We start from the raw sequence: 45,578 nt of genomic DNA on the forward strand, positions 1-45,578 counted from the left end.
CGGATGCCGCCACCCGTCCCCACGCCGTCCCGCACGCTCACCGCACGGCCTCTCGGCTACTTACGGAAACCGATGTCCTGGTAGCGGGGAGTGGCGAAGCCGAACGCTCCGGCGTTGCCCACCGTCTTCCGGACCGCCACCAGCTGCGGCGGCTGGTACAGCGGGATCGATCCGGCAGCCGCCCAGATCCGGGCGTCCGCCCGGCCGACCAGGGCGCGCGAGGCGCCGCCGTCCAGCTCGGTGAGCGCCTCGTCGAAGAGCTGGTCGATCTGGTCCGTACCGACCCGGGTGTAGTTCTGCTCCACCACCAGCGAGCCGTCCGCGGCCGGCTGGGGCTTGGCGTAGATCGGGCGGCCGTCGGTCGCCGGGTAGGCGGAGGCGGGCCAGGAGTAGAGGGCCAGGTCGTACTTGCCGGTGGCGATGTGGTCCTTGAAGAAGGCGTCGCTCTTCACCTTGGTGATCTCGGTGCGGACGCCGATCTCCTCCAGCATCCGGCCGATGCGCTCGCCGACGGCGCGCAGCGAGCCGCCGGAGTCCGACGGGACGACGAAGCGCAGCACCAGCGGCCGTCCCTTCTTCTGCACGGCGGCCGGGCGGGAGCGCCCGGACCGCTCGTCCGTCTTGCCGTCGATGGACTTCTGGCGGGCGGACGAGCCGCCGGGGCGCCAGCCCGCGTCGGCGAGCAGGGACTGCGCGGCCTGGGTGTCGGGGCCGCCCAGGGCGCCGCTGTGGTCCTTGTAGCCCTTCTGCTCGGACATCAGCAGATGGTTGCCCAGCGGATCCGTGGGCAGCCCGAACGGCTTCAGCACGAGCTTGGCGAGCGCCTGCCGGTCGATCGCGCGGGCCACCGCGCGGCGCACCCGCTCATCCGCGAGCGGGCCCTTGGCGCCGTTGATGGCGAGCTGGGTGTACGCGGGGTCCAGCGCCGTGCGCAGCGCGAACCGCCGCAGGGCCACGGCCTCGGACCGCTCGGCCCCCTGCGCCTTCCCGGCCTCCGCCTTCTCGGAGTCCGCCTTCTCGGCCTCCGCCCGGGCCCGCGTGGCGTCCGCGGCGTCCTGCGCGTGGGTCTCCAGCTTGGGCGCGCCCGCCTTGCCGGAGGGGTGCAGCTTGGCCCCGGCGGCCCGCTTCCCGGCGGGCTCGGCGGCCTGGATGCGGCGTGCCGTCGACCGGTCGACCTCGGCCATGTCGAGGGTCCCGTCGACCAGGGCGGCGGCCCGCTTCCGGGCCGGGACGGCCTCGAAGACCAGCCGGTTCAGCCGCGCCCGGTCGCCCCACCACTTGGGGTTCCGTACGAGGGTGACGGAGGTGTCCTTCACCGCGCGGACCATGAAGGGGCCTGAGGTGACGGCGAGCCCCTTGCGGGCCCCGGCGTTGAAGACGGCCGGGTTGCTCATCATGCTCTTCGGGTACAGCGGCGTGAACAGCGACCGCCAGTCGGTGTACGGCTTGGCGAAGGTTACCTTGACCTCGTGGTCCTTCTCCCCCGGCTGGATCCTGGCGATGCGGTCGTACCCGGCGTTGCGCGCGGTCCAGTAGGCGTTCTCCGTACCCCGCAGGGCCTTCCACTGGGCGGAGAAGTCCTCCGCGCCGAGCGGGCGGCCGTCGCTCCACACCGCCTTGGGGTTGAGCTTGTAGACCACGACCTGCTTGGGCTCGCGCGAGACCACCTCGGCGGACTCCAGATAGTCGCCGTTGCGCTGCGGGCGGCCACGGGCGTCGAGGGTGTGGAGCGCGGGCAGCACCGCCCCGGCGATCCGCTCGGTGCCCGTGTCGGCGGAGGTCTGGAAGGCGTTGAAGGTCGCGGGCCGGGCGTCCAGCGCCCAGCGCAGCGTGCCGCCGGGAGCGGTCTGCGCACGGGAGGCCGGGGCGATGTCCCGGGCCGCGGGCGACGGCGGGCCGTCGTCGTCGCCTGAGCTGCACCCGGTGAGGGCGGGCAGTGGCAGCAGCACTCCCGCGGCGAGCAGCACGGCGCAGCGTCGCTTGTCGATGGACATGGCTCGTGACCTCCGGGGTGTGCCGATATTAAGCGCATTTCGCACATTTTGACGCCTGTCGCATATACTCCTTACTCAAAGCGACGGATCATGAGACAGCACCTCGGGACGGCCATGGAGGGGACAGGATCACCCGACCGGATCAGTGCGACCGGCGCGCACCCCGGCGCACGGCGGCGTGATCACGCCGGTGACTCCGCCAATCGCGGCAGATCCCTTCCCAACCAGGACTGTGACGCGTAACACTCGCTGTCGCATGAGCGCCGCCAACCGCAACCGCGGAAGTGAGGGCAAGTCATGTCCTTGAACGACGACTTGACGGCCGTCCAACGCTGTCTCGACGAGCTGGTCCGTTCCGTCACCCGGCTGGAAGACCGGGTCGGCGCCGGCGGGCTGGAGATACGACGGGTCCGCACCGATGCGGACCACCTGCGCGAAAGTCTCGCCCTGCTGCGCGATACGGCCCCCGGCGCGGAGCGGCCGCGCCCCGAGATGGTCCCGGTCCCCGACGCCCCGTACAACAGCGCGCTGTGGTCGGACGTCGACGACGAGGGTCTCGGCGCGCGCGACCGTCACGCTCCTTAAGAGGGGTCGCCCGGCGCGTGACCCGGTCCCGACGGGTTCGCGCCCGACCGTCCCCCACACCACTCCACAGCGGAGTTTTCCTTGGCCACTGGCACCGACCCCCAAGCCGCCACGCCCTCCGAACGGGAAGCGGCCACGAGTGGCGTGCGCAGCCCGTCGCGCGCCGCCATCCCCGCCCGCCATCTGCGGACCGACCGCTGGTGGCTGGCGCCCGCGGTCACCGCCGCCGGGCTGTTCGCGTTCATCGTCTACTCGACGTGGCGGGCCTTCGCAGGCGACAACTACTACGCCGAGCCGTACGTCTCCCCGTTCTACTCGCCGTGCGTCGCCCAGAACTGCGTCCCCATGAAGGACGGCGCAAACTGGGAGATCTTCGGCGCGTGGTGGGGCCTGTCCCCCGCCCTGCTGATCCTGATCTTCCCGCTCGGCTTCCGGCTGACCTGCTACTACTACCGCAAGGCGTATTACCGGGGCTTCTGGGCCTCACCACCGGCCTGCGCGGTCGCCGAGCCGCGCGCCAACTACACCGGCGAGACCCGCTTCCCGCTCATCCTCCAGAACATCCACCGCTACTTCTTCTACTTCGCGGTGATCGTCGCGGGGATCCTCACCTATGACACCGTGCTCGCCTTCAGGGACGAGCACGGCCGGTGGGGTCATATGGGTCTCGGCACCCTGGTGCTGCTCGCCAACATCGCGCTGATCTGGGCGTACACCCTCTCCTGCCACTCCTGCCGGCATATCGTCGGCGGCCGGCTCAAGCACTTCTCCCGGCACCCGGTGCGCTACCGGCTCTGGGGCTGGGTCAGCTCGCTCAACGCGCGCCATATGCAGCTGGCCTGGGCGTCGCTGATCAGTGTCGCCGTCGCCGACTTCTATGTGTTCCTGCTGGCGAGCGGCGCCTTCGACGACCCCCGGTTCTTCTAGGAGAGGTGCCTTCAACGATGACGCAAGTCGAACGTCAGGCCTGGGACGTGGTCGTGATCGGCGCGGGCGGCGCCGGGCTGCGGGCCGCGATCGAGGCACGCGAGGCGGGCATGCGCTGCGCCGTCATCTGCAAGTCGCTGTTCGGCAAGGCCCATACGGTGATGGCCGAGGGCGGCATCGCCGCCAGCATGGGCAATGTCAACGAGGGCGACAACTGGCAGGTGCACTTCCGCGACACCATGCGCGGAGGCAAGTTCCTCAACCACTGGCGGATGGCCGAGCTGCACGCCCAGGAGGCCCCGGACCGGGTCTGGGAGCTGGAGACCTGGGGCGCGCTCTTCGACCGCACCCCGGACGGCAGGATCTCCCAGCGGAACTTCGGCGGCCATGAGTATCCGCGGCTCGCCCACGTAGGCGACCGCACAGGGCTGGAGCTGATCCGCACCCTCCAGCAGAAGATCGTCTCCCTCCAGCAGGAGGACCACGCCGAGACCGGCGACTACGAGGCCCGGCTCAAGGTCTTCCAGGAGTGCACGGTCACCCGCATCGTCAAGGACGCGGCGGGCGAGAAGGTCGCCGGGGTCTTCGGCTACGAACGGGAGTCCGGCCGCTTCTTCGCGATCGAGGCCCCGGCCGTGGTGCTGGCCACCGGCGGCATCGGCAAGTCCTTCAAGGTGACCTCCAACAGCTGGGAGTACACCGGCGACGGCCACGCACTGGCCCTCCTCGCCGGGGCCCCGCTGATCAACATGGAGTTCGTGCAGTTCCACCCGACCGGCATGGTCTGGCCGCCCTCGGTCAAGGGGATCCTCGTCACCGAGTCGGTGCGCGGGGACGGCGGGGTGCTGCGCAACAGCGAGGGCAAGCGGTTCATGTTCGACTACATTCCGGACGTCTTCAAGGAGAAGTACGCCCAGTCCGAGGACGAGGGCGACCGCTGGTACGAGGACCCGGACCACAACCGCCGCCCGCCCGAGCTGCTCCCCCGCGACGAGGTGGCCCGCGCCATCAACTCCGAGGTCAAGGCGGGCCGCGGCTCCCCGCACGGCGGCGTCTTCCTCGACGTCTCCACCCGGATGCCCGCCGAGGTGATCAAGCGGCGGCTGCCGTCCATGCACCACCAGTTCAAGGAGCTGGCCGACGTCGACATCACGGCCGAGCCCATGGAGGTCGGCCCCACCTGCCACTACGTGATGGGCGGGGTGGACGTCGACCCGGACACCGCGGCCGCGAGCGGCGTCCCCGGCCTCTTCGCCGCGGGCGAGGTCGCGGGCGGTATGCACGGCTCCAACCGGCTCGGCGGCAACTCCCTCTCCGACCTGCTGGTCTTCGGCCGCCGTGCCGGGCTCCACGCGGCCCGGTACGCACAGGAGGCCGCCGCGTCCGGCACCCGACCGGTGCCCGACGACGCCCAGCTGGACCTGGCGGCGGCCGAGGCGCTGCGGCCGTTCAGCGCCGAGGACGGCGAGCTGCCGTCCGCCGTATCCGCGGGCTCCGCGGCCGAGCAGCCGGCCGGCCCCGCCGAGAATCCGTACACGCTGCACCAGGAACTCCAGCAGACCATGAACGACCTGGTGGGCATCATCCGGCGGGCCGGTGAGATGGAGGACGCGCTGCACCGGCTGGCGGCGCTGCGGGTCCGGGCGCGGCGGGCCGGGGTCGAGGGCCACCGGCAGTTCAACCCCGGCTGGCACCTGGCCATCGACCTGCGCAACATGCTGCTGGTCAGCGAGTGCGTGGCGCGCGCCGCCCTGGAGCGCACCGAGAGCCGTGGCGGGCACACCCGCGACGACTGTCCCGAGATGGACCGCGAATGGCGCCGGGTCAACCTGGTCTGCCGCCTCTCCGACCCGTCGGCCGGTCTCGCCGCGCCGACGGATCCCGGGCGCGGGCAGATCCGGCTGGAGCGGCGCGAGACGCCGCCCATCCGGCCCGATCTGCTGAACCTGTTCGAAAAGGACGAGCTGGTGAAGTACCTGACGGACGAGGAGCTGACCCAGTGAGCGCGTACGAGGCCCACTTCCGGGTGTGGCGGGGCGATGTGGACGGCGGCGGTCTGCGGGACTTCCGCGTCGAGGTCAATGAGGGCGAAGTCGTTTTGGACATCGTCCACCGCCTCCAGGCGACCCAGGCACCGGACCTGGCGGTCCGCTGGAACTGCAAGGCGGGCAAATGCGGCTCGTGCAGCGCCGAGATCAACGGACAGCCGAGGCTGCTGTGCATGACGCGGATGTCGGTTTTCAGCCGCGACGAGACGATCACGCTGACGCCACTGCGCGCCTTCCCGGTCGTCCGTGACCTGGTCACGGACGTCTCCTTCAACTACACCAAGGCCCGGGAGGTGCCGTCCTTCGTCCCGCCGGAGGGCCTGGGCCCGGGTGAGTACCGGATGCAGCAGGAGGACGTGGGGCGCTCGCAGGAGTTCCGCAAGTGCATCGAGTGCTTCCTGTGCCAGGACACCTGTCACGTCCTGCGCGACTTCGAGCAGAACAAGGAGGCGTTCGCGGGCCCGCGCTTCCTGATGCGGGTGTCCGAGCTGGACATGCATCCGCTGGACGCGGCGGGCGAGGCCGGGATCGACCGCAAGCGGGCCGCCCAGGACGAGCACGGTCTCGGGTACTGCAACATCACCAAGTGCTGCACGGAGGTCTGCCCCGAGGGGATCAAGATCACCGACAACGCCCTGATCCCGCTCAAGGAGCGGGCCGTGGACCGCAAGTACGACCCCCTGGTCTGGCTGGGCAACAAGATCCGCCGCCGGGAGGGGTGAGGCGTGGCACGTGGGTCCGCCGATGGCGAGTGAGCCGAAGGGGCGCGCCGGTGTCGAAAGGGAGAGCGCGCGGAGGTCCCGAGGAACGAGGGACCGAGCACGGTCGACCGTCGACACCGGCTGAGGCGCCCCGGAGGCGAACCGAGCCCTGAAAAAGGGGCGGGCCCACGTCACGTCACCACAGGCTGAGCAGCGCTTCCACCGAGTCCGGGCCCGAGGACTCGCCGTCCGGGAGGGCCAGCTCGAACCAGACCGTCTTGCCGTGCGGGGTGCGGCGGCTGCCCCAGCCCGCGCTGAGGAGGCCGACCAGCTGGAGCCCGCGGCCGCCCTCGTCGGTGTCGCGGGCGCGCCGCCGCCGCGGCTGGACCAGGTTGCCGTCCCAGACCTCGCACACCAGCGTCCGGTCCAGCAGCAGCCGTAGCCGTATCTCGCCCTCGCCGTACCGCAGCGCGTTGGTCACCAGCTCGCTGACCAGCAGCTCGGTGGTGTCGACCAGGCCCTCCATGCCCCAGGACTCCAGCTGCTCACGGGCGAGCTCCCGGGCCCGCCCGACCGACTGCGGGTCACTCGGCAGCTGCCAGTCGCCGACCGACCCGCTCGGCAGGCCCTGCACCCGGGCCATGAGCAGGGCGATGTCGTCCTCGCCGTGGTGGGTGTCGAGGCTGCTGAGGACGTGGTCACAGATGTCCTCCAGCGAACTGTCGGGGCGGTCGGCGCCCTCGTCGGTGGACAGCGCGGTACGGAGGTCCTGGAGCCCCTCGTCCAGGGCGTGGTCGCGGGATTCGACGAGGCCGTCGGTGTAGAGGGCCAGCAGCGCACCGTCCGGCAGCTCGACCTCGGTCTCCTCGAAGGGCTCGCCGCCGACCCCGAGCGGCATACCCGGCGGCACCTCCATCAGCAGCGCGCCCTCCCCCGGTTCGACCAGGGCGGGCGGCAGATGGCCCGCGTTGGCGAAGGTGCAGCGCCGGGTGACCGGGTCGTAGACGGCGTAGACGCAGGTGGCGAGGTAGACCTCGGACAGGTCGGAGGAGGCGTCGGCGGACCGTCCCGCGGCCCGTCCGGCGGTCGAGCCGCCGGGCGCGCCCAGCCCCCGGGCGATCTCGTCCAGCGCGGACAGCACCTCGGCGGGCTCCAGGTCCAGCAGGGCCAGGGTGCGGACGGCGGTGCGCAGCTCGCCCATCGCGACGGCGGCCCGCAGGCCGCGCCCCATCACATCGCCGACCACCAGCGCGGTGCGGTGCCCGGGGAGTTCGATGACGTCGAACCAGTCGCCGCCCACCTCGGTGGCCGCGTTGCCCGGCAGATAGCGGCAGGCGATGTCGAGCCCGGCGGCCTCCGGGTCGCCGGGCGGGAGCAGGCTGCGCTGGAGGATCAGCGCGCGCTCGTGTTCTCTGCGGTAGAGCCGGGCGTTGTCGATGGAGACGGCGGCGCGGGCGGCCAGTTCGACGGCGAGCGCCCGGTCCCGTTCGCCGAAGGGTTCGCTGCCCTTCGTACGGGAGAACTGGGCGAGGCCGACGACGGTGTCGCGCGCGACCATCGGCACCAGGAGCGTGGACTGGAGCATGGCGCCGAGTTCCATGCCCTCGCCGCTGTCGCGGCCGGTGACGACCCGGACCTGGGCGGTGCGCAGGGCGTGGGCGCACAGCGAGTGGAAGGGGTAGCGGTGCACCTCGCCGACGTCGATGGGCTTGGGCAGCTCGCCCTGGCCGCTGTCGTCGGTGCGGTAGATGTCGCCGAAGGCGACGGGGCCGTCCGAGACGGCGCTGGCGAAGGCGACGCGGCGCAGCTCAGCGCTGCCGTCGGCGAGCCCGGGCGGGGTCTCGTCGCCGGACAGCAGCCCCTGGTAGAGGTCGACGGAGGCCAGGTCGCAGAACTGCGGGACGGCCACGTCCAGGAGTTCGCGGGCGGTGGTCTCCAGGTCCAGCGAGGTGCCTATTCGGGCCCCGGCCTCGTTCAGCAGCGCCAGGTTGCGGCGTACGCCCGCGGCCTCCTGCTCGGCGCGGCGGCGCCCTGTGACGTCGGTGGCGAGCCCGGCGATGCCGATGGGGCGGCCCGATCCGCTGTGCAGCCGGTACAGCGACACCGACCAGCGGCGGCGGTCATGGCTGCCGGGGACCGGGCCCATGATCGGCATGTCCGTCAGGGAGCTTCCGCTGTCCAGGACTTGGCGCAGCGCGGCGGCGAGCCGGTCGGCCTCGCCCCGAGGCAGCAGATCGTGCGCGGTGGCGCCGCGGTACTCCTCGACGGGGCGGCCGAAAACCGTCGCAAAGCGCTCGTTGACGCGGAGCATGCGCAAATCTGTACCGAAGAGAAAGAAACCAAGCGGAGATTGACCGAAAACGGCCTGTGAGGCGGCAAGATCGGTTTCCAGCCCGCGCAACGCGCCGACATCGACGGCGATACAGAGCGCGGTGCGCTCCCCGTCCTCGTCCTGGCTCGGCATCACATAGACCTCGGCGATGCTGACCCCGCCGGGCGCCTGGGGGCTGCGGTAGGGAACCAGGCCGGTCCACTCCCGGCCGTCCAGGATGTCGGCGACCTTGCGGCGGCCGGTCTCCCGCAGCTCAGCCGGTACGAAGGCGTCCACCGGGTCCTTGCCGACGGCCTGGGCCGCCGTCAGTCCCAGTAGCTCGGCGGCGCGTTCGCTCCACTGCGCGATACGGCCGTCGGACCCGAGCGAGAAGGAGGCGATACGGATGTAGTCATAGATCGATCCGGGCGGACTGCTCTGCCACACATCGGACATCGCGCCCAGCATCGACCCCGGCACCGACGCTGACGCCGATCCGGACGCCGGTCCGGGCATTGATGACATTTGCGACACCGGCGACACCTGCGAACCGACCGTCTCCTCGGGGATATCCGCCCCCGCTGGCTTCTCGCTCATGCGCCCGTCCCCTCCGGCTCAGGTGCTCCGACCGGCTACAGATAGCCGAGTATCCAGCACCACGGCCATCCGGAGTACGGTCTTCACGATCACAGCACTATCTCAGCCCGCAATCCGTTTCCGTCCCGGCTTTTGATGAAGCGCTCAAGATCAGCGCTCCCCCTCACTCCTAACCAGGCAGCGGCAGCTCGAACCACACCGTTTTTCCGGCCCGCCCGTGGCGGGTGCCCCAGCGCAGCGCGGCCCGGGCGATCAGCTCCAGCCCCCGGCCGCTCTCGTCCTCCGGGGAGGCCGTACGCGCGTGCGGCGGGTCGTCCAGCGGGTCGGACACCTCGACCATCAGCACGGAACGCGGCACGCCGGTTTCGCGACGGGCGTACATGCGCAGCCCGATCGGGCCGCTCGCGTACCGCAGGGCGTTGGTGACCAGTTCGCTCACCAGCAGCGCCGTCACATCGCCCAGCGCCGACAGCCCCCAGTCGTCCAGCGCCTGCCGGACCAGCCAGCGGGCGGCGCGCACGGAGCCCGGCTCGGCGGGGAAGACCCACTCGACGAAACCGGGGGTGGGCCCGGCGGCCGTCCCTGCGCTCTCACTCACGCCGATCACTTCCCAGCCGCTACCAGCCGCCGCACCGCCCTGCCGAAATGGAGGGATTCAGACGGTTCAGAGGGGTTAATCAGCACATACCCGAATTCCGGGCCCGGTACCGCGCCGGGCCGTCCCGGCAGGGCCGAATGAGCTCACAGGGGATCAGCGGGCGCGCGGACGGGGGTGTTCCGCGGCGCGCGGACGGGGGTGTTCCGCGGCGCGCAGCCGCCGGACCGCCTCCGCCACCGCGGGCCGGTCCTCATCCAGCCAGTCGACCTCGTCCACCCGGTCGGGGGTCAGCCAGCGCAGCTCGTCGTGGTCCTCCAGCGGACGCGGCTCGCCGGAGCGCAGCGCGGCGGTCCACACCCGCAGGACATAGCCGGGCTTCAGCGGCCACTCGCCGGGCAGCGGCTCCAGCGGCTCGACCTCGACGCCCAGCTCCTCGCGCAGCTCCCGCACCAGGGCCTGCCGCGGGGTCTCACCGGGCTCGGCCTTGCCGCCGGGCAGCTCCCAGCGACCGGCCAGCTCGGGCGGGGCGCTGCGCCGCGCGGCCAGCAGCCGCCCCTGGTCGAACACCGCTCCGCCCACCACCACGCGCACCGTCATGCCCGCACTCTAGGCCGTACGCACAGAGCCCGGCGGGCCGGATTCTCCCGCCCGGACGAACGGGAGACTCCGGCCCGCCGGCAGCAAGGCCATGTACAGGTGGTACGGACGGCACCTCGGACCGACGGCGTCAGCCTGCCTGTCCGGTCGCGGCGGTCCGCTCGACGACGTAGAGCTGCTCCTGCCCCTGGTCGTCCAGTCGGTCGGCGACCTCCTGGGCCTCCGTCCGCGTGGCGTAGCGGCCGACGCGATAGCGGTTGCCGTTGCCGTCCTGGCGGATGACGAGGCCATGGGCAGCACAGCGTTGCCGTCACTCATCTCTCCGCCCCCTCCGTTGTGGCGCACCCGGGCACGCGTCTGGGCGACACCGTTAAGGAAATCCCGTTCCGCATATGCCCGAGCCTACGCCCTACCTTCACGCAGCGGATACGTGTTCTTACAACGAGGCACGCATCCGGCCACGCGCTCAGGACCGCGTGGAGACCGTCTCCCGGTCCGCCTCGCCGGTCAGCTCCTCGGCCGTGGTGTCGGCCAGCTCGCGCTCGGCCTCCAGCAGCGTGGGATTGCGCCATGCACTGCGCACGCCCCAGACGTAGAAGCCGAGGGCGATCAGGGTGACGACCAGGATGTCCCAGCCCTCGGGCAGATAGCCGCGGCCGCCGAACTCCTTGCCGCCGGCCCACGACACCCCGGCCATGACCAACAGGTACGTCACCATCCAGGCGCCCGCCGCCAGATGCGGCTTCAGTTCGGCCCACGGCTTGCGCAGCTCGTACCAGGCCCAGATCGGCAGGCCGATCGCCATGATGAAGATGACCTTGCCGGTGAGCGGCCAGCGGGCCCAGTAGAGGACGAGCGAGCCGAAGACCATCGCGATCGGCGCGATGACGGGCATCGCGCGCAGCTTCACCGGGCGCGGCAGGTCCGGGGAGAGCCGCCGCAGCGACATCACGGCGACCGGTCCGGTGATGTACGAGATGACGGTCGCCACCGAGACGATCTCGGCCAGCGAGCCCCAGCCGCGGAAGACCGCGAGGAACGCGAACGCGATCACCAGGTTGAGCACCAGCGCCGGGCGCGGAATGCCGGTCTTCGGGTCGACCTTGCCGAAGACGCCGGGCAGGTGGCCGTTCTCCTGGACGCCCTGGACCATGCGGGAGGTGGTGGCCGCGTAGATCATGCCGGTGCCGGACGGGGAGACGAAGGCGTCCGCGTACAGCAGCAGCGCCAGCCAGTTCAGCCCCCAGGCGAGGGAGAGGTCGGCGAGCGGGGAGTCGTACGAGAGCTTCGCCCAGCCGCCGTGCGCGAGGTCGGCCGCCGGGACGGCGGTCAGGAACGCGACCTGGAGGGCCACGTAGATCACCAGCGCGATGAGGATGGAGCTGATGACGGCCTTGGGCAGCGACTTGCCCGGGTTGCGGGCCTCGCCCGCCATGTTCAGCGGCGACTGGAAGCCGTTGTACGCCCAGACGATGCCGGAGACGGCGACGGCAGTGAACACCGAGTTCCAGCCGTTCGGCGTGAAGCCGCCGTTGCCGGTGACGTTGCCGGTGTCGAAGTGCGCCATCAGCAGGGCGCCCGCGGTCAGGGCCGGGACGACGAGCTTGAAGACGGTGATCGCCGTGTTGGTCTTCGCGAAGAGGGTGATCGCGAACCAGTTGAGGAAGAAGTAGAAGACCAGCAGCACGGACGCGAGCGCGACACCGCCGCCGGTCAGCTCCTTCCCGTCGTACAGCTCCTTGGCCCAGCCGAAGTCCCAGGAGCTCATGTACTGGACGGACGCGGTCGCCTCACCGGGGATCACGGAGACGATCGCGATCCAGTTGGCCCAGGCCGCCAGATACCCGGCCAGCGAGCCGTGCGAGTACTGGCCGTACCGCACCATGCCGCCGGCCTTGGGGAACATCGAACCGAGTTCGGAGTACGTCAGGGCGATGGTCAGGGCGACCGCCGCGCCGATCACCCAGGCAAAGATGGCCGCCGGTCCCGCCAGCGCCGCGGCCCTCGCGGCGCCGAACAGCCAGCCGGAACCGATGATCGAACCGAGGCCCACCGCGGTGAGGGCCACCGTGCCGAGTGACCGTTTGTAATGCGAGTGGGAACCCTGCTCCGTCGTCAACGCCCCTCACGCTCCTTTCGCCCCCCAGACCTGATGCAAACCGCGCCATCGTACAAGCGAAATAAGGGTGCGCTTTACGGGCTTGAGGACGATCTGAGCTATCGGACATCGCGTGTGATCTATGCAACACGTTTATCGGTCTCGTACGAAGGTGCTGGCCAGGCGGTACGGATCGGCACTGGCCGCGGCACCCTCACCGGCGCCGCCATTTCGCTCGGATATCGCCGAATGCGTTCAATTCGACAAGTCGAGGGCATGGATTCCAAGGCATGGGTTTTGAATAGCGAAGCACGGGGAACAAGGGCCGCCCACGAACCAACAAGCTCAAATGCAGCTCAAGTTGGCCGTGGGCGGGAGAAAGACCAGCCGAATAAATTACCGGCCTTTTACCCGTCGCTCGCTCGGACGGTCGGCACCGCCAGGAGCACCGGCGTCGCGCCGTTCGGCCCCTTGCGGCAGGCGTCGCCGCACTCGGCGTCCAGCGAGCAGCACAGCGAGCACACCGCCCCGGCCCGCACCGGGCAGTCGGCGATGTCCGGCAGCTCGTACGCCGTCTCGCACTCCGCGCAGGTGTGGACGGCGGTGATGTCCGGCACCTCCACCCCCGGTCCGTTGACCGGGTTCGGCCGGGCCAGGTAGTAGCGCCCCCGGGTGAGCCAGGCCAGCAGCGGGCTGAGCACCAGCGCCAGACCGCAGGCGATGAAGGTGGAGAACGCCTCGGGCACCTCGCCGAACACCCCGAAGAAGGCGATGATCGAAACCGTCGAGGCGATCACCATCGCGCCGAACCCCGCCGGGTTCACCGCGTACAGGTACGCGCGCTTGAACTCGATGTACTTCGGGCTCAGCCCCAGCGGCTTGTTGATCACCAGATCGGCGGTGACCGCCGCGATCCAGGCGATGCCGACGTTGGAGTAGAAGCCCAGCAGCTTGTTGAGGGCCGCGAACATGTTCATCTCCATCAGCGTCAGCGCGATGGCGAGGTTGAGGAAGATGTACCAGACCCGGCCGGGGTGACGATGGGTCACCCGGGAGAAGAAGTTGGACCAGGACAGCGAGCCGCTGTAGGCGTTGGTCACGTTGATCTTGATCTGGGAGACCACGACGAACAGCGCGGCGGCCGGCAGCGCGACCGACCCGAGCCAGGGCTTCAACGCCTCGATCTGCGGGGCGATCGGCTCCAGGGCGTGGGTCGTGCCGACCGCGCCGAGCGCCACGAAGGCCAGGAACGCGCCGCCGAGCTGCTTGGCGGCGCCGATCACCACCCAGCCGGGCCCGGCGGCCAGCACCGCCAGATTCCAGCGCCGCCGGTTCTGCTCGGTCTTGGCGGGCATGAAGCGCAGATAGTCGGCCTGCTCACCGATCTGGGCGATCAGCGAGAGCGCCACGCCGGTGCCGAGCCCGTACCCGATCCAGTCGAACCCGGAGCCCGCCCCCTCCGTACCGCCGAAGGAGGCGAACGAGGCCCAGGCGTCCGGCCGTTCGAAGGCGAGCACCACGAACGGCAGCACCAGCCCGATCAGCCACAGCGGCTGCGTCCACGCCTGCACCTTGGCGAGGGCGCCCATCCCGCGGAAGACGATGGGGATGACGATCAGAGTGGTGATCAGATACCCGATGGGGAGCGGGATGTGGAGGGCCTGATGCATGGCCTGCGCCATGATCGAGCCCTCCAGCGCGAAGAAGATGAAGGTGAAGCTCGCGTAGATGAGCGAGGTCAGCGTCGATCCGAAGTAGCCGAACCCGGCGCCGCGGGTGATCAGATCCATGTCCAGCCCGTATTTCGCACAGGCGCGCGCGATCGGGATACCGGTCAGGAAGATGATCGTCGCCGCGGTGAGGATCGAGGCGAGACCGCTGGTGAAGCCGTACGTGAAGACGATGGACGCGCCGATCGCGAAGTCGGCGAGATAGGCGATACCGCCGAGCGCCGTCGACGCGACCATGGTCGGCGACCAACGGCGGTACGAGTGCGGCGCGTAGCGCAGCGAATAGTCCTCGCGACTCTCGTCGGCGGCGAGCCGGGCATAACTGCGCCGCGGCGCGCGGGGCCCGGACGCCTTCTGCTGCGTCTGCGTCTGCCCGGGTGTGACCGTGTCCGTCATGGCGGCTTCCCCTGTCGTTCGGCGCGTGAGCGGTACGCCAGAGGAAGCTAGGCCGGTCACATGTCGGCAGCCCGCGAGCGGGCGTTGCCGGTCCGTTACGACGAAGAGCCGGACGTAAACTCGCGGTCACGCGACCGGGGGTCGCTCCACGCCTCACTTCACCGGCAGGTGGTACGCCACCCGGTAGCGCTCGGCCAGGGTCACCACGTCCGCCGTCTCGACGGGCCGCCCGCCCGCGAAGTACGTACGGGAGATCACGAGCACCACATGGCCCGGCACCCCGCCCAGCGCCAGCACCTCCTCGGCGAGGCCCGGGCGCGCCCCGACCTCCTCCGCCACGTTGTCCACCACGACGTCGACGGCCGCCATCCGGTCGACCACCCCGCGCCCGGCCAACGGCCCCTCCTCGGGCAGCATCACGGGCGTGCGGCCGGTGACGGCGAGCGGCTCCCAGGACGTGGAGAGCATCATCGGCTCGCCCGCCGCCCGGAACAGATACCGGGTACGCATGACGCGCTCGCCCGGCTCGACCCGCAGCCGCTCGGCGATCTCCGGGCTCGCCTCCTCCTGCTCGCTCCCGCAGTCCCAGGTGCCGCTGACCCGGTCGTCCCCCTGCTCCTGCCGGAACGGACTGGACTCGCCCCGGGGGTGATAGCCGGTGCGCATCAGACGGCGCGGGACGGGCTGCTCACGCACGTACGTACCCGACCCGGAGCGGCCCTCGACCAGGCCCTCGGCCATGAGCACCTTGCGCGCTTCGAGGGCGACGGTGTCGGAGACCCCGTACTCCTCGCGGATCCGCGCCTGGGAGGGGAGGCGGGCATGCGGTGGCAGATCGCCCGCGACGATCTTCTTCCGGAGGTCGTCGGCGACACGGAGGTATGCGGGCTGGTCACCAAAGGCCACGTGCACTCCCAGTGGTTGACAGTCAGCAACAGCTTGACAACCGTCGGTTGCGGATAGCAACTGACGGCCAAAGCTTCACTAGAAGTGGTGAACTCCAGTTCGGGGACGTTTATATCGACAGGCATCCGGTTCACCCGGTTTGATGGTGATCATGAGCCCGCAGGCCGCCCATCCGAGGAGAACCGTGCCCCAGCGACCCGCACGCCTCCTCCGCGGCGCCCTGCTCCTGGCCCCGCTCCTGCTGCTGAGCACGTCCTGCACCGGACCGTCCCACAAGGCGACCCCGGGCGCGGTGGGCAAGGGTGACCCCCTCTTCCCCCGCCTCGGCAACGGCGGCTACGACGTCGCCCACTACCGCCTCGCCCTCGACTACACGCCCGGCACCCACCGGCTGCGCGGCACCGCCCGGATCACCGCCCGCGCCACCCGCGCCCTCAGCTCCTTCCACCTCGACCTGGCCGGACTGCACGTCCGCGGGACCACCGTGAACGGCCGCCCCGCCCGCGCCACCCGCGACGGCACCGAGCTGATCCTCACCCCCGCCACCGCCCTCCCCGAGGGCCGCACCTTCACGACGACCGTCGTCTACGACGGCAAGCCGAAGACCCTCAAGGACCCCGACGGCTCCCGCGAGGGCTGGCTCCGGACCGCCGACGGCGCCGTAGGGCTCGGCGAGCCGACCGGCTCCATGACCTGGTTCCCCGGCAACAACCACCCCTCCGACAAGGCCACGTACGACATCACCGTCACCGTCCCGCGGGGCTACGCGGCCGTCTCCAACGGCGAACTCACCCGCCGCGACACCCGCCACGGCCGCACCACCCACCACTGGCGCACCCGCGACCCCATGGCCACGTACCTGGCCACCGTCGCGATCGGCCGCTTCGACATCCACTCCACCACCGCCCACGGCCTCCCCCAGTACGTCGCCGTCGACCCCGACGAGGCCGATGCCTCCCGCGACGTCCCCGACCGGATCGCCAAGATCACCGCATGGGAACGCCGCACCTTCGGCCCCTACCCCTTCGCCTCCACCGGCGCCATCGTCGACCGCCTCCCCGACCTCGGCTACGCCCTGGAAACCCAGACCAAGCCCTACTTCGCCGCCGCCCCCGACGAGCTGCTGATCGTCCACGAACTCGCCCACCAGTGGTTCGGCAACTCGGTCACCCCGCGCACCTGGAAGGACATGTGGCTCAACGAGGGCTTCGCCACCTACACCGAATGGCTCTGGACCGAACAGCACCACGGCCGCTCCGCCCAGCAGACCTTCGACGCCTTCTACGACGGCACGGACGACGAGAGCAAGGGCATCTGGTCCTTCCCACCCGCCGCCCCGCCCTCCCCCGGCCACGTCTCCGACCCACCCGTCTACGGCCGCGGCGCGATGGCCCTCCACCAACTCCGCCGCTCGGTCGGCGACCCCGCCTTCTTCCGCATCCTCCGCACCTGGCTGCGGGACCACCGCCACGGCAACGCCGACACGCGCCAGTTCATCGCCCTGTCCGAGCGCCTCTCCGGCAAGGACCTGGACAAGCTCTTCGACACCTGGCTGTACACCAAGGCCAAGCCGAAGCGATGACGCCCGTCAGCTGGCGTCCTTCTCGATCGCCTCGAAGATGTCCGCGTCCGTCTCCCGCTGCCAGCCGGGGAGATCGGGCCAGTCGGCGACATACCCGGGCTTGGGGTCCTCGAAGTGCCGGTACATCTGCGCGGTCCAGCACGTAGCGACGAACCGCCCCTTCTGCTCCCGCGTAAGGCGCACCGCGTGCCCCTCGCTCACCTCAAGAAACTGCCGCACCTGCGCATACACCGCCCCGGCAGCGGCCCGCTCCCACTCCGGGGTGTCCTCCCAGGGCGTCACATAGCCGGGCTTGGGCTCCCCGGGAAAGTGCCGCCGCACCCCCGCGATCCAAGCCTCCCGAAACAGCCGCGCACCCTCGGTCTGCGACATCCCTGCCCCTTTCATCAGTTGGCATTCAATGCCTTGATTTCAGCGTCCACCTCGGCAACGCGCACATCGCGGGCGAGAGGGCCGAAGCCCGTACGCAGATCCTGGAGCCTACGAGCGACATAACCGGAGGAAGATTCCCGCGCCAGGTGAAGCGCCTCGCGGGCGTAATCGACGATCTGCTCCGGATCCCTGCGCTTGACGCCGATGGAGGCCAGGTTTGCGAGCACGGCTCCACGTCGCCGTAAGGACTGCCCCTCCGCCAGGGCGCCCTTTTCGAGGGCCCCCTGGAGAACCTGCTCAGCAAGATCGAGCCGGTCGAGCTGCACATACCGAGCACCCCGCTCCTCCGCGAGTCGGGAGCCGTCAAAACGCAGCCAACCCCCGCTCTGCGCCGGTCCGGTCAAGTGCATGACGTTCTCGGCCCGCTCAAGGGCACGTTCGCACCCGGACAGGTCGCCGAGCCCCGCGAACGCCTCGGCTTGTACGGCAGCGACCCAATGCCGGGTCGACAGGGCACTGTCCCCTCGTCGGGCAACGCGCTCAGCGACCGACAAGATGCCAGCGGCCTCCTGGTATCGATGCTCGTACACGTCGACGTAGGCATGCCGGACGAGTGCGCAAGCCCAGAGATCGAACGCCCCCGCCTCTTTACTGGCTGACGCGGCGAGCGTGTACGAAGCCGCTGCGTCGGTATACCGGTTGCCGTCGAAGGCCAGCTCGCCCGCAAGCTGGAAGAGGTCCGCCGCAGCGCCGCACAAGGCCTGCCCCTCCTTGTCCGAGCGCCCGTCCAGCGCCTTGGCGAGGGCAGCGAGCTGATCGGAGACGATGGGGTAGACGGCCCCTTTGGCGCGTGCGAGCTGATACACCTGCCACAAGTGACTGTTCATGCGGATGAAGTCGTCGGAACCTCGACGGTGCACCCCTTCCGAGAGGGCCTCCGACTCCTCGGTCCTCAGACCGGTCAGTGCCCCGGCAACAGCAAGTGCGCGTAGGAACTCGCGTCGAATCATGTCGTCGGTATCCCCCGAGCCGTGGTGGTCGACTGAAGACGACACTACGGGCTCCTGGAATGTGGCTTGGGGTTTGGTAACCAAGGCGTCCAGTTCGGCAAGGTCGAGTTGGAGCGCTGCTGCGTACTGCGGACGCAGCTGAGGCTGGATCTCAGTTCTTCCGCTCTCCCAACGGCTGATCGTTGTGCGGTCGACACCGACGACGTGAGCGAGCCCCTCCTGGCTGTACCCCAGCGATTTCCGCCGTTCAGCTAACCCCATGGGGCTCCCCTTCCCCGCTCTGCGGACCGGCACTCGAGGTGTGCACACCCTGCACGCTTCTGCGTCACCTCTGCCGCATGGATGCCGTGGAGCGCATCCGCTCGGAGCGGTTCCCTTGACGTTGTCAGCATCAAGAACCGGCGCGAGCCATCACAGGATGCGGCCGTGATGGCGATTCGCCAGCCATCGGCCGGACGACAGAGCCGCCGGGCTGGCGGTCCACCGCCCCGGAAGAAAGACCCCGTCCATGACCATGACGAGACCCAACGCCATCAGCACCCACGGCTACAGCGAAACCATGCCGTGCGAGCCGGAGTCCGCGAGCCGCGCTCGCCGACTCGTCCGCGCAGCCCTGAGTACCTGGGACCTCGGCAACCTGATCGAGGACGGGACGCTGATCATCTCCGAACTGGTCGGCAACTCCGTGCGGCACAGCGGATGCCGCCTGCTGCGTGTCAGCGTCCGGCTGCCGGAACGGGACCGCGTACGTCTCGCCGTCACCGACAAATGCCTCCAGCCGCCCACTGCTCTGACGCCGCGCGGCGACGAGGAGACCGGCCGCGGCCTACTGCTCGTCGAAGCAATGGCCGACCGCTGGGACACCGAATACCGCGCCTGGGGCAAGACCGTCTGGGCCGAGCTACGCGCCAAGGCCGACTCCTGATGCCCCCGCTCATCATCCGCCCGACCGTCGTTCCGTTCGTCACCGCGTGGAGCGGCGAACACCTCGGCCCCGAATCCGACCTGACCGTCCAGCTCACGCCCGGGCCGCGACTCGGCTACCAGGCGCCCCGCCCGACCGATCGCGATACCGCAGGGGCCTTATGGGCCCGGATGACCCACTCACCGGGTACAGGCAGGCCGATCTACGACAGCATGCACGTCGCTCGGCAGCGGATCTGTATGTACTCCATGAAATGCCAGATCTGCGGGAACCCAGCGAGCCGCAACAAGGACGGCTGGCTGTTCATCAACTGGCGCAGGCCCTGGGATCCGCCGACCTGGCCGGAGGGCTCCCTGACGGAGCAGCCGCCCCTGTGCGAGCCACATGCCCGCATGTCCGTCGAGCAGTGCCCCCACCTGGCCCGAGGGGACTACGCGGTCCTCAGGGTCCAAACCCCGCGGCTGTGGGGCATCTCCGGGACCAACTATCAGCTCACGACGGGCGGATGGCATGCGCGGGAATCGAACGTCATGGTCCCGTACGGCCACGTCGGCCTCAACGCCGTTCTCGCCTCCCGGATGATCCGCGAGCTGCGCAACGTGACGGTCATCGACCTCGCGAAATGAAACCGACTGAGCAAGAAGGGACACGACTATGACGACCATCGTTGCTGCCTCCCCCGCCCAGGACACTCACTTCCTGTGGTTGGACCTGACCCGGAAGTGCCAGCTCCAGTGCGGCCCGTGCTTCAACTCCTCTGGTCCGGAAGGGACGCACGGGACGATGACGCGCGGCGACTGGTTACGCGTTCTCGACCAGGCCGCCGACTGCGGCGTGCGCCGCGTCCAGCTCATCGGCGGCGAGCCGACACTGCACCCGGACAGCCTGGCACTGGCCGACAGCGCGCTCTCACTGGGCCTGTACGTCGAGGTCTACACCAACCTAGTTCACGTGGCGGACGGCTGGTGGGCGCTCCTCCAGCGCGAAGGCGCCTCCCTGGCAACGTCGTACTACTCGGACCAGGCGGACGAACACAACGCGGTGACCGGCCGCCCCAGCCACGCTCGCACCCTGGCCAACATCAAGAAGGCCTTACGACTCGGCGTTCCGCTCCGTGTCGGGATCGTCGCGACCACCTCAACACAGCGGGTCACAGAGGCTCGGCAGGAACTGGAAGCCCTCGGTGTGAAGCGCATCAGCATCGATCACGTTCGCCCCTACGGGCGGGGAGCACACGGGCAGGCCCTGGACGTCTCTGGGCTGTGCGGCCGCTGCGGCACCGGCCGGGCTGCCGTCAGCCCCGACGGCAATGTGGCCCCGTGCGTATTCTCCGCCGATTGGTTGGGCCTCGGGAACGTCCAGAGCACCCCTCTGGCCGCTATCCTCAGCGGTCCCGCCATGGCCGAAGCGCAGGCAGCGATCCGCAGCGTGGCAGCGAAGGGTGGGGACGAGGACGACGACGGGTGCGACCCCGTGGGGGACGGGGAGTGCTCCCCCGGATATCCAAGCAGCTCGTGCAGCCCGAGGAACTGATGGACAACGACTCACCCGGCACCGAAGCGCTGTGGGCGCTGGTGCGCCCGCACACCGGCGAACAGCCCGCCGTAGAACCCACTTCGCGCGGGAACGGCTCGGACGTCACAGCCGTGATCACGTGCGAGAACGGACCCGTCTTCGTCAAGGCCTGCCCCAACCGGCCCGGAGGCCGCCGCGCTTCCATCATCCGCGAACGGCTCGTCAATCCATCCGTGCGCACCGTCTCGCCGAAGCTGTTGTGGCACGCCCAGAATGACGAGTGGATCGCGCTCGGTTTCGAGCCCGTCGAAGGGCGATCGTCGGACTTCACACCGGTTTCTGCGGACCTCCCTCGGATCGCAGCCGTGCTGGACCAGATCAAGGATCTCCCCCTACCTCCCGAGGCATGCAACTGGCGCGAGACCCGCTGGAACCGGTTCGCCGACGAGAAGGACGCCGACCTGTTCAAGGGCGACACGCTCCTCTTCACCGACGTGAACCCCGACAACTTCATGATCGGGAACGAACGGATCTGGGTCGTGGACTGGTCCTGGCCCACCCGCGGCGCGGCGTTCATCGACCCCGCATGCCTCGTCGTACAGCTCATCGCGGCCGGGCATACCGCCGAGGCGGCTGAGAGGTGGGCCGCCGAGTGCCGGGCGTGGGCAGACGCGGACTCCGCAGCGATCGACGCCTTCGCCGCCGCCACCCTCCGCATGAACCGATCGCAGGCCGACCGGTACCCCGAGGCAGCCTGGCTCGAAGACATGGCCGCAGCCGCGCGGACGTGGGCCAGCCACCGAGGCGTGGCAGAGAGGTCCGCCACGTAGGAGGCCCGTCAGCGGGCTGAGCCCATGCGCCTCCCTCGAGATACACGGACGAGGCCCCTCGTCGAAATGGCCAAAGCCGGACTATTCCCTAGGGTTAGGCTGAATCTCCTGGTTCACGGGACGACGAGGGGCGGAACCTCCGTGCGCACGTTGCAAGTTCACCACGTCAAGGACTCACTCAGGCAGGACTTCACCGGCCTGATCGACGTGAGCGACCTAACGGGCAACCAGGGCACGCAATCTGACACGATCTTCCTCAGCAGGGCACTGGCAGCTCGCGCCGTACAGCGCTTCACGGGCTGCGCCCTCGACGAGGCCGCCGCCGCCGTGACCGACGGGTTCCACGACAACGGGATCGACGCTCTGGCTGTCGATGAGGAAAACCGCCGGATCGTCATCGTCCAGTCTAAATTGGACAGCTCAGGAAACGCTGGTCTCTCCCAGGCCGATGCGCTAAAAATCCGGAACGGTTGCAGCGACCTGTTCGACATGAAGTTTGACCGCTTCTCCCCCACACTCCAAGCGCGTCGCACAGAAATCGCCGCAGCCTTGAGCGATGCCGCGGTCACCTTCATCGTGGTTGTCGCCACTACGGGCCGAAGCACCCTGCCAACGGAGGCCCAGCGCGTGTTCAACGACTTCCTGACGGAAGTCAACGAAAGCGACCCAGTGGTCACCTTGGAAGTACTTGGCCTGCGAGAATTCCATTCCATGGTGGTCGAAGGAACAGCAGGACCACGGATCGAGTTGGCCGTTCCCATCGAGCAGTGGGGCAGGGTCGAACTTCCCTATCAGGCCTACTACGGTCTTGTTCAGGCGACAGAAATCGCCTCGTGGTTCGAACAGCACGGCGATCGACTCTTCTCACAGAATCTGCGCAAGTCGCTCGGCAGCACTGAGGTAAACGAGGGCTTGACTCACACGCTACTCACCAAGGGTGAGAATTTCTGGTATTATAACAATGGAATCACCGCACTCTGCGAGTCCATCAGAAAAACTCCTCGCGGTGGTTCGACCCACGCGTACGGGGACTTCGCGATCGAGGGTGTGAGCGTGGTCAACGGGGCACAGACCGTGGCGAGCATCCACCGAGCCGCAAAGAAGGATGAGAAGTCCCTCGAAGAAGCCCGCGTATGGGTCCGATTCATCTCGCTCGAGGGGTGCCCACCCGACTTCGCCACGGATGTGACCCGGGCGACGAACACGCAGAACAGCGTCGAGAATCGGGACTTCGTCGCACTTGATCAACAGCAAGAACGAATTCGCCGGGACATGCTTCTGTCACTGCACAAGCAGTACTCCGTCAAGCGCGGCGAAAACGTGCCCGCGGAGAGCGATGGGTGCACAGTCGAAGACGCAATCGTCGCTCTCGCCTGCGCCCACAACAATCCGTACTACACAGTTCTGGCGAAGAGCGCGGTTGGCCGACTGTCCGAAAACACCGAACGGGCCCCGTACACAAACCTGTTTAACCACGGGACCAGTGCACACCGGGTGTGGCGTTGCGTTCAGGTGATGCGTGCGGTCGAGGCAGACCTGGCCGATCGCCGGAGGAATCTCGTCGACAGAGAATTCGCCGTGGCCGCGCACGGGAACCGGATCGTGCTTCAGCTGGTCTTCAACCAACTCAGACTGGACAAGGTCAACGACACGAACTACGACTGGGACAATGAGATCAAGCGGATCCACGAGGTGACCGGCATTGCTCTGGGACATCTGACCGAGGCCATCGAGAGCACCTACTCGAATAACTACCTCGCACCGCTCTTCAAGAACACCACGAAGTGCCGCGACCTGGTCACCCAAGCCGAGGCCAAGTTCAGTTCCGACTGACCGGCAGTACTCGCCAGGATTGACTCTCCGCCAGGTACCCCAGCCGACTCAACCGGTTCGACGCCCGCCTGAAGCCTGTGCGTTTCGAGCGGGAGGCCCAGTACTGGCACGGGGTCGCCGCCTGCGCCAACGCTTCCGGGACGCTCAACTTCGGCGCGTGGCAAGGACTCCGGCGCCCGGGTAGCCAACGCGATCCTCGGCCCCGACACGGACCACGGCCGGCCGGATTCCACACAGCACCGGCACGGTACCGGGCCTTACAGCCGGAGATCGGGGGGGGCCGCATTGAACGGCGGCCACCCCGCTCACGGAATGGTCTCCATAGCCGTTCAGGGCTTCCATCACAGATGGTCGCAAGGAGCGGGTACGGGATCGGGATAACGCGCCGGAGCACCCCTACGAAGGGATGGGCTCCTTGCCCGGTTGTGAGTCGGACCGCCCCGGCGTGAAGAGCTGCCTCAGGCGGGCTTGGACCATCGGTTGGCCGACGACGGGGGCGTCGTAGTGGCCCGCACCCCTGGAGAACGGCGAGGTTGATGTCATTGCCGTTGTTCAGCATCTTGTTGACGACGTTGTACGTGACGGAGTCCGGGCTGGCGATGTCCTCGGTTCCGAAGAGCCACAGGACCGAGCCGGGGAGCCTTGATCCCTCGACCTTGCCTTGGTTCTACGCGTAGAACCTTCTGTTCTCGGGAAGCGCGTTGGGCGCGTCTCCGTGGATTCCCGGATAAGAGGCCAGGCGGTGCGCCGAAGAAGCGCTCAGGTAGCGCTCGATGTCCTGCCTGACGAGAGTGTTCAGGTCGTCGATGCAGGTCTGCCTACTACTCCGAATACGCGGGCGCCGGGAATTCGGAGCACGACCCCACGCGAAACCTGCTCTACGACGCGAGAATGCCGGGCTCCAACATCTCGTACCGGGCGTTCCACGACACCTGGGTAGGCACCCCCTACTACCGGCCGCACGCGGCGGCACAGAGGGCCGGACCGCACAGCGTCGTGTACGCCTCGTGGAACGGCTCGACCCGGACCAGGGCGTGGCAGGTGCTCGCCGGACCGACTCCCCGGCCCCTGTCGGTAGCCGTCGGGCACGCCCCGCGGACCGGCTTCGAGACGGCCGTCACGCCACCCGCCACGGGTCCGTACTTCCAGGTGCGCGCGCTGGACGCGGCGGGGAAGGTCCTGAAGACGTCCAAGGTCGTGAAACTTGGCGGCGGCGCGGCTACACGTTGAAGCGGGACTCCATCACGTCCCCGTCGCACATCACGTAGTCCTTGCCCCCCCATGTGCGCCTTACCCGCCGCGGGGCGTCGGCGACCGAGCCTGTCTCGACCAGATCGTATTGCTCACGCCGCCCGGAACTCCTTGTCCAACAGCCGGGCCCGACTGTTGGACAAGGCATCGGATGGATGCGCGGCAAGGCTGTCAGTGGGGTCGGGCATGCTGATAACCCAGCTGAAGCCGAGGGGGCAGAACGTGGGCGGAGTCGACACCGCACGGGGCATGGGGTTCCAGACGGCATGCGCCATTCTGCAGCTCATCCGCATCCCGGAGGAGTACCCGGACGCCGAGGTCTTCCGGGTGGAGGGGGCCGACGAGGCCATCGACTTCGAGGTGCGGGACGCGCAGGGCACACCGCTGCTGCTCGCGCAGGCGAAGACCCGCGTCGAGCCGGGCTCGTGGTCCGGTCCGGAGCTGGTGCGGCTGGCCCGCCGGTGGGGGGATGCCGATCCCGGCGGCACGGCGGTGCTGCGGTTCCTCTCGGACGCCCCCGTGCACCCCTCGGGGCAGGCCCTGCGGGACGCGGCGGCGCGGGCCCGGGCCGTGCCGGACCCCAACCGGTGGCTGGTGGAGTGCCAGGGCCTGGTTCCGGCCTCGATCGCGCTCACCATCGAGGATCACGCACTGCTGCGACGGCTGGAGATCGGGACCCGGATCGGCCCGTGGGAGCAGATCCTCGACCAGGCACGGCTGGAGCTGTTACGCCTGTCTCCCGTCGCCATGGCGGCGGGAGAGGTCGACAGCACCGTCAACACACTGTTCGTGAAGATGTTCCAGTGGTCCGGGGACCGTAGGCTCGCCCGGCGCACGGTCCGGATGGACGAGCTTCCGGGGCTCCTGCGCGCACAGCGCGTCACTCCCGGGGCGGGGGCGGTCACATCGCCCGCGCCCGGCCGTGCGCTCTTCCGCGAGGTCCCCTCGGCTGCCGGTGTGCGCGGCCGGAGCCGGGAGCTGACGGCGCTCAGGGAGCGGTTCGAGCGGGAGCCCGACGCGGGCACCGTCCGCGTGGTGATGTCCGGGTTCGGAGGGATCGGCAAGTCGAGCATCGCCCGGCTGTACGCCCACCGGTACCGGGACGCGTACGAGTTCGTCTGGTGGATCCCCTCCGACACCCGGGAGGACGTACTCGCCGCGTACCGGCGGATGGTCGCCGAGGAACGGCAGGAGACCGGGGCGGCGAGCGAGGAGGAGACCCTCGCCCAGATCGGCTCCCGCCTCGCGCACCTGGGCCCCCGGCTGCTCCTGATCTACGACAACGTCGCGGACCGGGAGCAGCTGCAGGGGCTGCTGCCCGCCTGTGACGGGGCGCATGTGCTGACCACCACCCGCGACTCGGCCTGGGCGGCGGCGGAGAGCGGGTTGGTGGTGGAGCGGATGACGGCCGACGAGGCCACCACCTGGACCGGGGAGCGGCTGCCGGGTGCCTCGGGGGACGAGGTGTCCGCGCTGGTCGACGCGGTGGAGGGCATCCCGCTCGCCATCGCGCAGGCCACCGGCTACATCGCGGCGACCCAGTGCCCGGTCGGCATCTATCTGACGGAACTCGCCGAATGTCGGACCCGGTTGCTCGACGATTCCGGCTTCGTACCGCTCGACTACGGGCCGAGGGTGACGCTAACGGCGGCGGTGACCCTGAGCGTGGGGAAGGTGCTCGATCGGGCTCTGCGGTCGTCCAAGGGCTCGGGCCAGCATCTCGCCGCCGAGGTACTCGCCCGATGTGCCCTGCTCGCGCCGGACTTCATTCCGCTCCATCTGGCCACGCTCGACCTTCCGAGCGGATCCGCTGTCTACGCTGCCGTAGCGGAGCTGCGCAGGTTCTCGCTGGTCGACCCCCGGGACGGCGTGCTGGCGATCCATCGCATCGTCCAGGAGATCTTCCGCGCGATGCTGGACAACGATGCCGTGGACATGATGCAGGGCCGCTTCCAGTTCGAGCTGGTGAGGCGGCTGGTGGAGTGCGAGAAGCAGCATGCCTGGACCGAGGCAGCCATCCTCATCGAGCACGCAGTGCATGTGGCGCACAACGTGCGCGGCAGCGGCAATGGGGACGGAAACACCATCGCGCTCCTCGCCAATGTCGCCGGGGCCATCGTGAACGTGCAGAGTGATCTCCAGCGCAGTGAGGGACTGTTGCGCGAGGGGCTGGAGATCGTGGAGCAGGCGCGGGAGGGGGTGGTGGACGATCCCGTCTACCGGCGGGCTGCGACGATGGTCGGCTTGGCCCAGTGCCTGCTGAATCAGTCGCGGTTCGAGGAGGCCGCGGAGGCGGCGCAGACCGCATGGGCCCTGCTGGAGGGGACGGACGCACTCGACGCGGACGGGGTGGAGCACCTGCTCCTGGCCCATGTGGCCGACATGCGCGCGGCCGTAGCACAGGACCGGTTCGCCGACATGGCTCGCGCCGGCGCCCGGCTCGCAAGAGTGCTGCAGCGCGAGGACGTGGCTCCCGCGACCGCCCTCCGCATCCGATTGGAACATGCACAGGTGCTCGTGTGGGTCCAGTACTGGGATGACGCGGCCGGGGCCATCGACCAGGCAAAAGCTGAGGCTCCGGCCGAGGCGGAGACAAGTACAAAGCTGCGCTTCCTGGACGCGATCGTTAAGGCGTCCACGGGCCGCATCGAGGAAGCCCTCACCATCACCGCCGCGATCCCCGAGCCCACCGAGCGGGCGGCCATGACCATCCTGCGCCACCACGCGGACGAGATGGTGGAGGCGGCACATGCCGTGATGGTCGGCAGTCTCGCCAGGCACAAGGAGGGGCTCACCCCGGACGTCTGGATCCTGCAGGCCGCGGAATCGATGCTCGACCGGGCCGAGGCCCTACTGAGAGAGCACACCGACGCCGGTCCTGACGTGATGGCCACCGTCATTCAGCGGCGCGCGATTCTGGCCTTGAACCGGCACATGGTGGGGCACCCGGACGGGGACATTGAGCCGTGCCGCGCCCTCATGCGGGAGAGCCTGGAGCTGTTCGAGGCGGCGGGGCAGGGCCACGTACCGCTCGCAGTCACGGCACGCCGCTTCCTGGAGTTGAGAGAGCAGGACATCCAGGGCGGAGCCCGGGCTTCCGAAGAGAGCGAAGACGGGCCTCCGACCGTTCCACTGCCGCCGTCCGGCGGCGACGGTGCGTACCCGATGCCCGCGGTGTCCTGGCATGACGCCCTGGTGCTCCCCCGTGCCGCTCCGCCGGAGGCCCGTCCGCTGTACAGCCTGATCGGGGCCACCATCTACCACCTGGGCGGCCAGGTGGCGCCCTCCCCCGCTTTCCTCTCCCTGGCGTTCGCCACGGCGCTGCGTGCGCTGGGGTCGGAAAGCCGACTGGTGCCCGCGGTGGTGCACGTGATGCAAGGTGACGAAACATCCGTCGATCTGCCGGAGTGGCGTATTCCACCAACTATCACGAATAACGGGGAGATCCTGGGGCATGTGGCCGTCTGGTGCGAGGACGCCGGACGGCTCGTGGACCCGGCTCTGCTACTTGGCCAAAGCCGGTTCGCCCCCGGCGCCGCGGAGCGCGAGATCTTCCGCAAGCCCCTCGTCTTCCCATCGCCCGGGTTCGACTCTCTGCTCGGCGTCAGCCCAGCCACCCACAGAGAAGGGCACCTGCTCGCGTACCACTTCCGCCCCGACTGGGAGGGGCAGCTCGGCGAGGTGATCGCGCATCTGGACAAGGCGGCGGTCGCCGAGTTCGCGCAGACACTCATCACCTCCGCCGCCCTGGCCGCCGCCGACCCCGCGTAGCGGCGATGAGCCCTACCCGTCGCGCCGGCCGATGGCGTCGAAGGCTTGGGCGATGCGCGTCCGGTCGTGGCAGCCAATGGAGAGGAGGCGGTGCAGGAGCAGACGGGCCTTGTACAGGCTGAGGTCGCCGCCCGCGATCAGTCCGGCCGCGAGGAGATCCTGCTCGGAGCCGGGGTAGTGGTAGGTGCGGGTGAGTACGGGGCCGTTGCCGATGCGGGAGGTGAGGACGACGGGGATCCGGTCCGCGAGCCGGTGGAGCCGGGGGACCAGCCCTTCGGGAACGTGCCCGGCACCGATGGCCGCGACGACGAGCCCGTCACACTGGCCGTCCAGCAGGTCCAGTTGGGTGCCGTCGTCCCCGAAGGCCACGGTGTGCAGCGCGACCCGCACCGGGCGCGGGTCCGCCGTTCCCCCGGCGCCGGGCGGGACGGTGGTCCTGTGGGGCAGTTGCTGATGGAGCCTCACCCGTCCCTCCACCACCAGTCCGAGCGGGCCGGAGCCGGGTGAGGTGAAGGCGGCGGGACTGGTCGTATGGCCCTTCTGGACCGTACGGGCGGCGTGCACTTCGTCGCCGAGGACGACGACACAGCCCGCCCCCCGCAGCCACGGTCCGGCCGCCGCGATGACGGCGGCGTACAGGTTGGCCGGTCCGTCAGGGCCGGCCTTGGTCGCGTCGCGCATCGCTCCGGTGAAGACGATCGGCTCCTCGCCCTGGTGCAACAAGTCGAGGTAGAAGGCCGTCTCCTCCATGGTGTCCGTTCCCTGGACGACCACGACGCCGTCCACCCGCCCGGAGTCGAGCTCCGCCCTGATGGCGGCGTGGAGCGCGTCGAGATCCGCCAGCGACAGTGAGGCACTGGGCAGACGGCGGAAGTCGTGGACGCGCAGCTCGACTCCCAAGGCGTCCAGGCCGCTCACGGATCCCAGGAGCTGCTCCGCGGACAGGGCGGGGGACAATTCGCCGGTCCGTGGGTCCGCGGTGGTGGCGATGGTGCCGCCGAGGGCGAAGACAGCGGCGCTCCGGCCGGTCAGTGACATGGCGTTCCTCTCAGCTGTCGCGCGGAACAGCGGGCAGGGCGTGGCGGACGACGGCACGGGCGAGGACGGCGGTGGCGTCCACGACTCGCATGCGCCGTGAATTGTGGCCTTCGAGAAGCAAGGGGATCTCGGTGACCGACCGGACGGCGTCCGCCCAGCGGCTGTCCGAGCGACCGCAATGCCGGTGACATCAGCCGACGGGCGTGGGCCAGGTCTCCCCCTGCCTTGACCTGGCGGATGGCCGACATCACCGCCTGTTGGGCCGTGGAGTCGGGGATCAGGGGTTTCAGACCGCAGCGGGACAGGGCGTTCTGGTACAGCTCGGCCGTGAGGGTGCCGGTGGTGGCCAGAATTCCGACGGTGGCGCCGGGCTGCGAGCGGGCGACCTCTTCGGCGGTCTCGGCCACCATGTCGAGCACGGGCACCGGGGCGGCGGCCGACCGCACCGCGCCCAGGAAGGCGTGTGCGGTATTGCACGGAACGGCGATGAGGTTCGCACCCGCCAACGCCACGTAGTGCGCTCCCCGTTTGAGCCACGGTGAGGGATCCGCGCCATGGTCGAGAAGCGCGGCGGTGCGATCCGGAATCGTAGGATCGGCCCAGATGACGACGGGCACATGGTCCTGGTCCCGGGCAGCCGGAGTCGCGCGGATGAGCTTGGCGTAGAAGTCGGCGGTCGCCGCGGGGCCCATGCCTCCGAGGATGCCGACTTTCAGTGCTCTCCCGGTCGTACGGCGTGCGCTGACGCACTCCCGTGCGTCCATTGCGTCCGTGGTCATCCGCGGGCCCCCCGCAGCGAACGGCCGGGCGTCGCGTCGAGGTCGATCTCCCCGTCGCGCACCACGAACTCCCCGCCCACCAGCACGTGCTGGAACCCATCAGAAGGGCGCGTCGGGTGTTCGTAGGTGGACCGGTCGTGCACGGTGAGCGGATCGAAGACGACGAGGTCCGCGTCGGCGCCGGGCTGGACCCTCCCCTTGCGGCGGGCATCGGGGCACGCGCGCTCCAGCACCCGCGCGGGCAGCAACGTGGCGCGGCGGATCACTTCCGGGAGGGTGAGGAGGCCGGTTTCCCGGACGTAGACGCGCAGGGTCCGGGCGAAGGTGCCCGTGCTGCGGGGGTGGGTGACGGCGTCGGAGGGCGGTGGCCACTCCGTGCCCGTCAGCGGCTTCCCGTCGCCGCTCTGGAGTGGCATGGCGTCGGAGGCGATCATCGTGTCGTCGAAGAGAAGGGCACGGCGCAGCAGGTTCTGTTCGTCGGCGCGCGACTCGTCCAGGTACTGGATGATGGCGGGCGCGCCGGGGTCCTGGACGCGCAGCTGCATCAGCCGGCTCGCGGTGGCCGGCCGCTCCCCCGTCGGCGTGTGGACGATGTGGGAGGGCGTGATGCCGAGCCGGGGCAGGTTGTCCGGATGCAGGAAGGGCGCGCCGATCGCGGTCATCGACGCACCGTACGGATACGCCTCGGTGGTCACCTGGACGCCGTGGGCACGGGCGTTGCCGACGAGTTCCGTCACCACGTCGATCTGCTGGAGCGATGTGCTGTTGATGTGGCACAGATGCATGTGCGCGCCGGTGCCGAGCCCGACGGCGACGATCTCCTGGATGCCCTGGAGGGCCGTACCGGGCTCCGAGCTGTTCTTGTGCCGGGCGTGGGTGTACGTCGGGACGCCGTACCGGGCCGCCAGCCGTGCCACGTCGAGGTATTCGCGGTGGGAGGCGTCCGGGGCGTAACCGATGAGGACACCGATGCCGAGCGCGCCGAGTTCGAGCTCGGCCTCCAGACGGTCGAGGATGCGGCGTACGTCGTCCGGGGTTCCCGGGGCGCCCCAGCTCCGTCCCCCCATGCGGGCGGTGAGCTGCGTGGTCAGGGTGCGCGGGTCCAGATCGTCCATGACGGACATCCGTGCCGCCGCCCAGGAGGCCGAGTACCCGTAGTTGATGGGGCGCCCGTCCAGCGCGGCGTCGCGGTAGGCCCCTTCCAGCCAGGGGGCACCGGCTTCGAGTTCCAGCGCGGTCGTCACGCCGTCCAGCGCTTGCAGCCGCATCGACGTCGGAGTCAGGGCGTGGCTGTGCAGGTCGATGAATCCGGGAGCGACGACCCGTCCGGTGACGTCGACGACGCGTTGGGCCCGAAGCGGTTCCTCGGCGATGGCGACGATGCGTCCGTCGTCCACCGCGATGTGCCGCACGGCGTCGAGGCCGGTCTCCGGGTCGATCACCCGGCCTCCCGACAACACGAGGTCGTGGACACTCTGCGGCGCGCCGTCCGCCGCGGCCGCGCTCGGCTCCGTATCCATATCAGCTGCCTCTCCTTCCGCACTTCCATGGTTGTCTCCGCACCGTGCCAGCGCGGATAATGAACAGGCTGTACGTGCAGCAAATAGACAGACGGAGCGCTCCAAACGCCGGAAAGCGGCTTCCCATGCTCAGTGAGATCGACCTCCAGCTGCTCGACGCCCTCCAGGTCAACCCCCGCGCCTCATGGACGCTGATCGGCCGGGTCCTGGAGATCGACCCGGTCACCGCGGCGCGGCGCTGGGCACGGTTGCGCGAGAACGGGCTGGCCTGGGTGTCGGTCGCGTTCGGCCCGCACGAGGCCGGGCAACTGTGCGTGGTGGTCGTCGAGGTCGAGTGCGAGCGGGGCGCGAGCGCGGCCGTCGCGGCGGCCATGGCCCGGTGGAACAGTGCCCTCACCGTCCAGTACACGGCGGGCCGCCAGGACCTCTGGGCGCTTCTGGTCACCGCCGACTTCCCGACGATGTCGCAGCTGCTGCTCGTCGGGCTGCCCGAGCTGGAGGGCGTGGCCCGGAGCCGCAGTTACTTCGTGACCCGGCTGTTCGAGGCGACCGGGCGCTGGCGGCTGCACGTCCTCGGCCCCGGCCAGGTGCGCCGGCTGCGCGAGGCGTATCCGGAGCGGTCCTCGGAGGGCGCGCGGCCCTTCGGGGCCACGGACCGCGCGATGTTCCGTGAGCTGAGTACCGACGGGCGGCGCACCCATGCCGAGGTGGGCGAGACGCTGGGCGTGTCCGCCCGTACGGTGCAGCGGCGGCTGAACGCGCTGATGTCCCGTCGTGAGGTGGCGTTCCGCTGTGATGTCGCCCGGGGCCTGGTCGGCTGGCCCAGTTCCGCGGTGATCTGGCTGAACGTGCCCGAGGACCGGCTCGACGAGGCGGGACGGGTCCTGGGCCGCCGGTCGGAGGTCCGCACGTGTCTCGCCATCGCCGACGAGCGCAACCTCATGCTCAGCATCGGCCTGCGGCAGATCTCCGACCTGCACGGCCACATTGTCCAGATCCTGCACGACGTGCCCTACGCGCGGATCCTCGATCGCAACATCGTGCTGCGCCAGGAGAAGCTCTACGGTCGCATTCTCGACGCGACCGGCCGGGCGGTCGAGGCAGTCCCGATCGACCCATGGGCCGACCAGGTCTGATCCTCTACTCCAGCGGCTTCCCCTTGGTCTCGGGCGTGGCCAGGACCACGGCGGCCCCGATCAGCAGCAGGACCATGGTGTAGCCGATGAAGAGGTCGCCGTGCCCCGTATTGCCCAGCCAGGTCTGGAGGTACGGGGCGGTGCCGCCGCAGAGCCCCACCGCGACCGAGTAGGGCAGCCCGATCCCCGAGGCGCGCACATGCGTGGGGAACAGCTCGGCGAGGAAGGCCGGCAGGATCGACGTGACGATGGCCAGCAGGACGCCCGCGATCGACATGGCCAGGGTGAGCTGCCACATCTCGCCCTGGATGAGGCGGTTCAGGGGGAACGACAGGGCCGCGGCGCCGAGCGTGAAGACGAGGAAGTTCGGCCGCCGCCCGAAACGGTCGGACAGCGCCCCGGCGAACGGCAGCGCCGCGATCGTGACGGCGGACGAGATGACACCGGACCACAGGGCGGCGGACGCGTCCATGTGCTTCACGCTGATCGCGTACGCCGGTGCGGCGGTCACCCACGCGTAGAAGAACGTGGTGACACCGACGACGAGCCCGATGACCCGGAGCGCCGCGCCTCGGTTCTCCCACAGGCCCCGGGCGATCGAGACCCGGTCCCTGGCCCGCTCCTGCTCGTACTGCGGTGTCTCTTCCAGCGTCCGGCGCAGGAAGAGGGTGACGACGCCGAGCACCCCGCCGACGAGGAACGGCACCCGCCACCCCCAGGCCGACATCTGCTGCTCGGAGAGCACGCTGGTCAGCGTGGCGCCGAGCAGCGTCCCCAGGAGGATGGCCGCGACGCCGGAGACATAGATCGCGCTCGACCACAGACCCCGGCGGTGTGCGGGAGCCGATTCGGAGATGTAGGTGTACGAGGCTCCCGCCTCACCCCCGTACGCCAGCCCCTGGAGCAGCCGGGCGATCAGGAGCACCACCGATGCCGTCGCGCCCACGCTCTCGTACGAGGGAGCGACACCGATCAGCAAACAGCCGACGGCGCCGAGGACGATCGACAGCAGCAGCGCCGCCCGCCGCCCGTACCGATCGCCGATCCAGCCGAACAGCAGACCGCCGAGCGGACGCATCACGAACCCCACGGCGAACACCGCGAGCGTCGCGAGCAGCGCGGAGAACGCGTTCCCCTGGTCGAAGAACTGCGCGGCGATGAAGGGCGCGAAGAGCGCGTAGACGTTCCAGTCGTACCACTCGAGCGCGTTGCCCGCCCCGGTGCCGACAATGGTGCGCATCCCCTGCCGCCGGGTGGGGCAGGGGCTTGCGGCGCCGTGATCCGCATCCGGTGCAGCAGTGAGGTCGGTCTTCATCTGGCTCCTCCTCCGTCGGCTGGTGATTGCGGCTATCACCGTGGACGAGGGGGCCGTAGAAGGGCCCGCAATGCAGGAACCGGACTCCTGGGGCTTTACGTGCGCAGCCTTCGGACGCGGGTCGACGACGACGCGGAGCTCAGACGTTGAAGCGGAACTCCACCACGTCACCGTCGCGCATCACGTAGTCCTTGCCCTCCATGCGCGCCTTGCCCGCCGAGCGGGCGTCGGCGACGGAGCCCGTTTCGACCAGGTCGTCGAAGGAGATGACCTCGGCCTTGATGAAGCCCTTCTGGAAGTCGGTGTGGATGACACCGGCCGCCTCGGGGGCCGTGGCGCCCTTCTTGATGGTCCAGGCGCGGGATTCCTTGGGGCCGGCCGTGAGGTAGGTCTGGAGGCCGAGGGTGTTGAAGCCGACGTGGGCGAGGGTGGCGAGGCCGGGTTCGGTCTGGCCTACGGACTGGAGGAGTTCGAGGGCCTCCTCGTCGTCCAGTTCGGCGAGGTCCGCTTCGAGCTTGGCGTTGAGGAAGATCGCCTCGGCGGGGGCGACGAGGGAGCGCTGCTCGGCCTTGAAGTCCTCGTCGGTCAGCTCGTCCTCGTCGACGTTGAAGACGTAGAGGAACGGCTTGGTGGTGAGCAGGTGCAGGTCGTGGAGGAGGGCGGCGCGCTCGCTGCCCTGGACGATGCCCGCGGAGAAGAGGGTGCGGCCCTCTTCGAGGATGGCCTTGGCCTCCTCGACGGCCTTGACCTGGGCCTGCTTGTCCTTCTGGATCCGGGACTCCTTGACCAGGCGGGGCAGCACCTTCTCGATGGTCTGGAGGTCGGCCAGGATCAGCTCGGTGTTGATCGTCTCGATGTCGCTCTTGGGCGAGATCTTCCCGTCGACGTGGACGACGTTCTCGTCCTTGAAGGCGCGGATGACCTGGCAGATGGCGTCGGACTCGCGGATGTTCGCCAGGAACTTGTTGCCCAGGCCCTCGCCCTCCGAGGCACCCTTGACGATCCCGGCGATGTCGACGAAGTCGACGGTGGCGGGGAGCTTGCGGGCCGAGCCGAACAGCTCGGCGAGCTTGTCGAGGCGGGGGTCGGGGACGCCGACGACACCGACGTTGGGCTCGATGGTGGCGAACGGGTAGTTGGCCGCCAGCACGTCGTTCTTGGTCAGGGCGTTGAACATGGTCGACTTGCCGACATTCGGCAGACCGACGATTCCGATCGTGAGCGACACGTTGGCGACTTCCCGTAGCTTCCCGTAGCGGGATCGAATGCAAGGACAGGGTCACGGCCCCCGCGGGGGCCGGTCCACCAGTCTACGGGGCCGCCTCCGGTCACCCGCCCGGGCGGATCGTCACCCTCCCGGGCTGACAATCAGTCGAACAGACTGCCAAGGTCCCGCGAAAGGCGTGTCCCAGTCCGGATTCCAGCCCTCCGCCCACCTACGTTGGTCTGGTGGAGCACTACAGGACACGTACGCCCCGGCGGGCGGCCGCCCCCTCGCCCCGGCCGGCGGCGGACGACACGTACCCGGGCAGGAGCGGGGGCCGGAGCAGGAGCGGGGGTCAGGGTTCGGGCGGCGCGACGCGCGGCGCGCGGCCGGTGGCACGCCCGGGCGGGCGGGGCGGGCTGCTGGGCGCGGCCGCCGCGCTGCGCGACCGGCCGGTCACCCTGCCCAGCGCCCGGCTCACCGCCTTAGGCGCGGGACTGCTGACCGCGCTCGCGATGCTGGCCTTCGGCTGCCTGGACGCGCTGCTGTTCTCCGGGTCGCCCACCGCGTACGGGGTGTTCTTCCTGCTGGCGTGCGCGGGCTGCGGGATGTGGGTGCGGCCCGCCGACCTGTTCCCGGGGGCGATCGGGGTGCCGATCGCGTTCACGGCCGGGCTGCTGCCGATCAACGACGGCGGCGCGGGGTTCGCGGGCCAGGCGCTGGGCGTGTTCACCGCGCTCTCGCTGAACGCGGGCTGGCTCTACGCCGGGACGCTGCTGACCGCGCTGATCGTCCTCGTCCGCAAGGTCGCCCTCATGGGGCGGCAGCGGCGGCGCCGTCAGCAGCGGCAGCCGCGGCCATCGCGGCACCCACGATCCCCGCATTGTTCTGAAGCTGAGCCGGGACGATCTCGGCCCTGATGCCCTCGATCAGCGGCAGGAACTTGTGCGCCTTCCGGCTCACCCCGCCGCCGATCACGAACAGCTCGGGCGAGAACAGCATCTCCACGTGCGCCAGGTACTTCTGCACCCGGTGCGCCCAGTCCGGCCAGCTCAGGTCGTGGTCCTCGCGGACCTTGGTGGAGGCGCGCTTCTCCGCCTCGTGGCCGTCCAGCTCCAGATGGCCCAGCTCGGTGTTGGGCACCAGCCGACCGCCGGTGAAGACCGCGCTGCCGATGCCGGTGCCCAGGGTGAGCACGATCACGGTGCCCTGACGGCCGCGGCCCGCGCCGAAGGTCATCTCGGCGACCCCGGCCGCGTCCGCGTCGTTCAGCACGGTGACCGGTGCGCCCAGCCGCTCGCCGAGCAGACCGGCCAGGTCGGTGCCGATCCAGCTCTTGTCGACGTTCGCGGCGGTACGGGTCGTCCCGTCCGTCACCACGCCCGGGAAGGTGACCCCGACCGGGCGCCCGGACCAGCCGAAGTGCCCGGCGACCTCCACCACACCGTCCACGACCGCCTCGGGCGTGGACGGATGCGGGGTGAGCACCTTGTGGCGCTCCTCGGCCAGGTCGCCGCGGTCCAGATCCACCGGCGCGCCCTTGATCCCGGACCCGCCGATGTCCACGCCGAAGACCCGGGCGGCACCGTTTCCGTTGGTCACCGCTCCGCGCCGTCCGTCCCGGTGGCGGCCGTCCCGGCGGCCGCCGCAGCCTCGGCGCGCAGGTCCCGGCGCAGTTCCTTGGGTAGCGAGAAGGTCATGGTCTCCTGCATGGGCTGTACGACCTCCACGTCCCCGTAGCCGCGCTCGGCCAGCCACTCCAGGACGCCCTCGACCAGCACGTCCGGTACGGAGGCGCCCGAGGTCACGCCGACCGTCGTCACGCCCTCCAGCCATGCCTCGTCGATCTCGCTCGCGTAGTCGACCAGGTGGCCGTCCTTGGCACCGGCGCCGATCGCGACCTCGACCAGCCGCACCGAGTTGGAGGAGTTCTTGGAGCCGACGACGATGACCAGGTCCGATTCGGCCGCGACCTGCTTGATCGCGATCTGGCGGTTCTGGGTGGCGTAGCAGATGTCGTCGCTGGGCGGGCTGATGAGCTGCGGGAAGCGGTCCTGGAGCGCGTCCACGGTCTCCATGGTCTCGTCGACCGAGAGGGTGGTCTGGGACAGCCAGACGACCTTGGACTCGTCGCGGACCTCGACGTTCTTCACATCGCCCGGGCCGTCGACCAGGGTGACGTGGTCCGGCGCCTCGCCGCTGGTGCCGATGACCTCCTCGTGGCCCTCGTGACCGATCAGGAGGATGTCGTAGTCCTCCTTGGCGAACCGGACGGCTTCCTTGTGGACCTTGGTGACCAGGGGGCAGGTCGCGTCGATGGTGGCCAGCTGACGCTGCGCGGCTTCCTCGTGGACGACCGGGGCGACGCCGTGCGCCGAGAAGATCACGATGGAGCCCTCGGGCACCTCCTCCGTCTCGTCGACGAAGATCGCGCCCTTTTTCTCCAGGGTCTGGACGACGTACTTGTTGTGGACGATCTCCTTGCGCACATAAATCGGCGCGCCGTACTGCTCCAGGGCCTTTTCGACGGCGATCACGGCACGGTCGACGCCCGCGCAGTAGCCACGCGGGGCAGCGAGCAGGACCCGGCGGGCGGAGGTTGCAGTCATGTCCCCCATCGTAGGGGCGATGACGACGGGCTCTGTCGGTGGTGGCCGATACCCTCGCGGTCATGGCTGTCAACACGTCCGCGGAAGCGCCGATCCCGGTCGGCGAGGTGTCCCGGCTGATCGGAGGGTGGATCGACCGGCTCGGGGCGGTGTGGGTCGAGGGGCAGATCACCCAGTTGTCCCGGCGGCCGGGCGCCGGAGTGGTGTTCCTGACACTGCGCGACCCCAGCTACGACATCTCGCTGACCGTCACCTGCTTCCGCGCCGTCTTCGACAAGATCGCGGACACGGTCTCGGAGGGCGCCCGGGTCGTCGTGCACGCCAAGCCGGAGTGGTACGCGCCACGCGGCCAGCTGTCCCTGCGGGCCGCCGAGATCCGGCCGGTGGGCGTCGGTGAACTGCTGGCGCGGCTGGAGCAGTTGAAGAAGGCACTGGCCGCCGAGGGGCTGTTCGCCGCCGAGCGCAAGAAGCCGCTGCCGTTCCTGCCTCAGCTGATAGGGCTGGTCTGCGGCCGCGCCTCGGCCGCCGAGCGCGACGTGCTGGAGAACGCGCGGCTGCGCTGGCCCGCCGTCCGCTTCGAGGTGCGCAACGTCGCAGTGCAGGGGACGCACGCGGTGCCGCAGGTGATCGAGGCGGTCAAGGAGCTGGACGCGCTGTCCGCGGTGGACGTGATCGTGGTCGCGCGGGGCGGCGGCAGCGTGGAGGATCTGCTGCCGTTCTCGGACGAACAGCTGGTACGGACGGTCGCCGCGTGCCGTACGCCGGTGGTGTCCGCGATCGGGCACGAGCCGGATTCGCCGCTGCTGGATCTGGTCGCGGACCTGCGCGCCTCCACGCCTACGGATGCGGCGAAGAAGACCGTGCCGGACGTGGGCGAGGAGCTGGTGCGCATCCAGCATCTGCGCGAACGCGCGCTGCGCAGCGTCAACGGGCTGCTGGACCGCGAGGAGCGGGGCCTGGAGTCCGCGCTCGCCCGGCCGTGCCTGCGGCAGCCGCACCGGATGGTGGAGGAGCGCGAGGAGCAGATCGCGTCGGTGCTCGACCGTGCCCGGCGCTGTCTGGGGCATCTGCTCGACCGGGCGGACTCGGAGCTGGCCCACACCCAGGCCCGGGTGGTGGCCCTCTCCCCCGCCGCGACGCTGCGGCGCGGCTATGCGGTGCTTCAGCACGCCGATGGGTCGGTGGTGCGGGCGGCGGACGAGGTGGCGGCGGACGAGGAGCTGCGGGCGCGGGTTGCGGAGGGGGAGTTTGCGGTGCGGGCCGTTGGCGGTTCCGCCGGGGCTGTTGGCTCCGCCGGAGCCGTTGAGTCTGCCGAGGCTGTCGGACCCACTGAATAGGCTGAGGGGCATGGCGAAGACGGACGAGAAGGCCGACGAGAAGGCCGGGGCGGCGGAGACGACGCTCGGGTACGAGCAGGCGCGGGACGAGCTGGTCGAGGTCGTGCGGCGGCTGGAGGCGGGCGGCACGAGCCTGGAGGAGTCGCTGGCCCTGTGGGAGCGGGGCGAGGAGCTGGCCACGGTGTGCCGTCGCTGGCTGGAGGGGGCGCGGGCGCGGCTGGATGCGGCGCTGGCGGAGTCCGGCGACGGGGGCGCGGAGGGCGACGGCGAGGGCTGAGCGGGGTGGGTGGCGCCTGCGGCGGGCTCCTTCCCCACCCCGCCCCTTCCCGAACCGGGGCTCCGCCCCGGACCCCGCTCCTCAAACGCCGGAGAGGCTGGGATTGGGGCATCTCCGCCCCGGACCCCGCTCCTCAAGCGCCGTAGGGGCTTGGAGGGGTTGTGATTCGGAGCACCGTACTCCGGGTTTAGTTGAACATTAACCTAAACCTCGTACAGTGGGGGCAGCGCATATCGCATATAGCACCGCTGTGATCAGGAGGTTTACTTCAATGACGCTCGCACTCGACCCCGCCGCCCAGGATCTGCTCTTCCGTGAGGCCCACACCGTCAACAGCTTCACCGACGAGCCGGTCTCCGAGGAGCAGGTGCAGGCCATCTACGACCTGGTGAAGTACGCCCCCACCGCCTTCAACCAGTCGCCGCTGCGCATCGTCCTGGTCCGCTCCGCCGAGGCGCGTGAGCGTCTGGTGCCGCACATGGCCGAGGGCAACCAGCCCAAGACGGCCTCCGCGCCGCTGGTCGCGATCCTTGCCGCGGACAACGAGTTCCACGAGGAGCTGCCCTCGCTCTTCCCGCATGCCCCGCAGATCAAGGACGCCTTCTTCAGCGAGCGCGGCACCCGTGAGCAGGCCGCCGGGTTCAATGCCTCGCTCCAGGCCGGTTACTTCATCGTCGGCATCCGTGCCGCCGGTCTGGCCGCCGGTCCGATGACCGGTTTCGACCCGGCCGGGGTCCAGAAGGAGTTCCTGGACGACGACCACACCCCGCTGATGATCGTCAACATCGGCAAGCCGGGCGAGAACGCCTGGAAGCCGCGCAGCCCGCGCCTGGCCTTCGACCAGGTCGTCACGACCGTGTGATGGCACAGACAGCAGAGCGCCCCTTCGGCACAGATGCCGAAGGGGCGCTGCTGTCTGATCAGCCCTTCTCGGCCTTGAGCGCCGCGGCCATCTTCGCGAGCTGCCCGTACGAGGCGGTGCCGGTGACGACCGTGGTCACGCCCGGTTCGCGGCGCACCAGGGCGTCGTACTTGTCGCCCTCGTAGCGGACCCACTCCTGGTCGCCGATCTTCTGCTTGGCCTTGGTCTCCCGCGCCTGCTGGGTGACGTCCTCGATGAACGGGACCGCCCGGCCGTCGCTCTGCTCGATCGCGATGTACTCCTCGTTCTGGTCGAGGAAGCCCAGATGCCAGGCCGCGCCCTTGTCCGCGGTGGTCTCGGGCTGGTACGTCACCGAGGTCGCGCGCCACCCCTTGGGCAGGCTGCCCTTCTCGGGGGCGGCGACCGGGTACGGCGCCGCGCGCCGGGCGGTGTCCACCTCCACCCGGTAGTCGACCGTCTGGACGCCCTTGCCCTTGTCACTGTCGTCGTGCGGAATGCCGAAGACGTAGATGGCCGCCGCTACGACACCAATCACCGTCAGCGACAGGACCATGTCCCGCACCGTCTCTTTGCCACGCATACCTGCCACGCCCCTATCGTCCCTCATCGCCTCGCGACACCCGGCACCCAGGGCCGCAACAGGGGCGTGCTCATGCGTGGGGTCCTCTGCTCACTTTCGCAATGAGCGGATAAGGTCATGAGCACCCTCACTTTTTCCGGTTCGTCGCCGTACAGAAAGGTGCGCTCCGATGACCGAGCATCATCTGCCGTCCCAGCTCGAGGTCAGTCCCGCGGCTCCCGACCGCAACCTCGCCCTCGAGCTGGTCAGGGTCACCGAGGCGGGTGCCATGGCATCCGGCCGCTGGGTGGGCCGTGGCGACAAGAACGGCGCGGATGGCGCCGCCGTGAAAGCCATGCGTTCCCTCGTCCACACGGTGTCCATGAACGGTGTCGTGGTCATCGGCGAAGGCGAGAAGGACGAAGCCCCGATGCTCTTCAACGGAGAGCGCGTCGGCGACGGAACCGGCCCGGAGTGCGACGTGGCCGTGGACCCGGTGGACGGCACCACGCTGACCGCCAAGGGCATGGCCAACGCCGTCTCCGTCCTCGCCGTCGCCGAGCGGGGCACCATGTTCGACCCGTCGGCCGTCTTCTACATGGACAAGCTGGTCACCGGCCCCGAGGCCGCCGAGTTCGTGGACATCACCGCGCCGCCCGGGGTGAACATCCGGCGGATCGCGAAGGCCAAGAAGTCCAGCCCCGAGGACGTCACCGTGGTGGTGCTGGACCGCCCCCGCCACGAGGGGCTGGTCAAGGAGATCCGGGAGGCGGGCGCCCGGATCAAGTTCATCTCCGACGGCGACGTGGCCGGTGCGATCATGGCGGTGCGCGAGGGCACCGGCGCGGACCTGCTGCTGGGTGTCGGCGGCACGCCGGAGGGCATCATCGCGGCCTGTGCGCTCAAGTGCCTCGGCGGTACGATCCAGGCCAAGCTGTGGCCGAAGGACGACGAGGAGCGGCAGCGCGCCATCGACGCGGGCCACGACCTCGACCAGGTGCTCCAGACCGACGACCTGGTCAGCGGCGACAACGTGTTCTTCGTCGCCACCGGCATCACCGACGGCGATCTGCTGCGCGGGGTGCGGTACCGCGCGGAGACCGCCACCACCCAGTCGCTGGTGATGCGGTCGAAGTCCGGGACGATCCGGCAGATCGACTCCACCCACCGGCTGTCCAAGCTGCGCGCCTACGCCTCGGTCGACTTCGAGCGTCCGCGCTAGGGCCGGCGGGAAGACCTACGACACGGGCCGGGCGCCGCCGCATGGGGGGCCCGGCCCGTGACGCGAAGAATTCACCCGGCGGCGGCGACGCGCACGGCGCGCTGGAGCTCCGCCTCGCGGCGCCGGCGGCGGGCCAGCACCACCCGGCGCTCGGCCGCGGTCAGCCCGCCCCACACCCCGTACGGCTCGGGCTGGAGCAGCGCGTGCTCCCGGCACTCGACCATGACCGGGCAGCGCGCACAGACACGCTTGGCGGCCTCTTCCCGCGACAGCCTGGCGGCCGTCGGCTCCTTGGAGGGGGCGAAGAACAGCCCGGCCTCGTCCCGGCGGCACACCGCCTCCGAGTGCCAGGGTCCGGCCTGATCCCGAGCGGGGGTGCGCTGCGGGGGCACGGCGGCGTCCAGCAGGGGCTGATGCGGTTGCAGCACGGTCTACTCCTGACGACGGCTCCGGTGTTCACCCTTGCCCGCCTCCCGCCGTACGGCCCCCATGTGCACCCCCATCAGCCGTACGAGAGACGATGCACCAAGCCTTACCCGCTGTGCGCACGCTTATGCACACGGTTGTCCCGCCCGGAAATTCCGTATGCACAGCGGCTGTTCAGCCCTTATGACCTCAGGTTCTTCACACGTTTCCCACGCTTCGGCTTGGCGTCGATCCCGCCGAAGAGCCCGAATCCGCTGACCCGGATCACCGGCGCGTCGGGGTCCGGAGCCTCGCGTTCCGCGATGTCCACGCCGCCGAACACGCCGGAGCCCGAACCGTGCAGCGAGACGTTCTCCGGGACCTTGATCTCCACCCCGCCGAACACCGCCCACGCCTGGATGACGATCTCCCGGTGCTCGAAGACCGCCTCGGTGAGGTCGATCTCGACACCGCCGAAGACCGCGAAGGCGTGCGTACGGCGGCGGGGCCGCCAGCGGCCCTTGCGCACCGCGCCACCGAAGACCGCGACCAGGTTCTCGGGATCACCGGCCGGGCCGGACGCCGCGTCGGAGGGCAGGCCCGCCGCGGCGCGGGACGTGCCCGCGGGCACGTCCCTGACCAGCGGCTCCAGCTCGCCGCGGGTCTTGGCGCGGTAGACCGCGTCGATCCGCTCGGCGTGCTCCTCGGGGTCGAGCCGCCCCTCGGCGAGGGCCTCCCGCAGGATGTCCGCGACCCGGTCGCGATCCGCGTCGGACGCGCGGATCTCCGCCTCCGCGACAGGCGCCGCGACAGGCACCGGGGCGGGCGCCTGAGCGGGGGCGGACTTGGTCAGGGGGATCGGCTGCTGCGACTGCTGCTCATCCACGTCCGACAGAGTACCCAGACGCGATAGATCGCGACTAGTGGTGTGCGGCACGCGATATACGGCGGGCTCTACTGAGCCTTACCTCACAAGCTCCGGCTCCCCCGCCCCGTTCTACGCTTATGCACGCGCTGTCGACGAAGTCAGCCGTAGCCCCCGTCGAGTAAGGAATGGCCGCGATGCCAGAGTTTGCCTATTCGGACCTGCTGCCCCTGGGACCAGACGGCACTCCGTACCGTCTGGTGACCTCCGAGGGCGTGAGCACCTTCGAGGCCGACGGGCGCACCTTCCTCAAGGTCGAGCCGGAGGCGCTGCGCAAGCTCGCGGCCGAGGCGATGCACGACATTTCGCACTATCTGCGCCCCGACCACCTCACCCAGCTGCGCCGCATCCTCGACGACCCCGAGGCCAGCCCGAACGACCGCTTCGTGGCGCTGGACCTGCTGAAGAACGCCAACATCGCGGCGGCCGGGGTGCTGCCGATGTGCCAGGACACCGGCACCGCCATCGTCATGGGCAAGCGCGGCCAGAACGTGCTGACGGAAGGCGGCGACGAGGAGGCCCTCTCGCGCGGTGTCTACGACGCGTACACCAAGCTCAACCTGCGCTACTCCCAGATGGCCCCGCTGACCATGTGGGACGAGAAGAACACCGGCTCCAACCTGCCCGCGCAGATCGAGCTGTACGCGACCGACGGCGGCGCCTACAAGTTCCTCTTCATGGCCAAGGGCGGCGGCTCGGCGAACAAGTCCTTCCTCTACCAGGAGACGAAGGCGGTGCTGAACGAGGCATCGATGATGAAGTTCCTGGAGGAGAAGATCCGCTCGCTGGGCACCTCCGCCTGCCCGCCGTACCACCTGGCGATCGTGGTCGGCGGCACCAGCGCCGAGTACGCGCTGAAGACCGCGAAGTACGCCTCCGCGCACTACCTGGACGAGCTGCCCGCCGAGGGCTCGCCGACCGGGCACGGCTTCCGGGACAAGGAGCTGGAGGAGAAGGTCTTCGAGCTGACGCAGAAGATCGGGATCGGCGCGCAGTTCGGCGGCAAGTACTTCTGCCACGACGTACGGGTCGTCCGGCTGCCGCGGCACGGCGCGTCCTGCCCGGTCGCGATCGCCGTCTCCTGCTCGGCCGACCGCCAGGCGCTCGCGAAGATCACGCCGGAGGGCGTCTTCCTGGAGCAGCTGGAGACCGACCCGGCGCGCTTCCTCCCGGACACCACCGAGGAGGAGCTGACCAAGGGCGCGGGCCCTGACCTGGACGCGGTCGCCGTCGACCTCAACCGGCCCATGGACGACGTCCTGGCCGAGCTGACCAAGCACCCGGTCAAGACCCGGCTCTCGCTGACCGGCACGCTGGTCGTCGCCCGTGACATCGCGCACGCGAAGATCAAGGAGCGGCTGGACGCGGGCGAGGAGATGCCGGAGTACCTGAAGAACCACCCGGTGTACTACGCGGGCCCGGCCAAGACCCCCGAGGGCTACGCCTCCGGTTCGTTCGGCCCGACCACGGCGGGCCGGATGGACGCGTACGTCGAGCAGTTTCAGGCGGCCGGCGGCTCGAAGGTCATGCTGGCCAAGGGCAACCGGTCCCAGCAGGTGACGGACGCGTGCGCCGCGCACGGCGGCTTCTACCTGGGCTCGATCGGCGGCCCGGCGGCGCGACTGGCGCAGGACTGCATCAAGAAGGTCGAGGTCCTGGAGTACGAGGAGCTGGGCATGGAGGCGGTCTGGAAGATCGAGGTGGAGGACTTCCCGGCGTTCATCGTGGTGGACGACAAGGGGAACGACTTCTTCACCGACCCCGGTCCGTAAGCAGCCGTTCGTGAGCACCA

38 protein-coding genes and 2 pseudogenes are annotated in these 45,578 nt (G+C 69.7%); 19 read left to right on the forward strand and 21 right to left on the reverse strand.

The features are described from left to right. Positions 1 to 56 precede the first annotated feature (56 nt). The gene (locus SSOG_RS16180; RefSeq protein ID WP_039937759.1) at positions 57 to 1,994 is read right to left on the reverse strand and encodes an ABC transporter family substrate-binding protein; all 1,938 of its coding nucleotides are present in this window, start codon (positions 1,992 to 1,994) and stop codon (positions 57 to 59) included. Between the two features lie 297 nt (positions 1,995 to 2,291). Between SSOG_RS16180 and SSOG_RS16185 the strand changes: the two genes are divergently transcribed. From SSOG_RS16185 to SSOG_RS16200, 4 genes are all read left to right on the forward strand, one after another. Continuing rightward, positions 2,292 to 2,579, forward strand: coding sequence for a hypothetical protein (locus SSOG_RS16185; RefSeq protein ID WP_009715311.1), 288 nt, complete (start codon positions 2,292 to 2,294; stop codon positions 2,577 to 2,579). Between the two features lie 81 nt (positions 2,580 to 2,660). After that, a complete protein-coding gene (locus SSOG_RS16190) occupies positions 2,661 to 3,506 on the forward strand; it encodes a hypothetical protein (RefSeq protein WP_009715312.1) in 846 nt (281 codons plus the stop codon). A gap of 17 nt (positions 3,507 to 3,523) precedes the next feature. Then, complete coding sequence (locus SSOG_RS16195; protein ID WP_009715313.1) at positions 3,524 to 5,509, forward strand: fumarate reductase/succinate dehydrogenase flavoprotein subunit; 1,986 nt, start codon at positions 3,524 to 3,526, stop codon at positions 5,507 to 5,509. Beyond that, positions 5,506 to 6,276 carry a succinate dehydrogenase/fumarate reductase iron-sulfur subunit gene (locus tag SSOG_RS16200; RefSeq protein ID WP_009715314.1) on the forward strand — a complete coding sequence of 257 codons (771 nt, stop codon included), beginning with the start codon at positions 5,506 to 5,508 and terminating at the stop codon, positions 6,274 to 6,276. The genes SSOG_RS16195 and SSOG_RS16200 overlap by 4 nt, the downstream gene beginning before the upstream one ends. A gap of 175 nt (positions 6,277 to 6,451) precedes the next feature. Here the strand turns inward: SSOG_RS16200 and SSOG_RS16205 are convergent, their stop codons facing one another. The 7 genes and pseudogenes from SSOG_RS16205 to SSOG_RS16230 form a co-directional block, all read right to left on the reverse strand. Then, positions 6,452 to 9,163 (reverse strand): SpoIIE family protein phosphatase, encoded by a 2,712-nt coding sequence (locus SSOG_RS16205; RefSeq protein WP_009715315.1) that lies wholly within the window; start codon positions 9,161 to 9,163, stop codon positions 6,452 to 6,454. Positions 9,164 to 9,332: 169 nt separating this feature from the next. Then, positions 9,333 to 9,770, reverse strand: coding sequence for an ATP-binding protein (locus SSOG_RS16210; protein WP_009715316.1), 438 nt, complete (start codon positions 9,768 to 9,770; stop codon positions 9,333 to 9,335). A gap of 144 nt (positions 9,771 to 9,914) precedes the next feature. After that, positions 9,915 to 10,358, reverse strand: coding sequence for a (deoxy)nucleoside triphosphate pyrophosphohydrolase (locus SSOG_RS16215; protein ID WP_039937763.1), 444 nt, complete (start codon positions 10,356 to 10,358; stop codon positions 9,915 to 9,917). 130 nt (positions 10,359 to 10,488) lie between these two features. Further along, positions 10,489 to 10,676: pseudogene (locus tag SSOG_RS48500) on the reverse strand (SPOR domain-containing protein). A gap of 148 nt (positions 10,677 to 10,824) precedes the next feature. After that, the gene (locus SSOG_RS16220; RefSeq protein ID WP_009715318.1) at positions 10,825 to 12,477 is read right to left on the reverse strand and encodes an APC family permease; all 1,653 of its coding nucleotides are present in this window, start codon (positions 12,475 to 12,477) and stop codon (positions 10,825 to 10,827) included. A gap of 386 nt (positions 12,478 to 12,863) precedes the next feature. Further along, positions 12,864 to 14,582, reverse strand: a complete 1,719-nt coding sequence (locus SSOG_RS16225; RefSeq protein ID WP_039937766.1) for a purine-cytosine permease family protein — start codon at positions 14,580 to 14,582, stop codon at positions 12,864 to 12,866. Between the two features lie 153 nt (positions 14,583 to 14,735). Then, positions 14,736 to 15,488, reverse strand: a complete 753-nt coding sequence (locus tag SSOG_RS16230; RefSeq protein WP_009715320.1) for a GntR family transcriptional regulator — start codon at positions 15,486 to 15,488, stop codon at positions 14,736 to 14,738. 151 nt (positions 15,489 to 15,639) lie between these two features. Here SSOG_RS16230 and SSOG_RS16235 point away from each other — a divergent pair, with 151 nt between their 5' ends. Next, positions 15,640 to 17,070, forward strand: a complete 1,431-nt coding sequence (locus SSOG_RS16235) for a M1 family metallopeptidase (protein WP_009715321.1) — start codon at positions 15,640 to 15,642, stop codon at positions 17,068 to 17,070. Between the two features lie 6 nt (positions 17,071 to 17,076). Here SSOG_RS16235 and SSOG_RS16240 read toward each other — a convergent pair whose 3' ends face one another. Then, a complete protein-coding gene (locus SSOG_RS16240; RefSeq protein ID WP_009715322.1) occupies positions 17,077 to 17,442 on the reverse strand; it encodes a hypothetical protein in 366 nt (121 codons plus the stop codon). A gap of 14 nt (positions 17,443 to 17,456) precedes the next feature. Next, on the reverse strand, positions 17,457 to 18,713 hold the full coding sequence (locus SSOG_RS16245; protein ID WP_009715323.1) for a helix-turn-helix transcriptional regulator: 1,257 nt from the start codon (positions 18,711 to 18,713) through the stop codon (positions 17,457 to 17,459). A 247-nt stretch (positions 18,714 to 18,960) separates the two neighbouring features. Here SSOG_RS16245 and SSOG_RS16250 point away from each other — a divergent pair, with 247 nt between their 5' ends. From SSOG_RS16250 to SSOG_RS16275, 6 genes are all read left to right on the forward strand, one after another. Further along, entirely contained in the window at positions 18,961 to 19,377 is a 417-nt protein-coding gene (locus SSOG_RS16250; RefSeq protein WP_039937769.1) for an ATP-binding protein, read from the forward strand. Next, positions 19,377 to 20,003: a hypothetical protein gene (locus SSOG_RS16255; protein WP_050799883.1), complete on the forward strand. Its 627-nt coding sequence runs from the start codon at positions 19,377 to 19,379 to the stop codon at positions 20,001 to 20,003. Before SSOG_RS16250 ends, SSOG_RS16255 begins: the two co-directional genes overlap by 1 nt. Before the next feature lie 28 nt (positions 20,004 to 20,031). Then, entirely contained in the window at positions 20,032 to 20,910 is an 879-nt protein-coding gene (locus tag SSOG_RS16260; RefSeq protein ID WP_009715326.1) for a radical SAM/SPASM domain-containing protein, read from the forward strand. Beyond that, positions 20,910 to 21,722 carry a protein kinase family protein gene (locus tag SSOG_RS16265; protein WP_039941165.1) on the forward strand — a complete coding sequence of 271 codons (813 nt, stop codon included), beginning with the start codon at positions 20,910 to 20,912 and terminating at the stop codon, positions 21,720 to 21,722. The genes SSOG_RS16260 and SSOG_RS16265 overlap by 1 nt, the downstream gene beginning before the upstream one ends. Before the next feature lie 141 nt (positions 21,723 to 21,863). Next, positions 21,864 to 23,555, forward strand: coding sequence for an AIPR family protein (locus tag SSOG_RS16270; RefSeq protein WP_245606307.1), 1,692 nt, complete (start codon positions 21,864 to 21,866; stop codon positions 23,553 to 23,555). Positions 23,556 to 24,446: 891 nt separating this feature from the next. Continuing rightward, positions 24,447 to 24,785, forward strand: coding sequence for a hypothetical protein (locus tag SSOG_RS16275; RefSeq protein WP_009715329.1), 339 nt, complete (start codon positions 24,447 to 24,449; stop codon positions 24,783 to 24,785). On the opposite strand, the pseudogene SSOG_RS56025 reads toward SSOG_RS16275, so the two are convergent. Beyond that, positions 24,775 to 24,891, reverse strand: a pseudogene (locus tag SSOG_RS56025) (redox-regulated ATPase YchF); the annotation flags it as partial. The gene SSOG_RS16275 and the pseudogene SSOG_RS56025 overlap by 11 nt on opposite strands. Positions 24,892 to 24,992: 101 nt before the next feature. On the opposite strand from SSOG_RS56025, the gene SSOG_RS16280 reads away from it, so the two are divergent. Beyond that, complete coding sequence (locus SSOG_RS16280; protein WP_281048083.1) at positions 24,993 to 28,577, forward strand: ATP-binding protein; 3,585 nt, start codon at positions 24,993 to 24,995, stop codon at positions 28,575 to 28,577. A 12-nt stretch (positions 28,578 to 28,589) separates the two neighbouring features. Here SSOG_RS16280 and SSOG_RS16285 read toward each other — a convergent pair whose 3' ends face one another. From SSOG_RS16285 to SSOG_RS16295, 3 genes are read right to left on the reverse strand one after another with little or no spacing between them, the layout of a single operon-like run. After that, complete coding sequence (locus tag SSOG_RS16285) at positions 28,590 to 29,615, reverse strand: asparaginase (RefSeq protein WP_039937771.1); 1,026 nt, start codon at positions 29,613 to 29,615, stop codon at positions 28,590 to 28,592. Then, entirely contained in the window at positions 29,606 to 30,394 is a 789-nt protein-coding gene (cuyB, locus tag SSOG_RS48505; protein WP_106516405.1) for a cysteate racemase, read from the reverse strand. Before cuyB ends, SSOG_RS16285 begins: the two co-directional genes overlap by 10 nt. Then, a complete protein-coding gene (locus SSOG_RS16295) occupies positions 30,391 to 31,914 on the reverse strand; it encodes an amidohydrolase family protein (RefSeq protein ID WP_009715333.1) in 1,524 nt (507 codons plus the stop codon). The genes cuyB and SSOG_RS16295 overlap by 4 nt, the downstream gene beginning before the upstream one ends. A 125-nt stretch (positions 31,915 to 32,039) precedes the next feature. Here SSOG_RS16295 and SSOG_RS16300 point away from each other — a divergent pair, with 125 nt between their 5' ends. Next, positions 32,040 to 33,050 carry an Lrp/AsnC family transcriptional regulator gene (locus SSOG_RS16300; protein ID WP_039937776.1) on the forward strand — a complete coding sequence of 337 codons (1,011 nt, stop codon included), beginning with the start codon at positions 32,040 to 32,042 and terminating at the stop codon, positions 33,048 to 33,050. A 4-nt stretch (positions 33,051 to 33,054) separates the two neighbouring features. Here SSOG_RS16300 and SSOG_RS16305 read toward each other — a convergent pair whose 3' ends face one another. Continuing rightward, positions 33,055 to 34,365, reverse strand: coding sequence for an MFS transporter (locus SSOG_RS16305; RefSeq protein WP_215490549.1), 1,311 nt, complete (start codon positions 34,363 to 34,365; stop codon positions 33,055 to 33,057). Between the two features lie 139 nt (positions 34,366 to 34,504). Beyond that, positions 34,505 to 35,593, reverse strand: a complete 1,089-nt coding sequence (gene ychF, locus SSOG_RS16310; protein ID WP_009715336.1) for a redox-regulated ATPase YchF — start codon at positions 35,591 to 35,593, stop codon at positions 34,505 to 34,507. A 368-nt stretch (positions 35,594 to 35,961) separates the two neighbouring features. Here ychF and SSOG_RS51075 point away from each other — a divergent pair, with 368 nt between their 5' ends. Next, positions 35,962 to 36,489: a DUF6542 domain-containing protein gene (locus tag SSOG_RS51075; RefSeq protein WP_009715337.1), complete on the forward strand. Its 528-nt coding sequence runs from the start codon at positions 35,962 to 35,964 to the stop codon at positions 36,487 to 36,489. On the opposite strand, the gene ppgK is transcribed toward SSOG_RS51075, so the two are convergent. Together ppgK and SSOG_RS16325 are read right to left on the reverse strand one after the other, a co-directional pair. Further along, entirely contained in the window at positions 36,383 to 37,171 is a 789-nt protein-coding gene (gene ppgK, locus SSOG_RS16320) for a polyphosphate--glucose phosphotransferase (RefSeq protein ID WP_009715338.1), read from the reverse strand. The two genes, SSOG_RS51075 and ppgK, sit on opposite strands and share 107 nt — an antisense overlap. Continuing rightward, on the reverse strand, positions 37,168 to 38,187 hold the full coding sequence (locus tag SSOG_RS16325; protein WP_009715339.1) for a 4-hydroxy-3-methylbut-2-enyl diphosphate reductase: 1,020 nt from the start codon (positions 38,185 to 38,187) through the stop codon (positions 37,168 to 37,170). Before SSOG_RS16325 ends, ppgK begins: the two co-directional genes overlap by 4 nt. A gap of 53 nt (positions 38,188 to 38,240) precedes the next feature. On the opposite strand from SSOG_RS16325, the gene xseA reads away from it, so the two are divergent. The 3 genes from xseA (at position 38,241) to SSOG_RS16340 (ending at position 40,654) form a co-directional block, all read left to right on the forward strand. Continuing rightward, positions 38,241 to 39,515 (forward strand): exodeoxyribonuclease VII large subunit, encoded by a 1,275-nt coding sequence (xseA, locus tag SSOG_RS16330; protein WP_009715340.1) that lies wholly within the window; start codon positions 38,241 to 38,243, stop codon positions 39,513 to 39,515. 10 nt (positions 39,516 to 39,525) lie between these two features. Further along, a complete protein-coding gene (locus SSOG_RS16335; protein ID WP_009715341.1) occupies positions 39,526 to 39,792 on the forward strand; it encodes an exodeoxyribonuclease VII small subunit in 267 nt (88 codons plus the stop codon). A gap of 271 nt (positions 39,793 to 40,063) precedes the next feature. Continuing rightward, on the forward strand, positions 40,064 to 40,654 hold the full coding sequence (locus SSOG_RS16340) for a malonic semialdehyde reductase (RefSeq protein WP_009715342.1): 591 nt from the start codon (positions 40,064 to 40,066) through the stop codon (positions 40,652 to 40,654). 58 nt (positions 40,655 to 40,712) lie between these two features. Here SSOG_RS16340 and SSOG_RS16345 read toward each other — a convergent pair whose 3' ends face one another. Next, the gene (locus SSOG_RS16345; protein ID WP_009715343.1) at positions 40,713 to 41,255 is read right to left on the reverse strand and encodes a DUF4245 domain-containing protein; all 543 of its coding nucleotides are present in this window, start codon (positions 41,253 to 41,255) and stop codon (positions 40,713 to 40,715) included. A 169-nt stretch (positions 41,256 to 41,424) separates the two neighbouring features. Here SSOG_RS16345 and glpX point away from each other — a divergent pair, with 169 nt between their 5' ends. Further along, on the forward strand, positions 41,425 to 42,456 hold the full coding sequence (gene glpX, locus SSOG_RS16350; RefSeq protein ID WP_009715344.1) for a class II fructose-bisphosphatase: 1,032 nt from the start codon (positions 41,425 to 41,427) through the stop codon (positions 42,454 to 42,456). 71 nt (positions 42,457 to 42,527) lie between these two features. Here the strand turns inward: glpX and SSOG_RS16355 are convergent, their stop codons facing one another. Next, positions 42,528 to 42,884 (reverse strand): WhiB family transcriptional regulator, encoded by a 357-nt coding sequence (locus SSOG_RS16355; RefSeq protein WP_009715345.1) that lies wholly within the window; start codon positions 42,882 to 42,884, stop codon positions 42,528 to 42,530. Positions 42,885 to 43,063: 179 nt separating this feature from the next. Further along, on the reverse strand, positions 43,064 to 43,756 hold the full coding sequence (locus SSOG_RS16360; protein ID WP_009715346.1) for a DUF1707 SHOCT-like domain-containing protein: 693 nt from the start codon (positions 43,754 to 43,756) through the stop codon (positions 43,064 to 43,066). A 167-nt stretch (positions 43,757 to 43,923) separates the two neighbouring features. On the opposite strand from SSOG_RS16360, the gene SSOG_RS16365 reads away from it, so the two are divergent. Beyond that, entirely contained in the window at positions 43,924 to 45,558 is a 1,635-nt protein-coding gene (locus tag SSOG_RS16365; protein WP_039941172.1) for a fumarate hydratase, read from the forward strand. Positions 45,559 to 45,578 lie beyond the last annotated feature (20 nt).

The sequence above is a fragment of the Streptomyces himastatinicus ATCC 53653 genome (genome assembly GCF_000158915.1).
GTDB classification, from domain to species: Bacteria; Actinomycetota; Actinomycetes; order Streptomycetales; family Streptomycetaceae; genus Streptomyces; species Streptomyces himastatinicus.

Excerpts from the sequence above, each read along its gene's own strand:
- SSOG_RS16180 (WP_039937759.1), bottom strand. The coding sequence starts at position 1,994 with ATGTCCATCGACAAGCGACGCTGCGCCGTGCTGCTCGCCGCGGGAGTG.
- SSOG_RS16185 (WP_009715311.1), top strand. The coding sequence starts at position 2,292 with ATGTCCTTGAACGACGACTTGACGGCCGTCCAACGCTGTCTCGACGAG.
- SSOG_RS16195 (WP_009715313.1), top strand. The coding sequence starts at position 3,524 with ATGACGCAAGTCGAACGTCAGGCCTGGGACGTGGTCGTGATCGGCGCG.
- SSOG_RS16205 (WP_009715315.1), bottom strand. The coding sequence starts at position 9,163 with ATGAGCGAGAAGCCAGCGGGGGCGGATATCCCCGAGGAGACGGTCGGT.
- SSOG_RS16215 (WP_039937763.1), bottom strand. The coding sequence starts at position 10,358 with ATGACGGTGCGCGTGGTGGTGGGCGGAGCGGTGTTCGACCAGGGGCGG.
- SSOG_RS16225 (WP_039937766.1), bottom strand. The coding sequence starts at position 14,582 with ATGACGGACACGGTCACACCCGGGCAGACGCAGACGCAGCAGAAGGCG.
- SSOG_RS16235 (WP_009715321.1), top strand. The coding sequence starts at position 15,640 with ATGAGCCCGCAGGCCGCCCATCCGAGGAGAACCGTGCCCCAGCGACCC.
- SSOG_RS16240 (WP_009715322.1), bottom strand. The coding sequence starts at position 17,442 with ATGTCGCAGACCGAGGGTGCGCGGCTGTTTCGGGAGGCTTGGATCGCG.
- SSOG_RS16245 (WP_009715323.1), bottom strand. The coding sequence starts at position 18,713 with ATGGGGTTAGCTGAACGGCGGAAATCGCTGGGGTACAGCCAGGAGGGG.
- SSOG_RS16250 (WP_039937769.1), top strand. The coding sequence starts at position 18,961 with ATGACCATGACGAGACCCAACGCCATCAGCACCCACGGCTACAGCGAA.
- SSOG_RS16255 (WP_050799883.1), top strand. The coding sequence starts at position 19,377 with ATGCCCCCGCTCATCATCCGCCCGACCGTCGTTCCGTTCGTCACCGCG.
- SSOG_RS16260 (WP_009715326.1), top strand. The coding sequence starts at position 20,032 with ATGACGACCATCGTTGCTGCCTCCCCCGCCCAGGACACTCACTTCCTG.
- SSOG_RS16265 (WP_039941165.1), top strand. The coding sequence starts at position 20,910 with ATGGACAACGACTCACCCGGCACCGAAGCGCTGTGGGCGCTGGTGCGC.
- SSOG_RS16275 (WP_009715329.1), top strand. The coding sequence starts at position 24,447 with ATGCCGGGCTCCAACATCTCGTACCGGGCGTTCCACGACACCTGGGTA.
- SSOG_RS16280 (WP_281048083.1), top strand. The coding sequence starts at position 24,993 with ATGCTGATAACCCAGCTGAAGCCGAGGGGGCAGAACGTGGGCGGAGTC.
- SSOG_RS16285 (WP_039937771.1), bottom strand. The coding sequence starts at position 29,615 with ATGTCACTGACCGGCCGGAGCGCCGCTGTCTTCGCCCTCGGCGGCACC.
- cuyB (WP_106516405.1), bottom strand. The coding sequence starts at position 30,394 with ATGACCACGGACGCAATGGACGCACGGGAGTGCGTCAGCGCACGCCGT.
- SSOG_RS16295 (WP_009715333.1), bottom strand. The coding sequence starts at position 31,914 with ATGGATACGGAGCCGAGCGCGGCCGCGGCGGACGGCGCGCCGCAGAGT.
- SSOG_RS16300 (WP_039937776.1), top strand. The coding sequence starts at position 32,040 with ATGCTCAGTGAGATCGACCTCCAGCTGCTCGACGCCCTCCAGGTCAAC.
- SSOG_RS16305 (WP_215490549.1), bottom strand. The coding sequence starts at position 34,365 with ATGAAGACCGACCTCACTGCTGCACCGGATGCGGATCACGGCGCCGCA.
- SSOG_RS16325 (WP_009715339.1), bottom strand. The coding sequence starts at position 38,187 with ATGGGGGACATGACTGCAACCTCCGCCCGCCGGGTCCTGCTCGCTGCC.
- xseA (WP_009715340.1), top strand. The coding sequence starts at position 38,241 with ATGGCTGTCAACACGTCCGCGGAAGCGCCGATCCCGGTCGGCGAGGTG.
- SSOG_RS16335 (WP_009715341.1), top strand. The coding sequence starts at position 39,526 with ATGGCGAAGACGGACGAGAAGGCCGACGAGAAGGCCGGGGCGGCGGAG.
- SSOG_RS16340 (WP_009715342.1), top strand. The coding sequence starts at position 40,064 with ATGACGCTCGCACTCGACCCCGCCGCCCAGGATCTGCTCTTCCGTGAG.
- SSOG_RS16345 (WP_009715343.1), bottom strand. The coding sequence starts at position 41,255 with ATGCGTGGCAAAGAGACGGTGCGGGACATGGTCCTGTCGCTGACGGTG.
- glpX (WP_009715344.1), top strand. The coding sequence starts at position 41,425 with ATGACCGAGCATCATCTGCCGTCCCAGCTCGAGGTCAGTCCCGCGGCT.
- SSOG_RS16365 (WP_039941172.1), top strand. The coding sequence starts at position 43,924 with ATGCCAGAGTTTGCCTATTCGGACCTGCTGCCCCTGGGACCAGACGGC.